Origin of the sequence: Pseudobacillus sp. 179-B 2D1 NHS (genome assembly GCF_045370945.1) — a bacterium.
In the GTDB taxonomy this organism is placed as follows: Bacteria; Bacillota; Bacilli; order Bacillales; family Domibacillaceae; genus Pseudobacillus.
The window spans coordinates 172,689-230,359 of sequence record NZ_JBIQDP010000002.1; the positions used below are offsets into that span (position 1 = coordinate 172,689).

Consider the following 57,671-nt stretch of genomic DNA (forward strand, 5'->3'; position numbering starts at 1 on the left):
AGATTAGGGTCCATTATGCCACCTCCCTCCAAATCAAAATAGTTTCTTTCAAGATTGCCATTACTAAACTGAAAAACCCCACAGAACAAAGAATGACAAGCGGATAAAAAGCCACCTGTATCGTTTCAGAGACAACGCCGCTGTTCATTAGATCCAGCCCGTATGAAACAATCTGCCAAGCGGCTATTAAGAAAAAGCCCATACTGAGCACATTCATAAACGAATGAATAATTTTTTGGCTCCTATTTGGCAACTTATTAACGAGGAGATCAATATACACATGGCCTCTATGCAGTTGGGCATATCCAAGCGAAAATACGGCCGTGATCGCACCAAGCCAACTAACGAGTTCCACCGTACCTGCAATTGGATCAGAATAAAGCCGCTTAACGGCATTAAACACTACTAATAACATCATGCAAACGAGAGCAAGACCGGCCAGAATGGCCAAGCCTTGGTTTAAACGGTCTATCATTTTAAAAAACACATTCGATTCACTTTCAAGGTTCGCTGTCTCCTCCAAATCGATCGGCTGAGATTTTTCTTCCTCCAACGAAATCGCCTGTTTATTTTCCATCTGTTCACCTCCTTGTACATAAATGATTATTTGCTTTCTTCGTTATGCTTCTTAATTAATTCTTCCATCTTGCTAAAATATTCATTAGCCGGCTGACCTTCTTTTTCGGTTTTCCTGACATATTTGATTTGCATATCTTTTAATTGTTTATCCCATGCCGCTTTCTCACTGGCAGACAACTGAACAATTTTGTGGTCGTGATTTTCTTTACTCCACTTGAGAGATTCTTGCACATGATGATCCAAATACTCGCCAGTAAAATCGGTCATTTCTCGATTTAATTCATCAATAACTTGCTGTACATCCTTTGGAAGACTATCCCATTTGTCTTTATTCATCACCGCAATAAAGGTATTTAAAGCAAGCGGATAGTCAGTTGTATAGCCTACCATTTCAGCTAACTTAGAGTCTTTTAAAATTTCTCTTGAAGAAACATAGCCGTCAACAATCCCTGTTTGCAATGCCTCGGGCACTTCCGCCTGTGACATGCCGACAGGCGCTGCTCCTAGTTTTTCCATAATCGGTGTTAAGGCCCCGGCAATGCGAAGTTGTTTTCCTTTGAGGTCTTTTAATGAGGAAATTGGTTTTTTACTTTGAATGTAAGCTGGCTCAGTGGCAAATGTCGTAATAATTTTAAAATCCTTTAAAGCCTCGGGTGGATACTGTTCAACCAAATCGGCTACTACTTTGCTTGCCACTGTGGCATTTTTATAACCGGAAGGCATATCAGAAATAGCTAAAAGAGGAAAGCGGCCAGGCTCATAAGAAGTGGAAGTTAAGCCAATGTCAGCTGTACCGCTGGCCACTCCATCGTACATATTATTGGCCTCTAGTAAAGATCCTCCATGAAATAGTTCTACTTTTACTTTTCCATTCGTTCGCTCTTCTAATTGTTTTTTCCACTCCTCCATTTGCACAGCTGGAAACGTGTTAGCAGGTGCGAAAAAAGCATATGTTAGTTTAATAGGGCCTTTTCCGTCGGAAGCTCCAGTTTTTTCATTGGAATTGCAGGCTGAAAGTAAAAACATTAAAAATATTGCGAAAATAAAAGAAAGAACTTTCTTCATTTCCCCACTCCTTATTTAGAAAACCGAAGAGAAGATCGTTGTTTTTCTCTTCGGTTTTTTGTTTATTTATTATCTTTCTAATAAGAAAAACGGCCGACCGATGGAAGCTTCCAGACGAAAATAACGATCAAGACCTGCTGCACGAAAAGAATGCGTCATATCTGTCACCGTTTGCAAATTAGGGATATCGTATAAAAAGCAAGCGTGCCAGTGGACAGGTCCTGCATGCCCGGCTGTTAAAATATCTCTATCAAATGTTCCTAACAGCTTTGATCCATTTTGTTTCCAGCTTTCTAAAATCTCATTAAGCTGTGGCAAAATCTCTTTTTCTTTCTGCTCTTGATTGGTATCAAACCAGCCTGTCGATTCAAATGTCATAAATACCCGTAATGGTGTTGGAATTTGTGGTGCTCCATGTTTAATCTCTCCCACTGTATGAACCCCCTTTATTTGTTTAACGCATAAGCAAACCGCCATTGATATCGAATGTAGAACCAGTAACATAACCAGCTGCATCTGAAGCAAGATAAGAAACCATATCCGCTACCTCCTCTGATTTCCCAAATCGCTTAACAGGAATTCCTGCTTTCATTTTTTCTAGAACATCTGAATCCATTTTATCCATCTCTGGTGTTTCAATGGCTGCGGGCGCTACCGTATTGACCGTAATTCCTTGATCTGCCAACGATCTGGCAAATACTTTTGTTAACACAAGCTGACCTGCTTTGGATGCACAATAATGCGCTCCAGAAGTCAGAGGGCCTGCCTGGCCGCCAAAAGATGAAATATTAATAATGCGCCCCTTTTGCTGTTTTTTCATTGTTTCCAATACAGCTTGAGAATAGAAAAACGTACCGCCGAGATTAACGGATAAGATAAGGTTCCATTCTTCTTCTGTAATGCCTTCAATCGCTGTTTCTTTGCGGACACCTGCATTATTTACTAAAATATCAATCCGGCCCCATGACTCCACAATCATTTTGACACTGTTCTTAACCGCTTGAACGTCTGCCACATCGACTGTTAAAAACATAGAATGGGAAGGATCATAGTCTGTTAGAAAAGAAGAGGAGCGTACTTCATTTAATAACTGTTCATTCACATCCACAAAAACGACTTTCTTTTCTTCCGAAAGAAATTTTTTCGCAATCGCCAGACCTAATCCTTGTCCAGCACCTGTAACAATAGCTACTGAGCTTTCCACTATTTGGTCCCTCCTTCCATTAGGTTAATACTTTCTTTATGACTCTCATCGTATTGCCTCCAGCTGCCTTAGCAATGTCCTTCTTTGAATAATGATTTTTTACGAGCCAGCCGATCATGTTTTTCATCGCTTCCGATGGATTTTCTAATCCTTCTACATAGGAGGACTCTGTGAATTCTTCTCCGCTATGCGAAGCAGAAATGCCCAGCATGTTATCAAATGCATGCTGTAAGGCCACATGATCACCAAAGAATGTATCCGGCCCCATTCCAACATGATTGATGCCTACTAAATCAGCAATGTATTCAAAATGCTCCATGACAGAATGAATCGTGTGAGAAGGCGAGCTTTTCGTTAATGTCGTATTCGGCGCCGCGCATATTCCGATGACGCCGCCCTTTTCTGCACAGGCTTTCAATACATCGTCTGGTTTCATTCGAGGGGTATGCCATAAAGCACGGGCTCCCGCATGTGTCATTAAAACAGGGTCATCGCTTGTTTCGATGACATCCAGGCTCGTCTGATCTCCACAATGGGAAATATCAATTAACATACCAATCTGATTCATTCGCTTGATGACCCGGCGGCCAAAGTTGGTTAATCCGCCATCATGCTTCTCGACGAGTCCCGAACCGAGAGTATTGGCCTCGTTGTATGTAATGCCCATGCATCGAATGCCGAATCCATATAAAATATCCACCCGATCCACTTCATTTTCCAAAATGCTGGCCGCCTCTAAAGACGGCAGGAGTGCTACTTGCTTTTTTCTTTTAGCTTTTGTGAGATCGTTATAGGTGCTGGCGATATAAACAGTCTGTTGCTTTTGGATATCAGCATACCGAATGCCAAGCAAGTAAATAACATCCTGCCACTTCAGGCCATTTTTGGATGTAATAGTAGAAATGCCATCCATGAAATTTTCAAATATCACATCCACTCCCGACTTAGAAATTCCTTCATAATGAAAGGAGGTGTGCAAATCACTGCAATACGGGAGAATGTCTTTATACTGTCTTGGTACGATAAAACCGTGATCGCGCATCGAAACAATCGGATGTTTAGTGAAAATATCCTGTACCTTTTCTTCTTCCTCCACTGTGAGCTCTAAAGAGAAGAGCGGAACTCGATCGATCTCATCCGCCAAATCATACAGTTTATAGTCTTTGTTCGCTTCTAAATAACGGAATGATGTATAACCAGCAAATCTTTTCTCATTCATTATGATTCACTGTTTCGCAGCCGCTTTTATGTTAAATTGCTCTTTCATCGGAAAAGCTTCCTGCCACGTCTTTTGGTTATCATCATATAGTCCATCGCTATATAGCGTTTTTAATGATGGATTATCCAATTGCATCGGTTTTTGGCCTTGTTGGAAGGCTTTTAACTGCTGAAGCAATAGCCTGCGCATATGAATAATTGGCAGGTCACTCGTTCCAAGGTGTTCAATCGAGCGGTCAACAATGGGACCCATCGTTTCCGTAGCAGCATGATCTTGGTTGGCAATCCCGCGAATGCCAGTGAAATTGCCTGTTTTTTGCAGGCCGCGATCTTGACCATACTCATTTTCCATATTTATTTTTTTCCTAAACTCTTCATCTAATTGTAAGCCGCGGCGATCATGCTGCGCTTGAACATCAATGGCTCGGTCATGGGAAAATTGAACGTCCCAGGACCAGGTGCTGTAATCATCCCGGGGGATAAAGGCATGCCACATGCCATCTTCCCCACCGAATCTTGGCGGGTATGTGTAGAATGGAAAAATATAATGGATTTCCATAAAAGCATTCTCTTCTTCTGTACCGATTCCAACGGCAATACAGCGTTTACCGTAATTTGCGTCTTCTACGGCCTGCTTAACCGGAGGATTTTTCACGAGAGGATGATCAGGATCGATCCCTAAATCACTGCTTAAAATACCTTCCTCTACTGTTTGCTTATTATGGGCTTTATGCAGGAACGCGGCATGGACAAAATCCAAGTCATTTTCCATTACTTGGGCATAGTTGCATTCCTGCCAAACCCGTTCGACTAACTTATTTTCATTTGGAAGATTCATCCAATAAAATTCTGGAAATGGCGGCTGATCTTCTTGCGGTCCCATGTACGTCCAGATAATGCCGCTCACCTCTTCCACTGGATAGCTTTTTAGTTTGATAGATTGTCTGAACTTCCCATCCTTCGCTTCAGAAGGAATTTCTGTACAATCTCCATTTGTATCAAATTTCCATCCGTGATACATACAGCGAATACCACAGCCATCATTAATGCCAAAATATAAAGACGTGCCGCGATGCGGGCATCTTTCATCAATCAAACCTACTTTTCCTTCGGTGTCACGAAAAGCAACTAAATCTTCCCCTAACAATTTAACGCGTTGCGGCTTCCCATCCTTTTCTAATTCATCAGATCGTAAAGCCGGAATCCAATATCTGCGAAACATTTCTCCCATCGGTGTACCTGGCCCTGTTTGAGTTAATAATTGGTTATCCTCTTTACTTAACATTTTTCTCCCCCTGCTGTTCGTTAATAATAGTTTTTAATACAATTGAGAACTCTGATGGCCATATCATCAACTACATATGGATCTTTCCAAGCATTAATAGAATCTGAAGAGCTAGTTGAATTTCAAACCGGCAGCTGGAATCTGCTAAGCTCAAATTGAGCAGCTCCTCAATCTTTTGCAGCCGATACCTCATTCCACTAATGGAAATGGACATTTTTCTGGCTGTTTTATGTAAATTAAATTCATTTTGCGAATAATAAAACAGCGTAACAACAAGCTCTGAGTTTTTCTTTTGATCGTAATCCAAAATGGAATACAGTTTTTCCACAGCAAATGCTTCCAGTTCTTCTGGGGCCCTTGCACTTAAAAATAAAGTTAAATGCCCTAATTCACTTGCTAGGATTACCTTCGAACTGGAATATCTTACTTTAGCCAGCTCTACTGCTTTTTTCGCTTCTTCTATTTTTTTATGAAATTCTGAAACGTGGGTCGTTTCCTCGCTGATTCCAATATAGATTTGCTGATGTGTACCTCCAATCTTTTGAAGCAGCCTTTCCCCCAGTTTCTTAATGGTTATCCCTTCTCCATCAATATATTTTTTTGAAACAATCGCCTGTACGGTATTTAATTTGGGGAGCATCAAAGCATGGCTTCCATTTCTATTTAGTTCATGATTAAAAATATCTGTTAGTTTGTTGTATATTTTAAAATATTCTGAATTTAGCGAGGTCTTTTTTGTTTTATTCTCACTTTCTATTTCCATGTGAATAATATAATGGGGTTGCGTAATGTCATAGCCAAGCAAAGAAAGACGGGCATGTATTTCCTGAGGTTTTACTTCTTTATTATTGAGCAGCTGCTCTAATAAATCTCCTTTTAAGCGTTGCTCCGTTTCAACCGCTACTCGCTCATTTTGAATATATAAAGCAGCAGTAGTCGCTGTACGCTCAAGTAAATCTGTGTAGAAATCGTCGTTTTTCTGATTTAAAGCGATGGTAATATAGCCATAAACGTTATTTTTCATAATAATAGCTGTTGTTAGAAGCCTAAATGTTTTGTTCTTCAGTTCTCTCTCAATGACAGAGTGGTTTCTAAGCTCATCCTTAGCCTTCTTCTCCAGATTTTTCACCGTCATATATTGATCGAGCCCGGGGCTTACACTATATTGAGCAATGGATTCAAAGTCTTTGTTTTCAATCAGCACTTGGCAGTGAAGGCTCTTTCCTAATATTTCAGCAAAAGCAGGCAGTCCTTTTTCTTGGAGCATCGCTTGTGTCAGGCTGCGGCTTAACGAATAGCCAATCTCTAATCTTTCTTTTTGCTGTTCCACTCTTCGATACATTTGATCGAGTTCAGCTGACATATCTTCATCTTGATAGTAAAGGAGATCTTCTTCGATTTCCTTTCCCCATTCTTCTACTGTTTTACCCACATAGCTGCAGTGGTCATCACCTTTTCCTTTACACTTTACTTCTTTAAAAATAATCTGCTTTTCCATGCATTCACTGGTGTATCCGCTGGCATAACCGACTAAATAGTAACAAACTGGTTCAATATGTTCCGAAAAATAGGCAAGATGCTGCTTGGCTTCATAGGAATCATTCCAGTATCCTGAAACATCAAATGTACCTTTTTTCATATCAACACGGAAGGTATCCGGATAAGAAAAGGCCCGCCCCGTTAACTGGTGCATTTTAGACCCGGCAATCAGCCATTCCAAAGCATCTTGCCACTGAATAGCCTCCTTCAATATTCTTGCTTCGTGAGCCCCACAGTGATAACCGTATCTAAGCAAAAATCTTTTGGCCCTTTGGATGCCTAATGCATTAATTAAATCTCTGCGAAGCAATGCAATGGCATCTGCACTAGTAAGTGTTAGCTGTAATTCTTTCATTCTCATGCCAGGTCTTTCTGAGATGCTTATAAAGTGGTCTAAACTCAAATCGCTTGCTTTCATGGCTACAATATCACCCTCATTATTTTGTTTTTACTTATTTTAAACATTGATTTACAAAATAATAAAGGCTCTTCTTCACTCCGCCTTTTCCGAATTGAACATACATTTTTTTGGAATCCACCTTATTGACAGTATGAAAATGTTGCAAAAACTGCACCATAGTTTGCCGCCTCTGTAAAATGTTCGTCAATCCATAATCAAAAAACCAGCGGTCAATAACATTGAACACCCCCCGATTAATGGCATAATGCTCGCCACACCAGTCGACGAATTTTTTGTCAGGCAAATGAATAATCTGTTCAACTCGACACCCGGATGCCCGTTTTTGCAAATCGGCTACGTGCATAGGCAATATCCTCCTTTACTTGAGTAATTAAATCTTCCACAGAAGGAAACTTTTGCTCTTCCCTAATAAAGAAGGCAATCTCTGCCTCAATCATTTCACCGTATATTTGTTTATTAAAATCAAAAATGTGAATCTCTATTGAAGTGGGAAACTGGTCATGAAACGTAATCTTATTTCCGATATTCATGATGCCCGCATATCGTTCATTCCTAAGCCGTATAATGACGCCATATACCCCATTTAGTAATTTACAATGACAAAGAACATTGGCCGTTGGAAAACCAAGATGTTTTGCTTTTCCTTCTCCCTGAATGATTTTTCCTGTTATTAATTGGTTCACGCTTTGTCACTCCGTTCTTTCTTTTTGTTCAGGCTGCCTCAACACGTCCCTCTTCTTGAAGCAGCCTTCTATTTTGTTAGTAACGAACGAGTGCTTCTTCTTTATTTTCTTGAAAATGAGGCATAATTTGCTGGCTGAATAAATCTTGTGTACGGATTGTTTTCCAATGCTCCATTCCCGCATACGTACAGAGCAGGGCAATTTCCGATAAATCAGGGCAAGCTTCAATGACTTTCTTAACTTTTGGTTGAATTTCATCTGGAGATCCAACCCATACATACTCGTCATCAATTAATTTTTGATATGGAATATCCGCTAATGACTCTAAGGCGCCGCTAGCATAGAAGCCAAAGTCCTTTTTGATCATTTCTTCTTTAGGAGGAAGCTCTTTTGCCGGTGACACATTTCCTTTCATGAACTGTAAAATATATGGTTCTGCTTCTTTCCTGGCTCTCTCGCCGTCGTCATCGAGATATAACGCTTGAACGTAAACGATGTCCGGCGTATTTCCGTGCTCCTTGCATGACTTGCGATAAATATCAAGCTGGCCTAATACGTGCTCTAACGGCAGCATTGGGGTGATCAGTACCCCCCAGCCTTTTTTCCCGGCAAGCTCATAATTATGGTTGCTCGCTCCGCCTGTAAAAATTCTTGGTTTCTTCGTTGGGCGCGGAACTACTCTCACATTCTCTACGTCGTAATACTTTCCGTGATAAGAGAATACTTCTTCTTCCAATGCTTTTTCGATAATTTCAAGCGATTCAACAAAGCGGCCTCTTGATTCTTCTAGCGGGATAGAGGCTTTAGGGAACACCCAAGCATGACCGCGACCTACTGCAAATTCAAATCTTCCCCCTGTTAAAATATCTGTTACAGCGGCCTGGCCGGCAAACACCATCGGGTTATGCAATGGAAGTACATGTGAACAAGTTCTAAAACGAATATTGCTTGTATGCTGTGCCGCTGCTGAGTAAAGAGCCATCGGGTTCGCCGAAATCGAGAATTCTTCAAACCAATGATGTTCAAGTGTATTAAAGGTACTAAATCCCCGTTTGTCTGCATGCTCAATTTGTTCTAATATTTCTCTGTATACTTGCGCATGTGGCTTCTTATATTGTTCAGGGTTTTGCATCTCTACATAAATACCAAAATTCATTTTCTTCAGCCTCCAATAATTTAGTGAGAATTTACTGATTCATTTAAATGAATGAGAACGTTTTCAATATAATTGTTGAAATGTTCTGAATTACTTTCCGTATTCAAATAATAAAAAAATAAACGATTGCAAACAACAGCCTAATAAGTTTGAATATTCTAATTTTTTAACCCTTATCATGCTAATTCATATAAAAAACCACCTATTCAATCCTATTAGGAAAGAATAGATGGTTTGTCTGTAGTAAAAGCAACGCCCTACTCTATTAAATATTTATTACGCGATAGCAGCAAATCTTACTGCACTTCTCTTCTAAATTCAACCCATTGTGTGCCTTCACGAGTTTCCATGCGGAAGCCCTTCCACCCTTGCTTAAGCAGCTCTTGCTGCCCAGCCGTGTCGTCCATTCGGCGTGTTGTGAATGTCCACTCTTTTTCGGTGCTGTCTTTCTTCAGTTCCTTTACAAAAACATAACGAAGCCGGCTGCCATACTTTTCTTTTAACGCAGCAATTTCCATTCCTTGAGCGAATTTGTCTTTTAAGCTCGGAATATTAAATGGCGCTACTGTACAGCAAACGTACTTGTACTTTGGCTCAAGTAGATCTAGCTCTTGCATGATGCAGGCAGCTAAAAGCTTTTGCAAGCCATTTCCGCGATAATCGGGGTGCACATTCGAGATTTCCTGATAAATTACACCTGGCAGCTCTTCTTCTGTCAATCCAATATCCCACCCGAGATGCTCCTCATCTATTGGCGGCACCAGTAACGCTCGGAAAGCAATCAATTTTTTGTTTGTAAACGCCCCAATCATCAAGCCCTTTCCCTCAAGGATATACTGAAATTCCTCATAGGAAAGCGGCTGCAATATCTCTTTGTTTTCCAAAACTTCAATGACCGATTGCTGTAATTCTAAAATAGGCTCTATATGCTCCATAGATAGCCGCAAAACATTAAATGATTGATTGTTCGTACCTAATCTTCCCTCATGAATGACTCTCACTAAAATTCTCCCTTCTGTTAACAGACTGTCGCTTCAAAAACAGTTAGCTCCGTTAATGTTTTTTCATCTACTTCGACACCAAGCCCCGGATGTTCCGTTAATCTAATAAACGGAACATCATAATGAAGGTTCCCTACATCCTTAGAAAACTTTAAAGGACCTGTTAACTCAACACTTGTAATTACCTTTTTTGAAAAAGCAACATGGAATCCAGCGGCAGAACCGATAGACGATTCAACCATCGAACCAACTTGGCACTCAAGCCCGGCCATTTCGGCTTGATGGGCTAATTTTACCGCAGGATAAATGCCGCCGCACTTCATTAATTTAATATTTACTTTATCAGCTGCCTGTTTTTCAATGATCTCTCGCATTTCCCGGGGGCCTTTTAATCCTTCATCAATCATTAAAGGAATATCCGTCTTTGATCTGATAAATGCCATGCCATTGATGTCATCCGCTAAAATTGGCTGCTCCAGCCAATCAAGATTTACTTCTTGAAGGGCACGCAGCGCCGTTAGTGTCGTCGCGCTGTTTGTCCATCCTTGATTGACGTCTACCCGAATCGCAATATCCTCTCCTACTCTTGCTCGTACAGCTTTTATTCGTTCGACGTCCTTTTTGACGTCGTTTCCGACTTTCATTTTAAATGATCGATAACCTTGATCGACCCTAGTGGCTGCTTCTTCTGCCATATAGTCAGGCTCGGCAATGCTTAATACGTGTGTGATTGGGAATTCATCGTGATAACGGCCGCCAATAAGCTGATAGACAGGCTGTTTTAGCTTTTTGCCGAGAATATCAAAACAAGCTATATCGATAGCCGCTTTTGCAGCTGGTGCTCCATAAACGGCCTTGTTCATAATATCGTGTATTTTTTCAATCTCCAGCGGGTTTTTTCCTAATACGGCAGGAGCTAGAGTATTTTTAAGCGTATAAAAAGCTCCCTCCCACGTTTCGCCTGTTACGTGTTCATCCGCTACAGTTTCTCCGTATCCTGTAATTCCTTCATCTGTTTCTACCTTCACAATAATAGATGGCATATAATCATAAGTATGATAGCTTACGATAAATGGAGTATGCAAAGGGAAATGTGTAGCGTATAAATGGATGGCTGTAATCTTCATCAAGTTTTCTTCCTTTCAGTTTACAATTGTTTTTTTTATTTGATATAGTTATCGTTAAATAGACGCTAAATAATAAAAATTTTTTATTCATATAGGAGCTGGAATTATGACCATTAAAATTGCTGTAATCGGTTCAGCTGATTTTATCCGTACTATTTCTTCTATAGCCCCCCAAGTCGGAGAAGTTGAGATTGAGCCATATGTATATGATCGGCCAGAAGAAGCCACCGAGCTGGTCAAACAAGTAAAACCTTGCGATGTTTTATTTTTTTCAGGAGCTTTACCTTATTATTTTTCAAAGGAAGTTCACGAGTCAATGCCGATTCCCTCTCTCTATTTAGAACAGGATGAAACGGCTATTGCCATTTCTCTTCTTTCTCTTATCTCTCATAAGCAGATTTCCATGGAGCGGATTTCCATTGATTTAACTGAATCCTCATTTATTAAAAACATCCTTGCTGATATCGGCTTTCGCAATGGCCCTCTTCATGTGATTGATTATGCGGATAAACTGCCCAATAAATTTGATATCAATGATATTGTCCATTTTCATTATTCCCGCTTTCAAGCTGGAAAAATAGAACTGGCGTTAACAAGTATTCATGCTGTGTATGACAGGCTCCAACAGCTAGGTGTTCCCGCCCAAAGAATGATCGATCCCGTTAAATCATTGATACATGGCTTACAAGATGCCAAAGCTCGAGCAGAATTAACCAAAAGCCAATCCGCTACAGTTGCAGCCGGCTATATTTCCTTAGAGAAAACAGAAGATATTCAGGAAGAGTATTTAGAAGCGTTTGCGCATAAAATGAATGCTTCTATTCAACAATCAGCAGAAGCTACTTTTTTGCTATATAGTACTCGCGGCGATGTTGAAATCATCATGAACAGCGACGATTTCTATGAATTCCTTCTCAAGTGGCAGAGCCCTGTAACAGTAGGCTTTGGATACGGATTGACAGCAGCCGAGGCCAGTCAACATGCAAAAATTGCAAACAGTTTTGCGGCCCATCATGAACATGAAAGCTGCGGATACATTCTAACAGAAGATAAAGAACTTCTCGGACCTTTTCCAAAAGAAAAGAAAACACAACGGTTAAAAAACGATCATCCGGCATTGCTTCAAATAGCAAAAGAAACAAAGCTGAGTCCTGCAAATATATCGAAGGTTATTCAATTTGGCAAATCCCGTCCATCTCTTCACTTTACAGCTGCCGATCTATCAGACTATTTGCAAGTCACCCGCCGGTCAACGGAGCGGATCTTAAAAAAACTCGTCGATCATGGCTTTGTTAAAGTTGTTGGTGAAGAAATGACTTACCAACAAGGGCGGCCTCGCTCTATTTATGAACTGAATATCCCTATCTATTAATTGAGGGAAAGAAAAAGTTCACATAAAGGAACTTTTTCTTTCCTTTATTCTATTGATTTAATGTCGTTTCCTCTTGCTGTGCTAAGGCTAATTTCTCTTCATCTGTCAGCTTGACAATAGAGAATCCAGTTAACGCATAAATAATAGAAAGAATTGGCACCACGAAATTCAGTATCGCGTACGGCGCATAATCAAATGTATGAACACCAAGCGTTGCGAGTATGAACACTCCGCACGTATTCCATGGAATGAACACGGAAGTTAGCGTTCCTCCATCTTCAAGAGCACGCGAAAGATTTTTCGAATGAAGCCCTTTCTCCTGATAAGCTTTTGCATACATTCTTGAAGGAATAACGATAGAAATATATTGTTCGGAACAAGAAGCGTTTGTCGCAAAACAAGAAACCACCGTTGATGCCACAAGCGTTTTTCCTGTTCTTGCCAGCTTTAAAATTTGTTTGACAATGGCTTCAAGCATTCCTGTATACTCTAGAACGCCTCCAAAAGTCATAGCCACAATCGTCATGGAAACGGTATACATCATTGAATCTAAACCGCCGCGGTTAAATAAGTTATCAACCATCTCGTTTCCGGTATCAATAACAAAACCGCTTTGCAGGGCAGCAATCGCCCCTGTAAAAGAGCCTCCTTGAATAAAGACTTGAGAGCCAAAACCGAGGATAATTCCGATAATAAGTGCAGGAATCGCAGGCACCTTTTTGGCTACCAACACAATAACGAGTAATGGAATAAGCATTAAAAATGGTGAGATGACAAAGCTATCTTGAAGCACCGTCATTGTTTGTTGAATGTCAGCTGTATCCATTCCGCTTTTACCAAAATCTTTTCCTAAAAACGCGTATACAGCTAACGTGATAATTAATCCCGGGATCGTCGTATAGAACATGTGGCGAATATGAACAAATAAATCCGTATTCGTTAAGCCCGCAGCCAAGTTCGTTGTATCTGAAAGCGGTGACATTTTGTCTCCGAAATAAGCACCAGAGATAACAGCCCCTGCAATCATCGGTGCCGGAATTCCCATGCTTAGGCCGATCCCCATGCCTGCTACGCCAATTGTCCCCATTGTAGACCAAGAGCTTCCGATCGCTAAAGAGACGACGGCACAAATGATCGTAATGGATACTAAAAATAATGACGGTGTAATGATTTTCAATCCATAATAAATCATCGTCGCTACAATGCCTCCACCGATCCAAGCCCCGATTGTCAAACCAACAAGCATAATAATAACGACAGCCGGAAGCGCAAGGCGTATCCCTTTATACATAGCTTCTTCAATTTCGTCCCACTTAAAACCTGAACGCCAGGCAACAAGTGCGGCTGTCGTCGTACCGACAATCAATGGAATGTGCGGTCCCTGATCTAAAGCTATTACTGCTATCGCCATGACAGTAATCATAACAGCCAGCGGAATAATGGCTACCCAAAAAGACATCTCTTTTTTCATTATCTTACCCCAATCCTTCTTTTTTCGAAAACTTTCAATTGTCGCATAATAGACGTTAATAGGGTAATAATAACTGGTCAATGGCTGTACGTCAATTCGATTTTTTATTTTTTCACAAAAACTTTTATTCTGCTAAGCCCTCTTAAGTGCTTCTGCCAAAATTTGCGCACCTGTATATAATACAGAGCGGTTAAATGTCATATGGGGATGGTGCAATCCTGGTACTAAATCCGCTCCCACACCGATCATCGTCGCTTTCACTTCCGGATGCTTAATCGTATAAAAATGGAAATCATCACTTCCAGAAGTAACGACTGGTGGGGCAACAGCCTGGTCTCCTGCTACATAACGAATAGCTTCCTCCGCAACAGATGCCGCTTCTTCTGATACTTCTGCTCCCGGAGTATAGTCAATCCAATTCGCTTCTATCTCCACACCATAGAGCGTTTTTAATCCTTCCAAGCCTTCTGTCAAGCGTTCCTGAAGAACTCGCAATGTGTCATTTTTCTGAGCGCGTACATCAACAGAAAACTCAACCGTCCCCGGAATAATATTAACACTTTCTCCCCCGGCTACAATTTTTGTCAATTTAGCCGAATAGGTTTCGAATGGTGACAGGTAAATGGACTTGATCAATTGATGAAAGGCAACAATCACATCAATGGCATTTTTTCCTTGGTGAGGACGTGCTCCATGGGCATCTACTCCAATAATTTTTCCTTCCAGGAAAATGCCGGCTCCATGATAAATAGCAGGGGCAAAGTGTCCAAATGAAAGCTCCTCTGCCGGACGTACATGCACACCAAAAAGATGTGTCACTTCTTCCATTGCCCCGCGTTCAATCATAGCGACCGAACCATTGCCTTTTTCCTCAGCCGGCTGAAAAATAAAGCGTATTCTCTTATTGAGTGGTTCATTTCGCAATTGAAGAAGGGCACCTAATACCATCGACATATGAGCATCATGCCCACACGAATGATTGGCTTGGAACACCCCATCCACTTCCTGCCATAATGCATCAATATCAGCACGGACGGCCACTGTTTGATCCCCTTCTCCAATTTCTGCAATGACCCCTGTTACATCAGAGAAGCGCCGGTAAGACACACCTAATTCATCTAAAATCTCCGTGATTTTTTGTGTGGTGCCCTCTTCTTGCCAACTCACTTCAGGGTGCTGATGAAAATAATCAAACCACTCTGCAATTTGCTCTTTAACTTGCAATTTCATAGACTTCTCTCCTTTTCAACTACGTATAGTACTTTAAAAATCAGTACTTTATCAGTCTGTACTGTATAGATATTTCGCTACCTTTTCAGCTTATTTAAATATTATGACCTTTTCAAGTACATACTTTTGTTTGATGGACGAACCTTTCTAAAAAATGAGAACTTACATCATTTCATTTAAATCATTGACATAGAGAAAAGAAGACCTTTTTTGTATGTTAGATTCACCGTAAATGCCTCAAAGAAAAAAGCTTCCTAAATCCATCCGAGAAATTTATATTTAATTAGATTAAAGGAGGGGGTAAATAAACAAATAAAAAATATATGAAGCAGAAAGAACACTCCCCGAGCAAAGAAGCATCAGGATGCTTTCTCGTTTGAGGAGCGTTAAGCAACAATAAAGGTGCTTAAAAAATAGTAAAGTTGTTAAAAAAACCCCAGTTATGCTATTCAGCAATCGGGCCATTTAGTGTTATATTCGATTATTTCAAGTATGGATATCGCTGTTTGTATCATCTCTTCGTTATCTAGAAGTAAAGTGTATGCGACTTAATTTATTTGAAGAGGCGATTCTAAGCTTTCCACTTGATAAGCTGCATAAAATGCATAAGTACTTTGCCACGATTTTTAACAAAAAATGTTCCGAACTGTTGATAGATTTCACCTTCATCCTTTTATATATTTAAACATATAAGGAGATGAAAGACATGATTGGTATGAATATTCGTATTTTGCGTAAAAAGCATAAACTAAGTCAAGAACAATTAGCTGAGAAGTTAAACGTATCACGACAGACCATAGCAAAGTGGGAAAACGAAGAAGCCGCACCCGATATTTATAAGTGCAAGATACTTGCTGATATTTTTCAAGTAACCATGGATCAATTATCTCGTAATATGAGTGAGGAAGAGGTAAATCAGCTCGGGCCCAAAGGAAAGCAGTTCTTTGGTGTGGTAAAGGTAGGGGAACGGGGACAGATTGTGATTCCCAAACAAGCACGAGAAATGTATCAAATTCATGCTGGTGATAAGCTGATCGTTTTGGGAGAAGATGCGACAAAAGGAATGGCTATATTAAAAAGTGAGAGTTTCCTGGAGTTTGCGGAGATGATCCGAAAAGCTGAACTGACGGAAGATGAGTCAGAATGAGCAAAATCGTATTTTTCTCGATACCCGCGCATGGTCATACTAATCCGACCATTCCGGTGGTAACCGAGCTAGTAAAAAGGGGCCATCAAGTTTGGTACTACTCCTTTTCAGAATTTCAGGAAAAAATAGAGAGTGCGGGTGCCACGTACATTGCTTGTGATAAATTCTTGCCTCAATTATCGCAAAAAGAATTGGCCCGTAAGGCTGGTAAAGATTTTGCGGCACTGATTGAAATGGTTGCTGATACGACCATTGCTTTGGATGAAAAGGTATGCAAAGAATTAAAGGCTATTCATCCAGATTGCATCGTATTCGACTCTTTATGTCTTTGGGGCAAATTATTTGCCCAAAAATTAGGAATCCGATATATTTGTTCGACTACTTCTTTTTCTTTTAATCAGCATACAGCAAAACTGATGAAGCCGAGTTTCCTGGAGTTATGGAGAATGGTCGTGGGCATGCCGCGAATTAACAAAAAAATTCACTTACTAAAAAATCATAGTTATGAAGTAGAGAATTTTGTGTCGATTGTTCAAAACGATAATGAAACGGACACCATTGTTTATACGTCAAAAGAATTCCAGCCGATGGCTCATACCTTTTCTGAGCGATATGCTTTTGTTGGGCCATCCATTAGGCAGTCTTCGCCGGTGCAGAGCGCTAAAAAAGATAAAAAGGTCGTCTATATTTCCCTCGGAACTGTACTTAATCAAAATCAGGATTTTTACCAAAACTGTATCAAAGCATTTGCAAAGACGAACTATGATATTGTGATGTCAGTTGGTGAAAAAACTGAGATTTCTTCTCTTGGTAACATACCAGAAAATTTCACAGTAAAAAACTCCGTAGACCAGATATCGATATTACAGACAGCAGACGTATTTATTACCCATAGTGGTATGAACAGTGTAAATGAAAGTCTGTATTTCGGAGTTCCAATGGTTTTATTCCCGCAACATAGCGAACAAAAATTAGTGGCCGACCGAGTTGCCGAACTGGGTGCAGGATTGAAACTAAAGAGGACGACGCCAAACTATTTAGCAACAGCAGTAGCTGAGGTGCTGACAAATTGGACATATAAGGGAAATGCACAGAAACTGTCAGAATCCTTTCAAAATGCCGGCGGTGCTGTAGAAGCAGCTAATGTGATTCTGACTAAAATTGGGGAGAAATCTTAATGGTTTTGTGGTTTTTATGAAAATGCGCTTTATACTGGAACCAAACTTTAACAATCGGGCGTAACAATGGAATAATATTTAGATTTAAATAACTGTATTGTTATATTTTTAAGTAAAGTGAAGGATCTTATATTAGAAATGAAACAACTATATTTTATCCCCGTCCTAAATTTAGAACGGGGTTATGCTTGTTTGAGGTTTTAAAATAACTAAACTTATTGTCACCTTATAACTCGAAGGCTATAATCAATGCTTCACCAGACCATGCCGTTTCCAGCGGCATGGCTACTCCTTTGTCCAACGGATCATTTAGTCTTTTACTAATATTTATTTTTTCTTTGCTGGCATTAACTAGATTGCATCTTCATCCTGCAGTTGTCATTATTCTTTCCGGTCTAGCCGGAGTGGCCCTGTACACCTAACAGCAGTATGGGCTCCCCCTCGCTAGCCGTTCATCTGCATCTTACACCAGCACTTAACTGATGAGCTATAGTAGGCCCGTCCTCTATCGCTTTAATGGTTTATTCAACTAAATAAAAAAGCTATTTCGCTAGCCTGTGCTCTTTCACTGTAAATGCTTCAGGATACCCGTAACTGCCATGCTCACTTAAATCCAGACCTACGAGCTCTTCTTCTTCCGTCACTCGCAGTCCATTCATCATTTTTTTCAGGATCACTAAAACAGCGAATGAAACAGCAAATGCATAGGCTCCTGATACAGCGATTCCCATTGCTTGTACAGCAAGCTGCGTTAGCCCGCCACCATAGAGGAGACCGGGTTGACCAACAGTTGCTAGCTCTGGAGTGGCAAACAAACCGGTTGATAACGTTCCCCACACACCAGCAACTCCGTGGACTGAAAGAGCAAAGATCGGATCATCCACTTTTATTTTCTCAAAAAATCTTACACTATAAAATACTAGGATTCCAGCTACCAAACCGATAGCAAGCGCTGCCCATGTTTCGACAAAAGCACATGAAGCTGTGATGGCAACAAGTCCGGCAAGCGCGCCATTCAACATTGTTGGGACATCAGGTTTTCCACACACAATCCACGAAATGACTAAGGCACTAAATGCTCCTGCAGCCGCAGCTACGTTCGTATTCAGAGCGACAAATCCGAAAAAACCATCTTCCACTCCTAGTGTGCTTCCCGCATTAAAACCAAACCAGCCAACCCATAAGATGAGCACGCCCAAAGCAGTGAACACTTGATTATGCCCAGATAAGTTGTTAGCCGTCCCGTCTTTATTATATTTACCAATTCTCGGTTTTAATAGAATAGTAGCTGCAAGAGCAGCCATCGCTCCCGTCAAATGAACAACTGTTGAGCCGGCAAAATCTTGCTTTCCGTGCGCAGCCAGCCAGCCGCCCCCCCATATCCAGTGAGCTACAACAGGGTAAATCACCGCTGAAAAAATAAGAGCAAAAGCCAGATAAACGGAAAGCTTAGCCCGCTCGGCAAATCCACCGAAAGCAATCGTCAGAGCGATCCCTGCAAATGCCAGCTGAAACATAAAAAATACGGCAGTGGAATAGCTTGTCGCCTCTACTTCATAACCGGAATAAAAAAAGTCAGACATCCCAATAAAAAAGTTGGCATCCTCCCCGAAAATAAAACCGTATCCTGCCGCCCAAAACACAATTGAAGCAATTCCAAACGTAAAAATCGTCTTTCCAGCGATGTGTCCCGCATTCTTCATTCGTGTTGATCCAGCCTCCAGCAAAATAAAACCGCCTTGCATTAAAATAACTAAAATGGTCCCTAGCATGATCCATACACTATTTAACCAATACAAATCATCCATTCACATTCCTCCTTTATTTCAGGTCAGCTCACCACTGCGGTAGTGCATGGGCACAGTGGGAACTGACCCTGTTTTTTAGTTATCAATAATATTAATGTTGTAATGTTCGAGCCATTCATTGATTTGAATAAGATGGGCAATGAGCTGCGGCCCTGTCATAAGCTGGCCAAACCAGGGCACTTTGAAGGAGGAGCCATTTGAGTGAATAATGTCTGCCACTTTTGTTTTTGAGAGCAGTTCAAGAATAGGAGATGATGGAGTATCGATGATGTTCGTTAACTGTTTCTTTACCCGTGCTGTGTATTCTGGATGATAGGTTTTTGGGTAAGGGCTCTTTTTCCTGTAAAGCACATCATGAGGCAGCACTCCTTCTAAAGCGCGACGTAGAATTCCTTTTTCCCGCCCGTTCAGCATTTTCATGTTCCATGGAATGTTCCAGGCATACTCCACAAGCCGATGATCAGCGAACGGAACTCGCACCTCTAGACTCGCCCCCATGCTCATGCGGTCTTTACGCTCCAGCAGCGTTGTCATAAACCATGTCATATTCAAATAAAACATTTCCCGGCGGCGTGCTTCCAATGAGCTTTCTCCATCTAACTGAGGTGTTTCCCGAACAGTCTCTTCGTACCGGTCTCTTACATACTTTGTGAGATCCAGTCGCTGCTGCCAATACGGAAGAAGCAATTGCTGCCTTTCATCTTGTGATTTCATCCACGGGAATCCTTTATCATTCAGCAACTCTTCTCGATAAAACCATGGGTACCCCCCAAAAATTTCATCTGCACACTCACCGGATAAAGCAACCGTAAATCGCGGTTTAATCTGTTCGCAAAACCATAACAAGGAAGAGTCAACATCCGCCATTCCTGGCAAATCTCTCACTTTTACAGCATCCATTAAATAGTCAGCCAGCTGATCGTTTTGAATGACAGCCGCATGGTGGACCGCTCCTAAATGCTGCTGCATCTTTTCAATCCACGGTCTGTCTTCATCAGGCTGGAAAGTGCTTGATTGGAAGTAATGATGATTATGAACATAATCAATCGAGTACGTATGGAGTGCCCCATCGCCCTTTTCTTTAAAAAAGTCGGCCGCAAACTGGCTGATTGCACTCGAATCGACTCCACCAGATAAAAACGTGCAAACCGGTACATCAGCTGTCAATTGCCGTTCAACAGCGTCTTTTACAAGGAATCGAACTTGTTCCACTGTTTCTTCTAATGATTGATCGTGTTTTTTACTCATTACATTCCAATATCGCCAGATCTTCAATCCTCTCCGGGAATAAGTAAGCGCATGGGCTGGCCTTAGCTCATTGATTCCGCGAAAAACCCCCTGACCTGGAGTGTGGGACGGTCCTAACCCAAACACCTCTTGAAGGCCTTCTCTGTCTACCTCACTTTTCACTTCCGGATGGGCTAGAATCGCTTTCAATTCAGAACCGAATAAAAATGATCCATTCCCTTCCTTGTAGAAAAGCGGCTTCACTCCGAGACGATCTCTTGCAATAAAAAGCTGCTCTTTTTCTTCATCCCAAACAGCAAAAGCAAAAATTCCATTTAAATAATTTACACATTCCTCTCCCCACTCTATATAAGCCGTCAGCAGCACTTCCGTGTCGGAATGAGAGCGAAAAACATGACCTGTCTTCACTAATTCTTTACGAAGGTCTTCTGTATTATAAAGCTCTCCATTGTAAACGATTGTATAGTTTTTCTTATTTACCTCTTTTGCCATCGGCTGGCTTCCGCCAGCAGGATCTACAACAATAAGCCGAGTGTGACCGAAAGACACATGACGGTCGCTCCACACGTTCGAAGCATCTGGCCCGCGTCTCGCCAATGTATGTGCCATCTTTTCCACGATGAATGCTTGAGTTGTCAAATCCTGATGCCAATGAATCCATCCTGTTATCCCACACACTCGTGATCACTCTCTTCTATGAAGTTTTTCGGGGACAATCCCCACTTTTAATATTGTGTGATATACTGTTCGCGCTCCCATGGGTGCACTTGCGTACGGAACAAATCCCATTCAATTACTTTCGCTTCAATGAAATGCTCACACAAGTGAGGACCTAAAGCTTTGGTCATTATCTCATCCCCTTGAAAATTTTTAATTGCCTGGGCAAGAGTAGCCGGCAAATCAACAATATTGTTGTCTTCCCGCTCTTTTTTGGACATTCCATAAATATTTTGATCGACAGCTTCCGGTGGTGTTAATTGATTTTTAATACCATCCAATCCGGCTGCAAGCTGGACGGCCATTGCCAAATATGGATTAGCCGCAGGATCCACACTGCGCACCTCTACCCGTGTACTCATTCCGCGGGAAGCAGGAATGCGAATCAAGGGACTTCTATTTCTAGCTGACCAAGCTACATAACAAGGAGCTTCGTATCCAGGAACTAATCTTTTATATGAATTAACTGTCGGATTGGTGATAGCAGTGAAGTTTGGAGCGTGCTTCAAAATCCCAGCCACAAATTGTCTGGCAGTATCACTCAGCTCCAAATCTCCATTTTTATCGTAAAAAGCATTTTCCCCATCCCTGAATAAAGACAAGTTGCAGTGCATCCCAGAGCCGTTCACACCGAACAGTGGCTTCGGCATAAACGTCGCATGCAGACCGTGCTTACGGGCAATCGTTTTGACAACCAATTTGAATGTTTGTATATCATCACAAGCTTTCACAGCATCGGTATACTTAAAGTCAATTTCATGCTGGCCAGGTGCGACTTCATGATGGGAAGCTTCGATCTCAAATCCCATTTCTTCCAGCTCAAGCACAATATCACGTCGGCAGTTTTCGCCTAAATCTGTAGGAGCAAGATCAAAGTAGCCGCCACTGTCATTTAATTCAAGTGTTGGTTCTCCTCTTTCGTTCAACTTAAACAGAAAGAATTCTGGTTCAGGCCCAACATTAAAATTGGTGAACCCTAATTCTTTCATTTCATTTAGTATCCTCTTTAAATTGCTGCGGGGATCTCCCTCAAAGGGCGTGCCATCCGGATGATAAATGTCGCAAATAAATCTGGCAACTTTCCCTTTTTCGGCCGTCCAAGGAAAAATAACGAATGTATCTATATCTGGATACAAATACATATCTGACTCTTCAATTCGGACGAATCCTTCAATAGAGGAACCATCAAACATCATTTTATTGCTCAACGCTTTCTCTAGCTGCGATGAAGGAATCTCCACATTTTTAATCGTACCCAAAATATCTGTAAACTGCAGACGGATAAATTTCACATTCTCTTCCTGAACTAATCTAAAAATCTCTTCTTTGCTAAACTGCGCCATATTCTTCTCTCCCTCACGTTGCATTTTATTTATAGTTGTGCTGCCTTTTCCATCAGATAGCGATCACATTCCCAGGCTGCACTGCGCCCTTCTTGGATAGCCCAAACAACCAAACTTTGTCCTCTGCGTACATCCCCAGCGGCGAATACTCCCTTCACATTCGTCGAGTATCCTCCTGCCGGTGTTTGCACTGTGCTGCGCTTATCTTGTGTCAATTGAAAGGCCTGAATAACGTCTTCTTCAGGTCCACTGAAACCAACGGCAATGAATACAAGTTGCGCTGGCCATACCTTCTCACTTCCTGGTACTTCCCGAAGAATGAGCTGACCCTTTCCATCGGTTACTTTTTGCACTTGAACCGTATGAAGCTCTTTGACGCGTCCTTGTTTATCCCCGATAAACTTTTTAGTAAGAATAGAATACTCTCGCGGGTCTTTTCCCAGTTGAGCATTCGCTTCTGCATAGGCATAATCAAGGGAAAATATATGAGGGTACTCTGGCCACGGATTGCCCGCTGGCCGTGTTGTGGGTGGCTGCGGATGCTTGCCGAATTGAACCACGCTTTTACAGCGCTGACGCAAAGCGGTTGCCACGCAATCTGCTCCAGTATCTCCCCCTCCAATAACAATGACGTCCTTTCCTGTCGCTGAAATAGCCTTTTCCTTTAAAGAGCGCTCATTCAGCAGTTTCTTCGTTGCATTCGTTAAATAATCCATTGCAAAATGAATCCCAGCCAGCCCCCTGCCTTCTATCGACAAATCACGGTGTTTTTGAGCACCGGTGCACAGAACAATAGCATGATATTGTTCTTGCAGCTGTTTAACGCTCATATCTTTTCCTACTTCCTTATTCGTAACAAACTGAATCCCTTCCGCCTCCAGCAGTCGCACTCTGCGGTCTACCACTTCCTTTTCAAGCTTCATATTTGGAATGCCGTACGTAAGCAGGCCGCCAACCCGGTCAGAACGCTCAAAAACAGTAACAGAATGCCCTTTTTTATTTAACTCATCAGCACAGGCAAGCCCCGCGGGACCGGAACCGATCACTGCAATTGTTTTTCCTGTTCGAAATCTTGGCGGCTTCGGAATGATCCACCCTTCTTTAAAGCCTTTATCAACAATCGCTTTTTCAATACTTTTGATCGCTACGGCCGAATCACTAATGGCCGCTGTGCAAGAACCCTCGCATGGAGCGGGGCATACTCGCCCAGTAAATTCCGGAAAATTATTCGTCTTTACCAAACGATTCAGCGCTTCTTGCCAACGCCCTTGGTATACAAGATCATTCCATTCCGGGATTAAATTGTATAGAGGACAGCCAATTGTTGAATGAGACCATTGGACCCCCGTATGGCAAAAGGGAGTGCCGCAGTCCATACAGCGAGCCCCTTGTTTTTGCAATGTTCCCTCTGGCAGCGATTGTTGATATTCTTTCCAATCGCTTAGCCGAGCGCCTGGATCCCGTTCGCCCGGCACTTCACGTTTATACTCTATAAATCCTGCCGCCTTTCCCATATCATAGCTCCTTTCCGTGGGCTCAGTCCTCCAGATGCTAACGCGTCAGCGCAACAGGCGATTCCCCATCTTCGATCATTCGCTTATATTCTTTCGGAATGACTTTCACCCATCTTGTTAAATGTTTCTCCCAATTTTGCAGAATACGCCAGGCACTTGAACTATTGGTATAATGATAGTGGTTCAAAATAAGCTGCTTTACTTCTTCTTGTTCTTCATTCACTTGCAGCGATTCAAGATAAACAAGTTCCTGATTGCAGTTTTTCAAGAAAGTGGCTCGTTGTTTTACATAGACGTAAGCCGTTCCTCCCGACATCCCTGCTGCAAAATTTTTGCCGACAGATCCAAGTATGACGATCCGCCCTCCGGTCATGTACTCACATCCGTGATCGCCTATCCCTTCAACGACTGCACTCACACCGCTGTTTCTCACCCCGAAACGCTCGCCCGCCAAGCCGCCGATATAAGCTTCTCCTGCTGTTCCTCCATAAAAAGCAACATTGCCAATAATCGTATTTTGTTCAGGAACAAAAATTGATTTTTCAGATGTTTTTACAATGATTTTTCCGCCTGACAATCCTTTGCCAACATAATCATTCGCTTCCCCCACCAGCGTCATCGTGGCGCCATTCGGCAGGAAGGCCCCAAAACTTTGGCCAGCTGATCCAGTAAATTTCAGCTGTATCGTATCTGCGGGAAGCCCTTCTTTTCCGTATCGCTCTGTTATTTCACTGCCTAACATTGTCCCCACTGTCCGGTCAACATTTTGAATGGAGAAACTGGCTTTGACTGGCCTCTGCTGTTCAAGAGCTGGCTGACAAACTCGTAACATCTCCCTGTAATCAAGCGACTGCTCAAGACGATGATTTTGTGTACGGCAATTGTGCATAGCAACAGCTTTTGCAGAAGAAGGGGTATAGAGAAGCGCTGATAGATCAAGATCTTTCGCTTTCCAATGAGTGTTGGCCCTTTCACTTTTTATTAATACATCTGTCCGGCCGACCATTTCATTAATCGTTCGGAACCCCAGCTCTGCCATGATTTCCCGGACATCTTGCGCAATGAAACGCATGAAGTTTTCAACATGTTCTGGCTTCCCAAGAAACTGCTCACGCAGGGCAGGATTTTGCGTCGCAATTCCAACTGGGCAGGTATTCAAATGGCAGGCACGAACAAGTACACAGCCAAGAACGACGAGAGGAGCGGTTGCAAAGCCATATTCTTCAGCACCAAGCAATGTGGCCATTACGACATCTCGGCCAGTCATTAACTTGCCGTCCGCCTCTACTACCACCCGATCGCGAAGATCGTTCAACAGCAAAGTTTGATGCGTTTCTGCCAATCCAATTTCCCACGGTATGCCCGCATGTTTAATACTCGTGCGCGGCGCCGCTCCCGTTCCGCCTTCCGAACCGCTAATCAGGATCGCATCCGCTAATCCCTTTGCCACCCCAGCAGCGATCGTTCCCACACCTGCTTTGGCTACAAGCTTCACGCTGACCCTCGCATAAGGATTTGCACTTTTTAAGTCATGAATGAGTTGGGCAAGATCTTCAATCGAATAAATATCATGATGGGGAGGGGGAGAAATTAACCCCACTCCAGGTGTAGAGCCGCGCACCTCCGCAATCCACGGATACACTTTACTTCCCGGCAGCTGTCCACCTTCTCCTGGTTTGGCTCCTTGGGCCATCTTGATTTGAATTTCATCCGCATTCATCAAATAATGGCTCGTTACACCAAACCGGCCGGATGCAACCTGTTTAATTGCGCTGCGACGCAAATCACCGTTTTCATCAGGAACAAACCGGCGGGCGTGTTCGCCACCTTCTCCACTATTGCTTTTTCCGCCAATCCGATTCATCGCAATAGCCAGCGTTTCATGCGCCTCTTCACTTAATGAACCATAGGACATCGCGCCTGTTTTAAAACGGCGGCAAATCGCCTCAACGGACTCTACTTCATCAATTGGGATAGGGGAGGTTTTTTTGAATTGGAGCAATCCGCGAAGAAAAACAAGCTGCTCTTCATTCGCCTTCTCTGCATACTTTTTGTACAACTCATAGTCGTTCGCCCGACAAGCTCGCTGCAGCAGATGAATCGTCGTCGGACGAAAGGCATGAGCCTCACCACCATGGCGCCATTGAAAATCACTCCCGGATTCAAGCGTTTCACTTTGCTCTCTGCAAAATGCTTTTTCATGACGCATGAGTGTTTCTGCGGCAATCGTTTCTATTTTGATTCCCCCAAGCCGGGCGGCTGTACCTGTAAAATAGTGCTCAATAACAGACTTGTGAACACCGATAGCTTCAAAAATCTGGGCTCCCCGATAACTCTGTATCGTCGAAATCCCCATCTTCGACAGCACTTTTACAATCCCACTTGTAGCTGCTTGAATATAGTTCTCAACAGCCTCAGTGCAGCTAATCTGTTGAATCTCGCCCTGCTTTACCATTTCTTTAATAGAGGCATAAGCGAGATATGGATTAACCACATCTGCCCCGTAGCCAATCAGCAGGCACAACTGATGGACATCACGCGCTTCACCGGTTTCAGCTATAATACTGACCTTTGCGCGCGTCCCCCGGCGCACTAAGTGCTGGTGCAGCCCGCTAACCGCCAGCAAAGCCGGAATCGGTGCTAGATTTTTACTAACAGGCTGATCGGATAAAATAACAAGTGTTATTCCTTTTTCAATTTCCTGGTCTATAGAATGAAATAGTGTGTGTAATGCCTTTTGTAATGTTCCTGTTCCTCCTTCTGCTTCAAATAACATCGGGAAAGTTTTGGCCTGAAAGGACTTCATCTTGTTATCACGCAGCTTTGCCAATTCCTCATTTGAACAAATAGGTGTTTTTAGGCGGATATGACGGCAACTTTTCGATTGCGCTTCAAGCAAGCTTCCCTCCGCTCCAAGAAAGGTCATTGTAGAAGTAACAAACTCTTCACGGATCGCATCGATAGGGGGATTCGTCACTTGAGCGAACAGTTGTTTAAAATAGTTATATAAAAGCTGGGGGGCGTTTGAGAGTACGGCTAAAGGAGTGTCATTGCCCATGGAGGCAATCGCCTCTTTCTTTTCAACTGCCATTGGAATTAAGTGTTTGACCAGTTCTTCATACGTATATCCAAAGACCTGTTGCAGTTGTAAGAGGTCAGCTGTAGACAGAACGGGCTGCTTGCGAGGGGCCGGTAGCTGTTCTATGTTGAGACATTCCTTATTAAGCCATTCACGATAAGGACCACTCGCCGAAACTTGTCGTTTTACTTCCTCGTCCTCTATAATCCGCCCCTCTGCTAAATCAACAAGCAACATACTCCCCGGGCTCAGTCTTTCTTTTCTGCTAATCTTCTCCTCTTCTATTTCAATCACACCGGCCTCCGAAGAAAAGATGATCATATTATCTTTTGTTATATAGTAGCGGGCTGGACGCAGACCATTACGGTCCAGCATCGCTCCAATCTGAAGCCCATTTGTGAAAGCAAAGGCGGCCGGGCCATCCCACGGCTCCATTAAATGGCTGTGATATTCGTAAAAAGCTCTTAATGCGTCATCCATGGACTCATCTTTTTCCCACGGCTGCGGAACCATCATCATGGCAGCATGCGCGAGGGAATGGCCGAATATGGTTAAAAATTCCAGGCAATTATCAAAGGCAGACGAATCGCTTCCATCTTCATCAATAATCGGTAAAACTTTGCTTATATCTGTGCCAAACGGGTCTGCTGTCAGGAGCTGTTCACGCGCTCTCATCCAATTTACATTGCCTGTTAACGTGTTAATTTCACCATTATGAATCAAGTAGCGGTTGGGATGGGCTCTTTCCCAGCTCGGGAACGTGTTTGTGCTAAAGCGGGAGTGGACAAGTGCAAATGCTGATTGAAAAATAGGATTCTGTAAGTCCAAGTAAAAGGCAAGAAGCTGATCCGGCGTCAGCATGCCTTTATAAACAATTGTCCGGGCAGACAGACTGGAAAAGTAAAAAGTTTCGTTACAGGGCATTTCTTTCTCCCTAACAGCTTTTTCTGCTCTTTTGCGAATTACATACAGCTTGCGTTCAAAGTCCTGCTCATTCATTTCGCTGTCTGATTTTTTTATAAAAACTTGTCGAATAGCGGGCTGGCTTCTCTTTGCTTTTTCTCCAAGCGCAGTGCCATCAGCAGGTACCGTGCGCCAGCCAAGCACCTCCTGCCCTTCTTCTGCAACAATGTCATTCAACATGTTTTCATATTTTCTCTTTTTTTCAGACTCTCTTGGCAAAAAGAGCATTCCAACACCATATTCTCCTTTATTCGGTATGCTCAGTTGTGAACAAGCTAGTTGAAAAAATTCATGTGGAAGCTGGACCATGATCCCTGCTCCATCTCCTGTAAGTGGATCACTTCCCTGGCCGCCACGGTGCTCTAGGCGGCAAAGCATCGATAAACCTTGTTTAACAATACTATGGGAAGCCGTTCCTTCAACATGGGCAACAAACCCGATGCCGCATGCGTCATGTTCAAAGTCTGGGTTATAAAGTCCTTGTTTTGGTGGGAGCACGATCCATTTCACCCTTTCCGCTAGTTAATATTTTATTTTCTTTTCTGTTGGATTATTTCAAACTGCTTTAGAAAATATTTTGTCTCTTCTTGATAATTATTGTATGTGCTAACAATCAATCCAAACAATATATTGTTTGGATATAATTAATCTATTTTTGAGAATGATTAATAGAAACCCTTCTTTTAAAAAGCTCTCGAAAATTTTGTGATCCTAGATAGAAGCCTTAATTGTGCCACATTCACCTCAAACCTTGACAAGCACGCAGGCCTGATACACATTCATTAAAATTTTTTAAACAAACAGAAGTTTGTTTCCTGATAATCTATCAGAAAAACGGGAATATAGATAAAAAACAAGGAGGAGTTTTCAAATGAAAAAAAATAAACTCATTCAGAAAGCGAAAGATACATTCAGTCAGGCGGCAGATTACGTAAAAGAAAAAGCAATAGAGTTAGCTAACCCGCCCGCTACTTCTATTGCCAAACTGGAAGAGTATATTTCCACACATCCTGAGACGAAAATAACTACCAAAACATGGCTAGGAACCACATTTAGCTTTTATAGGTTAGAGGACAAACAGGCCTCCTATTATATGGAGAAGAGAGATTCCTACCTCCTGCAGCTGGATGTTACTAATCGGAACGGTGAACTTCTCGCCTATCGCTCGTACAAAAATCGTCCTGATCTGCATACATCTATTCCTTCTATTTCTCAAATAATTCACTTTAAAAACAATAAAAAAGCAGGCTCATTTGCACAATGAGCCTGCTTTTTTAATTCACATGGACTTGGGACTGTTCAATTGTGTGCTCCAACAGGAAAAAATCTTTAACGAGCTGAAACTTGCATTTCAGTCATTGGAAAATATAAATATACTACGCCGATAGCGGAGAATAAGCAGCATTCTTTTTGCAGCAATACCCTTTCACTTCAAAGCCATATTTTTTCAGCTGTCGAATGCTTAAATTACGGAGCACTTTATCCGATACAATAACGATTACTGCTTTTTTAGAAATCTCCCTGTGCTGCCGCGCTAAATAAGGCAAAGGAATATGAACAGCTGACGAAACCGGGTTTCGATTGGCTTCGTGAAAATCGCGAACATCAACCAATAAGACATTCTCGTTTTTAGTACACTCATTCACCTCTTCTGTTCCGGCAACCGGTACGTAACGCTTATATAGTACAGGCAGCATCAGCAACATGATCACGCCTAGAAAAATAACCATAGTTCCCTCCAGCTCAGTTGATACGTATATTTTAAGGGAATGTTAATAGCCGTTCAGCACACCGCATACCCCCATATGTATGTTAAGACAAATGAAATAGTTCGTCAAGAGCTTTGCCGTTCTTCTATTTGGCAGCTCATAATAGCGATATAAAATAGACACCAAGCATTAAAACGAGGATGCTGACAGCAACAGTGACAATAGCAATCATTATGGCTGATGAGCGAAAAGAGGCCGCGTTAATTTCTTTCCGTTTAATAAAATAGCTAAATGCCCCCGTAAACAAGATAGCCAGGCCGACAGTTATCGAAAATATCATCATAAGCAAAGATATTTCATCAGTTACTTTGCTCACCTTCGCTTCATAATTAAAGTGCAGTGTTACCGCCAAAAAACCAATGCCTACCACAGCAATGCCTGTGCGTAGCCAGGCAAGAAAAGTCCGTTCATTAGCTAAGTGCTGCTGAATGTATTTAGACTCATCCATTTTTTGTCTTGTCATTATGATCTCCTTACGATTAAATTTCTTTCACTGCCTTGCCTCCTCTTTCTCTAATTCCATTTTACCTTTATGAAATTAACTTGCAAACTCTCTGCCTGCTCGTTTTTCTATAGAAAAGATCATAAAGAAAACCTGCTCTAGCAACAATTAAGAGCAGGCAAAGCTTGTAAGCGGGGATATAAAAAACAAGTAAAACAATAAATGATCCCTTTCCTTAGCTAGTGAAGATCACGGCAGGGAATTGAGCTTGACTAACCAAGGACTCTATTTATTTTTAAACTTTTAAGCCGATTTTTTATGCTGCTGCACTTTCTGATTGCTTAAGGATCGTTCCTGCCGAAACGATTTAATTAAGGCATAGGACATAAATAAAAGGACAATACCTAAAGGCAGAGCACTGACAATGATAGCAGCTTGCATTCCAGCTAGCCCGCCTGATGCAAGTAAAACCGACGCAATGGCCGCCAGAACTACTCCCCAGCTAAGCGTGACAAAGAATGGCGGATTTAAACTGCCGTTCGTCGTTTGCATACCAAGAACAAACGTGGCAGAATCGGCCGACGTGACAAAAAAGGTTAGAATGAGAACCACTGAGACAGCTGATAGCATTCCTCCGAGAGGCATGTGATTATATACAAAGAACAAAGAAGTTTCAATACTTTGAGCAGCTACATTCGCTCCTTCTACAAAATCAAAGTAAATGCCTGTTCCTCCAAAAACAGCAAACCATAGCGAGCAGACAACTGTCGGGACAATCAAGACAGCCATAATAAACTCACGGACAGTGCGCCCTTTAGAAACACGTGCGATAAATGTTCCTACAAAGGGTGTCCATGAAATCCACCAGGCCCAATAAAAGATCGTCCAATCTTTAATCCATTGATTGCTTTCCTGATCAAACGGGGTAAACCGCAGCCCCATGCTCGGAAGATTTTGCAAGTAGCTACCAAATGTAGTAGAGAACAATTCTAATAAATATTGAGTTGGCCCAAGAAAGAGAAAAGAAACAAATAAAATAACAGCCAGTGCCATATTCGTATTACTTAAATATTTAATCCCTTTTGAAACACCTGTTCCAGCAGAAATAATAAATAGGATGGTTGTGAAAGCGATAATAACGAGTTGAATATTAAAGCTGATAGGCATACCGAATAAATAGTGGAACCCGCTATTTATCTGAGAAGCGCCAAGCCCTAGTGACGCAGCAACACCAAATACAGTCGCAAATACAGCAATAATATCAACCGCATGTCCAATCGGCCCTTTCGCTTTATTGCCAATGAGCGGATACAAGGTGGCACTCATTAAGCCAGGCATGTTTTTACGGAATTTATAATAAGCTAAGGCAAGCGCTACGACTGCATAAATAGCCCAAGCATGAAATCCCCAGTGCAGATACGTATGTTCCAAGCTTATTTTTGCGGATTCAATCGATTGAGATGTTCCATATGGAGGAGAAGCATAATGAGAAATCGGTTCAGAAACTCCGTAGAATAACAGCCCAATTCCCATTCCTGCACTAAATAACATCGCAAACCAAGTAGGTGTACTGAACTCGGGCTTATCATCGGGTTGCCCAAGCTTAATGTTTCCGAAGCGGCTAAAAGCAAGGCATAAAGCAAAAATCAAGAAAAAAGTGGCTGAAAACTGATAAAACCAGCCGAAGCGGTCTAATAGAAAGCTCTCTGCTGAAGTCATGACAGCCATTAAATGATCCGGTGCTGCTACACCCCATGTGACGAATAATAGACTAATTCCTATGGAAATCCAAAAAATAGATGTTGTTTTTTTCACGATCTTCCCCCTTATATTTCCTAAATAAAAAAACGAATCACACAACCTAGTCCCCGCTCACCTATATAAGTGTAAACATACTTCGTTTACTTTTTCAAACCCGCAGAGAGAAATGATTTGGCAAAAACCCTTATCAGATCATTGAGAATCAGGCAGAGGCCTTCTCTATTTTCTCTAATAAGCTTCCTTATAAAAAGCAAGCAAAAAAGCTTTCCTAAAGCGGCCTATTGGCTCACTTTTGGAAAAGCTCCCTGTTAAATCTATACACTGTTTATTCGATACCAACTGCTGTTTTAACATATGCAGCAATAACACCAACGGACAGCTGCAGGTTGTTTGTTAATAAACTGTTCTTTATATAGGACAGCTTATCCCCTTCCACTGCATAGGACTGGATATTTAAAATGTTGTCAATATAAAGAATCCCTTTGTGGGTAATCATCGGTTTCGTAATTTTATCTCCACCGTTTTCTACCGGAGCAGAAGGAATGGCATCTGTTCCATTTAGCAGTCCTTCTCTCGTCAATTGCTCCATTATGGATGGGTATGAGGGCATCCCCTCTGTCATAATTTTGTGCAGTTCCGATATATCATTTGGATCATTTCCTAAATAATATTGAACATAATAAGCGAGGGTGACTTGTTCTCTTTCTGTTAATGTTTCCATTTTCATTTCCTCCTTTATCCTTTTATTATTCGACAAAAAGAGAAAGATTCCTGCAAGAACCCCCGGTACCTTTTTCGCTATATTTCATAGGACGAAAGAAAGAGAGAAATGTTTCCGCCCCTTAATCACCTATATAATTTCCGCTCTTATTCATCCACCTGTCGTACGTTGCTCTTTTGGCACAACTGCTGTCTCCAATGCGGCTTGCTTGTGCAGCCGTACGGATAAAATAAAACTTAAGAGCAGCAATCCACTGCAAAGCATAAAGGAAGAGGGAATTCCACCAACATGATCAACCATCCATCCGCCAAGGCCTGGACCAAGCAGCTGGCCAAATGCAAAATATACCGTTACATAGCCAAGGGCAACAGGTGCATAAGATGGATGGATTTGCTCCGTTGACAACGCTTGAATAAGCGACAGCATGCCAACAACTGTCGTTCCCCAAAGAATCTGGCTGATGATAAATCCGCCGTAAACAGGTAAAACAATGGGAACAGCCATTGAAACGGCGCCGATCAAAAGAGTGATAAGCAAAGACTTTTTCCTGCCAATCCTATCTGAAATCGCTCCCCACAGCGGCCCGCTAAAAATAGAAAGCAAGCCCCCGACAGCCATGATCTGGCCAGCTGTATAATCATTAATGTGTGATTCTAGCATAAAGCTAAATAAAAAACTTTGCGGGATTAAATATGCAAAGCCTATCAATCCGTAAATAAAGGCCACTAGTAAGACTCTCTTATGCAAATATACTTCCCGGAAAAGCGATTCCTCTGCCTGTAAATTCTTAGGAGCAGAAATCGGCGGATCACGCAGAACCATATGAGCCACAAGAGCGGAAAGCAGAGAGAGAAGTCCATACAGCCCCCATAGATATCTCCAGCCATTCATCGAAAACCAGGCAGTAAAAAGCGGGATCAGTGCACTGGAAATCAATGTGCCTAATCCCAGACCGCTGACGAGAAAGCCAATCATCATGCCTCTCTGCTTCGGAAACCACCCTACGACAATATTCACGAGAGGCGTATATGTAAAAGCAGTGCCGATCCCCAGGCTAATCATTCCCGCCATACAGGAAAAGAAGTCCCGTACAAAGGACAAATATAACAAACCGGCGGCGACAAGCAGTATCCCCATCACTACTAACCGCTTTGATCCCCACTTTGCAGCCATAATGCCAGCAAAGAGCACCAATCCCAAATATCCTACCGAAGTAGCCGTACCAAGTATTCCTGCCTGTTCATATGTAAGCGATAAATCTTCTTTCATAAAAGGCATCAAAATCCCATAAGACATTCGGCCAAAGCCCAGCGTGCTAATAGTTACCGCTACACATGTGAAGGCATATTTCCAAATCTGCCGCTCCTGCTCCATACGCTCCCTCCTTCATTATTGCTATTTCCTGGGCATGTCCAGCTATAAAAAGATTAATTATGAAGATCTACTAGCGCTTGCTGCAAATCAGCTTTTGTCTGGATAGTTTTAAAATCAACCCCTAGAGAGGCTAATGTATGAGCAGTTTCTGGCTGGATACCGGTGATAATTACTTTCACTCCAAGAAGCTTTAAGGCGCTAACAATTTTAAAAATTTGATCAGCTACCATTGTATCGACGGTCAAGACACCGGATAAGTCTAATACCAGATGGGAAAGCTGCAATTTTTTCGCTGAAATGAGAGCTGTCTCCATTAATAGCTGAGCGCGCTCCGTATCCACGTTTCCAATCAACGGCAGAACCGCAATCTCTTTAGTGACAGGGACCACTGGTGCAGATACCTCTATAAATGCCCTTTTCGCTTCGTCAAGCATCCGCTCATGAAATTTGACAAAGGTTAAACTAACATAGTAAACCGCTTCATCTAAAAGCGTATCAATAATGGCACTGGCTTCAAAAACCGTATTGATGGCCATCTGGTGTTTTTCCACTTCTTCTCTCACTGCTTTCCAGATAAACGTCCGATAAAATTTAGTATCTCTCAATGCTTCATCAAGCGGTATACCCATTTGAAAAATGATTTCCCCTATTTCTTTGCCCCAATTAGCCATTCTTTGTTGAAGCGATGCTTCATCAAAAGAATTAAGAAGAGCTTCACCAAACAACTGGATAAACTCAGCCCGCATTCTTAAAATTTCAGCTTCTACAAACGCCAACTGTTCTCTTTCAATTTCACTTATCCCCGCAAGCCTTTCATTATGTATTTCCTCGGCAAGTGCCTTTGTTCTTTCGATGATGGTCTTTCCGAGAAATTGAATCTCACTTTCCATATTTCTCCCTCCTGAAACTGTTAACCTTTTATATGTTATATATATTTACCTCGGTAAATTTTAGTAATATAAATTTTGAGGGTCATACTCCATTAGTGTAACACGAAAATTTTCTAAATTGTCAAAAAACAAATTATTTTTCTAAACGAGAAAAAGCTGTGTTGGACTATCCAACACAGCTTCTCCTTATTATTGCACCGCACGTAAGCACTCTTTGAGAGTTTGAGCGATAAAAGTAAAATCTTCTTCAGTGATGCTTAATGGCGGAGCAAGCTGCAATATGTTATTGTAACCGGCTACAGTGTCGCCGTTTTTGCCGATGATTAATTTTTTCTCCTTGCAGAGCCCGATCACTTTATTTACCAGATCAGAGTCTGCTGGTTTTTTCGTTTGTTTATCTGCCACTAATTCAATACCGATGAGAAGCCCTTTTCCCCGTACATCTCCGACAAATGGCAAATCCTTAATTTCTTCTAACTCTTTAAGCATCCGCTCTCCAAGTACTTGCGAACGTTCAATTAATTTCTCTTTTTCATAGATTTCCATATTCTTTAGCGCCAGCGCACAAGCTGCCGGATTGCCGCCAAATGTGTTAACGTGACGGAGACGATCGTACTGGCCGCTGCCACAATAAGCCTCATAGATCTCTCTTTTTACCGCTGTGGCAGATAACGGCAAATACGCGCTTGTAATTCCTTTGGCCATCGTGATAATATCGGGCTTTACGTCATAATGCATAAAACCAAATGGCTTCCCTGTCCGACCGAAACCGCAGATCACTTCATCGCAAATAAGCAGGGCACCATGCTTTTCGCAAATTTCCTTTACCTTTTTCATGTAGTTTTGCGGCGGAATGAGGCAGCCTCCTCCGGTGATGATCGGCTCCATAATCATAGCTGCCACGGTTTGGCCTAACTCCCATGTCATCACTCGGTCCACTTCTTCTGCACTCTCGAGCGTCTGCTCATCATCAGGGCGGCGATACATATCCGGCGGGTTCACATGGATAAATCCGGGAGCAAGCGGCTCGTACTTATATTTTCTTTCTGCCTGGCCTGTCGCTGCAAGGGCTCCCATTGAGTTGCCATGGTAAGCACGGTAGCGAGAAATAAACTTATACCGACCGTGCTCTCCTTTTTGCTGATGATATTGGCGGGCAATTTTAAAAGCTGTTTCATTCGCTTCAGAACCGCTGTTGGAGAAAAAGATGACATACTCTCCACCAAGCCATTCATTTAGCTTTTCAGCTAATTTAATAGCAGGAATATGACTTTGGGCCATTGGAAAATAAGGCATTTCCAGCAATTGCTCGTAAGCAGCTTCTGCTAGTTCTTTCCTCCCATAACCAGTATTTACACACCATAGTCCAGATAAACCATCCAAGTATTTATTGCCGTCTATGTCTGTCACCCAGGCTCCTTCCGCTTTCTGTACGATCAGATTCGCGGGGGCAGGAGCTGATCCTCTCATTGCGTGCCAGACAAAGCGCTCATCCTTTTTTTGTAAATCCTGTTCTTTGTGTGTTACCTGCATGCCTCTTCCCCTCCTTTTTTATTCACTTGACTTTGTTTTTTCACTGCAGGCGGACGCTTTCCGCGATCCGTCCTTGAGCCTTCCCGTCGCTTGCACTTCTGCGGAGTCTCGCTAGGACTCGCTCTTCCCGCTCGAGTCGCCGCCTTCCGTTGCGATCAACCATTGAAAAAACAACATTCACTTCAACAGAGCCATTCACTTAATAACGGGCGGTCATCATCTTTTTACGTGTATAAAACTCCACTCCATCTTTCCCATTCGCATGAAGGTCTCCATAGAAGGAATTTTTATAGCCGGAGAACGGAAAGAAAGCCATTGGAGCTGGCACACCTAAATTAATACCGAGCATGCCCGCGTCGATTTCTTCACGAAATTCCCGGATCGCTTTTGCACTATCTGTATACAGACAGGCTCCATTCGCAAACTCGGATTCATTTGTGATGGCAATTGCTTCTTGAAGGCTCTCGGCGCGAACGATAGAAAGCACTGGAGCGAAAATTTCATCCTGCCAAATTTTCATGTCTGTTTTTACGTGATCAAAAATCGTCGGACCAATGAAATACCCCTTTTCATTCTCTCCTTCTTTTCTGCCGTCGCGAACAAGCACAGCTCCTTCTTCTTCACCGCTGTCAATATAGCCAATTGTCCGCTCCTTATGCGCTTCGCGGATCACCGGTCCAAGAAACACATCTTTGTCCATGCCGTTGCCCATTTTAATTTCATCAGCTTTTTGTTTCAGAAGGCTGACAAGCTTGTCGGCACTGTCACCAACTGCTACAACAACAGAAGCGGCCATGCACCGTTCACCAGCTGATCCGAAGGCAGCACTCGTAATGTTAGCGGCCGCATTCTCTAAATCAGCATCTGGCAAAACAATGGAATGATTTTTCGCTCCTGCCAACGCCTGCACTCTCTTACCATTGGCAGCTGCCGTTTTATAAATATATTCAGCTACCGGCTGAGAACCAACAAAGGAAATCGCCTTGACATCTTTATGTTCTAGTATTCCATTGACAACATCATGCGCCCCATGAACAATATTTAATACCCCATCAGGGAGACCTGCTTGTTTGAACAGCTCAGCTAGACGATTCGCCAAAAGCGGTGTCCGCTCCGACGGCTTTAAGACGAACGTATTCCCACAGGCAATAGCAAGCGGAAACATCCAGCACGGCACCATCATCGGAAAGTTAAACGGCGTAATACCGCCGACTACACCGATCGGATAGCGGTACATCCCTGATTCGATTCCCGCAGCGATATCCGGCAGCTGGCTGCCCATCATCAGTGTCGGCGCTCCAGCAGCAAACTCTACACATTCAATGCCACGTTGAACTTCCCCATACGCTTCTGTGTAGCTTTTTCCGTTCTCAAGCGTCACAATTTCGGCTAGCTCTTGCCAATGCTCAACTAACAACTGCTGATAGCGGAACAAAATACGGGCACGCTGAGGTACCGCTACTTTCTTCCATGATTGAAAAGTTTCTTTAGCGGCTGCCACTGCTTGATCGACATCTTCCTTAGTCGAGACTTTAAGTTTTGCAATCACTTCTCCCGTTGCTGGATTGGGCACTTCTTCTACTTTTTGACTCGATGACTCTATCCATTGTCCATTAATAAAATTTTTTACCGTCTTAACATCTTTCATAACTACCATCGCAAGCCCTCCTGAATTTTTTAAACTATGTGAGTAGCTTCATTATAGAGTCATTAGGGAACGCTTTCATTAGACAAAAAGTAAATTATTTAGAATATTCTTTCTACATTTTGACTGGTTGTCAGTTTCTTTCTTACATTTTGTCTCTGCTCAAGCTTCTTGATTGACTGTTTCAAGATATTCATAGGCAGCAACAGCAAACTCAATCGCCTGGCGTTTTGGCGGTTCCATAAAGTCCTCTCCGAGCAGCTCATATAACTTTTCCAGCCGGTGATAAAGTGTTTGTCTAACAATATACAGCCGTTCTGCTGTTTCTTTTTTCGAGCCGTTGCACTCCAGGTAGATTTTTAGCGTGTTCATCAATTTGGCTTGCTGAAAGCTGTCGTACGCAAGAACCGGCCTGAGATAATCCGCCACAAATTCATGAAGCATTCCCTGTTCTTGGACTGCATAAATCAATCTATATATATGTAAATCTTCATAAAAATAACCAGGTATTCTATGAGAAATTTTTTCCTTTATAGCAGCTGCTATTTTTGCTTTTTCATAGCTGCGTTTTACCTGCGTCAATTTATCAACGATCGTTCCGGCACTGATTTTCACGGGTACAGATGAGTAGTTTATAATATAATCTGATTTTTTGATATGATCGATGCCCATCTGTATTCGTTGTTTACATGTATCTTCTTTTCTTTTATCGAGCAGGATAAAAATTACTTCGTTTTTAGAGACTGTCGATAGCAGAAAGAAACCTTGCTCTTGAAAAATAGACTGCAGCAGCATCTTTAAATACGTCATGCTCGAACTTTCCGTATCAAGCTTATTTGCCTGAAGCAAAAAGACCACTGCTCTTTTCGGTTTTAATCCCGGCTCAATCTCTTTCAAAAACCGATTAACCTGCTCTTCAGTGTGCTCTCCGTTCAACCATTTCTGAATCCAGTCAGCTTCCTTTGCCTTCCTGCGCTCCTCGGTCCATAACTCGCGCAAAATAACTTGGGCAAGAGCGGTAGCTGTACGATCTAGAATAAGTGTTTCAAACTCGGTCATTTCTTCTTTTTCAGAAACGATGATCAATTCTGCGAAGCTTTGGCTCCATATATGAATAGGCTGGCGTGCATGGTGATAGCCTGTGCCTAATTTATTTCGGCTCACTGCTTCAAAAAGCTCGCGCTCCTCTCTTTTTGTCTTATTAGACACAATCTCCGGTTTCCCTTCTCTTGGAAGATAAATGACAGGCAGTCGAATTTGTTTATGCATTAGCCTAAGCACTTTCTCTCTTGGCTCTGTTTCCAGCAGCACTTCATTTATTCGGCGAGAATAGTCTTCTAAATCTGCAATCATTTGATATTGCTTCTTTACAATAAGTGTATGGACACTCTCTGTAATATCGACGAACCGCACCTCTTCCTGAAAGACAACAATGGGAAAGTCATGACGGTCTGCAAGCTCGAGAATTTCTTCAGGAATTTCATCCATATATTTCCCCAATTCTATGCAAAGCCCTGCTGCCCGGCAATCAATTAGCTGCTGTACGAGCAGCATCAGCGTTTCTTTCCCTGCCTTCCACCCTACGCCTGTAGAAAGAATCAATTCATCCCCATTAAGAAGGTTGCTGACATCGGAAACTTCCATGACGTGAACCCATTTCACTGCCCGATGCCGGCCATTTCTTCCAGCTACCATATTTGCCTGTCGAAAATGGTCCAGCTCCAAAATCTCTTGGACTGATAATTTAATCTCATTCTTCACTTCGCCACCTCGCACTCCCAAAAATTGATTCTATTTTTATCCAGTTTAATATCAAATCTAGCAACATTCAATTATATGGAAGAAGATTCACACAGCCCAAAAAACCTGAAAAAGATTTTTTCAGGTTTTGAGACTCGTATACAAAATAGTTTTTACCAGAACATTTTAGTAGTTACACTTAACGATTCATTACAATGTAAACTGTCTTACCAAACCATTCAATTCACCGGCGATAGTGGCTAATGTGTCCGCCTGGCTCTTTACATGTTCCATTGAGCTATTGACCTGTTGAGCTGCAGCCGATGTTTCCTCAATGCCGGCAGCCGACTCCTCAGATATAGCGGCGCCATTCTCAATGATCAATTGAATATCAGCTGTTTCTCCATGTATTTGCTTTAAATTAGATGAAATAGTGCTGATTTTTTGCACGAGAGCTGAAATGGCTTCTGTTATATCCTCAAATGTCATACCCGTCATTTGGACTTGGCCTGCTCCCGCCTCTACCTTTTCAAAGCTCGCTTGCAAGGATTCCACAACTTCTTTGGAGCCTTGCTGGATTCCATCAACCGTATGCGTAATACCGCTAATAGAATCCGTAACTTGTTCTGAAAGCTTGCGGACTTCACTAGCGACTACAGAAAAGCCCTTTCCATGTTCTCCCGCTCTTGCCGCTTCAATTGCTGCATTGAGTGCCAGGAGATTGGTCTGTTCTGCAATATCCTGAATAACTTTTACCATTACCGAAACATGCTTCGCCTGTCCGTCTAAGTCTTTCACTTTAAGCACCGATTCTTTAACAATCTCGCGGATTGTATGCATATCCTGCACAGAAGCATCCATTAATGACTTTCCTTCACCTGTTAAAGCTAGCACCTGCTCAGTTGTCTCAGTCATTTCTTCTCCATTATGGTAAGCAGCCTGGATGCTTTTTGAAAACTTCTCCATCTTTTCGGCAAGCCCTGTAGATGAATGCACCTGTGTTTCTGCTCCGCTGGATAGCTCTTGCATAGTAGCTGCAATTTGGCTGCTTCCTTCACTAACCTCATTAGAAATGTTCTGCAAAATGCTGCTCTGATTTGTAACGATGTGCGTAGTATCAGAAATGCGTGTCACCATCTCTTTAAAATTACTTTGCATGGCAACAATAGAGTGCATTAATAGCCCAATTTCATCTTTTCTCTTTTTCCCTTCAAATGTTACATCTAGCCTGCCTCGAGCAAATTCATCCATAAAATAAGCAGCCTGTTTAATAGGCTTGGAAATAGAACGACTGAAAAGAAACGCAACCGTGATTAAACATAACAATGTAATTCCACCAATAATTAACGTTAGAAAAATCATTCGTTGATCTGCTTGAGCGATGACGGATATATTCTGAGACATCTCCATCATGCCAATGACTTCCGTTTTTGTAGGATCAAATATCGGTATGTACATTTGCAAGGACTCTCCTTCCTTTGCGGAAGCTTTCTTTCCCGAGAGCACTTTATTCATAATTTTTGGTTCATCAAATTGCCCGCCAATGTTATCTTTGACAGATGAAACAACAATTTCACCAGACGAATTATATAAATTAAGCTCAACACCTTGAGCCGTCTCTGTTAATTGCTTTAAAAAGCTCCCATCAATCCCCATCTGAATTGTTCCTACAATCTTATTATCTACTTTAAGAGGGGCGAATGCTCGAACGGCCAGGCCGCTGCTGCCAAATTCAAATCCCGATACTTCTTTCCCATTTAAGGCATTCTGGACAGCGGGAAGACCACTTTTATCATCTCCATATTTTTCGGGACTATGGCCTCTTAAAAAGACGGTGCCATCCTTGTTTCCAAATTCAAGTACACTAATGTGATGTTCTTTTTCCAGGCGCTCAAAGACCGGCAACACTTTTGCCGAAAGGATTTCGCGGTTATTCGTCTGAAAAGCACTGATTAGCTCTTTATCCTCGCTGTATCTCTTTGTCAGATCCAACAGTTCAGTCGAAGTAAGCTCCAGGCTACGGACTACCGACTGTTCCATCGACTGCTGGCTTTGTTGAATAAGCGTCGAAAAAGTTTGAGTCGAATGATAAAGTAAAATAGCACTTAAAAGCAATAATGGAATAATAGAAACTGCCAATAAAATAATAAATAACTTAGTGCTTAACATCCTCAGCTTAGACAAGTCTTTTTCCTCCTCGTTCCCCCCAAGGAACAATTTACTAGTATAACAAACCGAAAATATTATAACTTAAGATCTAGAACATTCATATGTATAGGTCTTTTTATTTACAAAAACTTAATAATCCACGTATTGCTTTGACCAACCAAAAAAAGAGCTGTAAAAAAACAGCTCCCTGACAAGTAATAAATGATCTTTCATCGTTATCTCTTTCTTAAAACAGCCGATAAACGTTTTCACATTCTTCACCCGTTGGTTGGTAGAAACAATGAAGCTTGAAACGGGCAACTAGCGGTTGATCATACCACGTTGGCGGGCAATCTCCTTCCGGCCTGAAATACCATAAAGCATATTTAGAAGGCCAAATTCTCTCTCCAGCTATAGCCCGTCGTGCTAACCTTCGCTCACTTTCTCGCGGCCTTTGGTAGAAATATCCTTTTTGTACCGCTTCAAATGCATGTGGTTGGTACACCATTTGTGGAATCGTGCGCAATCCTTTAAAATCAGAACAGTTCGCCCTGATTCTGTTGATTCCAACGTTTCCAACCATCATCATTCCCTGTTCACCCTCTCCTTCCGCTTCCGCCCGCAGAAGCCTCGCTAGCAAATCAACATCCGATGATCTATGTTTTACGACTGCCATCTCTTCACCTCCGGCAACTCTTTCTTTGTATTATATTCTTCATTGCTCAAATGATGAAAATCAGGCGGTAAATAATGCTTTTCCAGGTAAAGCTTCTTGATTTCAATGGTACCGGCCAATAAAATAACAATATGTTAGAAAATAAAGAATAATCGGTCACACTAAGTGTAAGGAGCGAAACGATGAGCCATCCGGAATTTTTAAACCAAGAAAATATAATGATAAAGCCACTTGGCGATACAGCTATGACCGTTCAGTTTGGAACTGATATTACACCTGACTTGCATCAAAAGGTAAAAGCGCTCTCTTCTAAATTGAACAATCATTCATTCCCAGGGTTTATTGAATATATTCCTGCTTTTGCAAGTGTCACCATTTTCTACGATCCTCTTGTCGTTTACCAAGCTTTTGGCGGCTCTCCTTCTCAAGCTGTTTATTCTATTCTTGCAGATATGGTGTCGCATTTGCAGAAAGAAGATGCTCCAACACGGCAGATTAGGGAAATTCCCGTTTGCTACGGTGGTACACTTGGACCTGACTTGCAATATGTAGCAGATTATCATCAGTTATCTGTGGACGAAGTAATTAGTATTCATTCTAGTGTAGAATATTTGGTTTATATGATTGGCTTTGCTCCAGGCTTTCCATACTTGGGCAGTCTTTCAAAAAAAATCGCCACTCCCCGGCGCTCTTCTCCCCGTGTGTCCATTCCTGCCGGTTCAGTCGGTATAGCTGGAAGCCAAACAGGCGTGTATCCGCTTGAAACTCCCGGGGGCTGGCAGCTAATCGGCCGGACTTTCCTTCCGCTTTTCACGCCGAATAGCGAACCACCTACCTTTCTTCAAGCAGGAGATATAGTAAAGTTCATCCCTATTTCTGAAAAGGAATACATGTTAAGGAGGCGATTTTATGAGCTTGAAAGTAATTAAAGGCGGCCTGCTCGCCAGCCTCCAAGATCTGGGAAGATTCGGCTTTCAAAAGCACGGCGTTGTCGTTGGCGGAGCAATGGATCCCCTTTCCCTCCGTCTATCTAATCTATTAGTCAGCAATCAGGAAGGCGACGCTGCTATTGAAATAACGATGACGGGAACTTCACTGCAATTTGAAAAAGAAGCACTAATAGCTATTACTGGAGGAAACTTATCTCCTCAAATAAACGGAAAGACAGTACCAATGTGGCGGCCGGTTATGGTTAAAGAAGGAGCGCTACTCGAGTTTAAATCTTGTCAGTCCGGCTGTCGAGCCTATCTAGCTATTGCCGGAGGCTTCCGTATTTCAAAAGTTATGAACAGCAAAAGCACCTATCTGCGCGGAGCTATCGGTGGATATAAAGGGCGCGCACTCCGAGCGGGTGACCGACTTATATTTGAACATTCCCTTGCCTGCCCTCCGCTTTCTAACCATACGGATACTTTTCCATTTGCAGCAGCTGGTTGGCGGATTGCCGCAGCTCCCTTCACAAATGCAGATCACGTCGCTATCGTGAGGGTAATGAAAGGACCGGAGTTTGATCAATTTTCAGACAACAGCCGAAAGCAGTTTTTTAACAAGGAATTTGTCGTTACACCACAATCTGATCGGATGGGGTATCGATTGGCCGGCCCGACTCTCGCACTTGATGAGCCGTTTGACATGCTTTCAGAATCAGTCACAAACGGAACGATTCAAGTGCCCGAAAATGGTCAGCCCATTATGCTGCTCGCGGATAGACAAACAACAGGTGGCTATCCACGTATTGCTCAAATAGCTTCTATCGATTTGCCGGTTGTTGCTCAACTAATCCCCGGCAAAAGGCTTCGCTTCCAAGAGATCACATTAGAGGAAGCCGAACAGTTATACATCAAACGAGAAAATGAGATTCGTCAGCTACAGATAGGACTAGCATTAAAATTGCATAGAGGAGAAGACAAATGAAAATTGATTTAAATTGTGATATAGGAGAAAGTTTTGGGATCTATTCTCTCGGCCGGGATGAAGATATTATGCCTTATATCTCTTCAGCAAACATTGCATGTGGTGCTCATGCTGGTGACCCGGAAGTGATGAAACGCACAGTCGGCCTTGCTATTAAGCATGGTGTTTCTATTGGCGCTCACCCAGGGTATCCCGATTTAGCAGGCTTCGGAAGGCGAGAAATGTCGTTGACGCCAGAAGAAATTTATTCACTCGTTGTCTACCAAATTGGCGCGCTAGCTGCCTTTGCGAAAGTAGAAGGGGGGGCCCTCCATCACGTAAAGCCTCACGGAGCGCTCTACAACCAGGCGGCAATGAGCAAAGAGATTTCCCGGGCAATCGCCACGGCAGTGGCCGATGTCGATCCTTCCCTTGTTTTGTACGGCCTTGCGGGAAGTGAATTAATTGCAGCCGGAAAAGCAGTCGGCTTAACGACGGCTAATGAGGTCTTTGCCGATCGCACATATGCACCAAACGGTACTTTAACACCACGTCGTCTGCCAAATGCACTTCTGACAGATGCGGAAGCCGCTGCTGACCAAGTTATTCGGATTGTAAAGCATAATGCCGTTCAGACAACAGATGGCACTGATATTCAATTGGAGGCAGATACCATTTGCCTTCATGGTGATAGTGAGCAGGCAGTCGCCTTTGCCCGTTTTATTCACCGAAGGTTGCAAGCGGTTGGCATTAACATTGCCACTGTCTAACAGCTTTATCCAGATGACTTTTCATTTAAAAAGCCACTAAAAGATCCCTATCTTGCGACATTTAGTGGCTTTTTATATTCACGTTTGATCGTTCGATTGTTATGTATGAATTCCTTCTCTTCATCATACTGATTACTATGAGGCAGCAAGGAGTTGATGTAATTTGTCCTTCATCGGCTTTGAGTTAATATCCTTGAGATCGTTATCCATATTGCCTAATGACACTTTTCATACGTCTATTTTATGGAATGAAAAAAAAATTTCCTCTTCCATTGGGAAAGACCGCTATCATGAACAGGGACTTATCCTGCCCAATAAACCCTTTGCGGCAACTGGCAGGATCCATCACTTCCCTACAAAAACCAGCATGCCTTTTCAGTCTTGGCAAACCTCCCCCTGTCTGCTTATCCAGTGTCCTGCTGATCGTCCATTCTCTCTTCATCTTGAAGTCTTCTTATCAAATAAACGGTTGATGGGAGTGCTTGAACAAAGCATTAGCTTGTGCTTCTTACGAAAAGACGACCATTCTATCGAACGAATCCCTATCTATTTAGATCCCCAATCTGTCAAAAAAAAGCAACCATGCAACCTTTTGATCGACCTCTCTTTTCTCACTAATAAACACTGGTAATTAAGCAGCATGGAATTAAGAAGGTGCAAAGCAGAAAGAAATTCATGCACCTTCACTCTTCTCTATAATACAACTCTTCTTCGCCTGTTTCTTAAGTTAATATGGGAGTCAAGAAATAAACAATTAGAAAAGCAGTTACGATTCGCATCGCAATTCCTAAAACAGCAGCCCCCAATGCTTCCTTTTCACTTAAGTCGGAATGAGTCCCCCATATAACTGGAACTTGTCCCAATACGGTAGCTAAAGGCAGCCCGGAAGAAGCCAAAATAAACGAGCCAATGACAAGGCGAGGATCGATGGAAGCAGCAGTTTCAGATAGCTGGGCCATAGCAAGTGTCGGGGTAGCCAGAATAGAAAGAATGCCTGTTTCAGGATGAATGCTTAAAGCTAGCAAGACTGTCGATAGCCCTGATTCAACAGATGACCAAATACCAGCATATTCTAAAACCCCAATCATAGCAAAAACAACAGCGACAGCCGGAATGATCAGAAGGAAAACGAGTTCCGCTCCTTCACGAGCAGCATTGAATACTGTCGGCAAAGCGCCGGTATTAGGAGTAAACTTGGGTAAGCTCTCAAGTTGAACAGCTTTCGTATCACGGTAGAGAGTCTTAGAGAGGATGAAAGGCACGATAATGACCGGCATAAATACAGCTAACACTACTACTGCAAAAGCATTTGCTCCAACGGCAGTTAAAGCCATCATTCCTAACATAAATGTAGAAAATGATTGCTGGGATTGCACCATTGTGGCCACAGCAATTTTTTGTTCATCCTTTGTCGCTCCGGATCTAACCAAGATTGGACCAGCGATCTTCCCGGCTGCATTAATATCACCTAAAATATTGTAAATGCTCGGAATAACAACGGCTGAGTTGATTTTTAACAGCTTAGTAATTGGCACAAAGACTCGAATCAATGCATCGGTAAACCCCAGTCTTTCTAACGTCCTCCCTATGATTACGCTGACGATAATAGTAACGCCGACAGTCCCTGTTAAAAACACATTGACAACAACTGAAAATACTTGATCAACGATAGAATTAAACAGACCCGATAAGGTGCTTGGAGACACTAGCATGACTAGCAGTGAAGCAACGACTAAGGCTAAGCCTATAAATTCAATTCTTGACCATTTTCTCCTGTCAGGAGTGGGAATGACTGTTTCAGCATCTAAAGCGATAACATCTTCAGCTACTTTTTTTACTTCACTCACATCTTCATCTCCTTATCTTACTAAGATAATTGCACCGATTTTTTATTTACAAGATACTTGCCGGCCATTTGTTTTGCGTATTGTTTCATTGGCAGAGTACCCATTTCATGCAAGGCAGTACTCGTTACTCGCTCCCGAAAAACGACTATTTCTACATCCGTCAGCAGTTGATCTAAGGCATAAGCTAACGGCAGGCCATTTTCAAGTATTTCTAATACGTGGCAATTCCCAATGATAAAATTCAGTCCGAGTTCCTTTGCCATCTCAATCAGTACGTGGCCATCATAAACCCGGCTGATGGAAGCGAGAATTGTATCTGCTTCAGGATGTTCTTTTGCTGCTTGCCGCAAATGTTCAGGAGAAAACCCTGTGTGGGGAAAAATATGCAAAATGTTGTTTACCGACGTATGTTCATCCCCCAATATAATCCTTCCTCGCGTAACGACACTCGTTTCAGTCAATGAGGGAGTATCGCGTACTTCTTTTTCTGTGAATAAAAGATCCTCTTCATGCTGCAAACCCATAAAATTATCTAGTCGATTTAGCATATCACCGAGTGTCTGTACTTCAGGAAAAGCCTTTCCTACAAATAAGACGTTTCCATGAATGCCCCCATAATTGATTTCGGTCCGATAAACTTCATGTCCATGCAGAAAAGAGATGCCTGGATGAAGCCCGTGAAAAGCTTCGTGCAATTCGAATGCAGCCACATTGTAGAGATCCAAATAATTTTTTAATGTAACCCCACCTGAGTTGGCCGCTTCTGCTATGGGATGATGAGCAACAATCGCATCTACTCCAGTAGCTCCAGCCAGTTCAATGCTTCCTTCTGTCATTGTCATGGTTACAGCAACCTTTTTTACTTCTCTTTCTAAATCACCGTAGACAAGGCCTGGTGTCTCAATTACTTCTTTCCCTGGGAGATTAGAAGATTTCATGACAACAAAAGGATGCTCTCCCCTCGTAATGTCTGATAATGACTTTACTACTCTCCCTCCAGTCATCTCATCCAAAGCATGCAATACGTCTTTTACTGTTTTCATTCCATTGCCCCCTCTAGTTTTTATAATAAAAAAACCGCCAATACAAATCATGCAGACCTAAATCTACATGAATGTACTGACGGTTTTTATGCGCTCTTAAGAGTTCACTTTACCAGTCATCCTATTAAACTGTTTATTTTGACATGTAAAAACTGACATCTTGGTCAAGGATAATTACTGTAGCTGAAAGTTCAGTGAAAGGATCATAATCTTTTAAAATGGAAAGTACCTTCATTCCGTACTTTTCTTCAATGATTTTTTTCAGGTGCTCCTTGTAAGCATCAATGATAGCCATATCTGTCATCCGGGTAATCGAGCGATTGGTCTCGTCCAAAAATTTAAGAGTTGGAATTCTCTTATGATAGGCGAGAATCAATACTTTATCCCCCATAATATCAACCTTTTGACGTTTAACTCCAATGTCAAACATCCGAAGATTAATATTGTTATAGTCTTTGATGAGCTCCTGCTTAAAGGGACCAGCCGTCCAGATCATCTAACTACTCATCCCTTCTTTTTCGAAATAATCTGAATTATTCGATGGTTTTAATTTAGCACAGTTACACAACAATGTAAACCCTTTCATAGAAATTATTCAAATTCTACTATCATCTCTACTTCTACAGGCGCTCCTCCAGGCAATGAGGACATTCCAACGGCTATACGCGCATGCTGATTTTCTTCTCCGAAAATATCGTTCAGCAAGTCAGAGGCTGCATTAATCACTAGGGGATGATCTTTAAATTGGCTGTCTGCCGCCACATATCCATTTACTTTAAGTACTTTTGTCACTCTATTCAAGTTCCCGAGAATTTCCTTTAAGGAAGCTAGTAAATTCACTACGCATATCCTTGCCCCATCCTGCGCCTCCTCTATGCTGATGCCTGACGTACCGACCACCCCAACATATTTTTGACGGCCATCTATCTTTGGGGTTTGTCCTGACAATATAACCGTATTTCCTGAAATTACACCAGGAATAAATGGGTGTGGATTAGATGGCGCATCAGGCAGTTGAATATTTAATTCTTGCAATCTTTTTTCAATGTTACTTTTTACTCCTTTGTTCATCATGACAATTCCGCCCTCCTGCTTTCATTACTCGAACTTGTTTGGATCCCCGTCGAACGATGCATCAGAAATCCGAATAGACTCCGTTGGACAGCCATCAAATGCATCTTCAAGCCCTTCGGTTAAATTATCTGGTATGGGAGTTGTTCCTTGATTATCGTCTAACAAGACGTAGGAGATTCCTTCTTCATCATAATCAAAAATTTCTGGTGCTTCTGCCCCACAAGATCCGCATGCAATACAAGTTTCTCTATCCACAATTGTATATTTGGCCACCCTTAATCTCCTTCCCTTTATCTATTTTCCTATCAGGACTGCTTCAGGCAGCCCTATGGATGTGCTGTGAAGCGGCTGCACTCTTGCCTGTGGATCCATATAAGCCTTTGCATTATTAACTGCCGTCGGAGCCTCACCAAAACCTACTGCTATCAGCTTTACTTTGCCAGGGTATGTGCATATATCTCCTGCTGCATAAATCCCCGGAATATTTGTTTCCATTTTGGAATTCACAACGATACTCCCCTTTTGAATATCAAGCCCCCAGTTCTTTATTTCTCCCAGACTTGATATAAAGCCAAAGTTTACGATTAAATCATCTAATTCTATTAGTCTTTCTTCAGATGTTTGGTTATTAGCAACAATAATTTTTTCCAATTTTCCCTTTCCTCTTAACTCTTTAATCTGATAAGGAGTTAAAATATTGACACTCGATTGTTTCAATTGATTGACGCTATGTTCATGAGCACGAAACTTATCTCGCCGATGAATAAGAGTTACTTCTCTGGCAATCGGTTCAATCATTAATGCCCAGTCTACAGCCGAGTCTCCTCCGCCATTAATGACAACCTTCTTATCAGCAAACTGATGAAGATCGTTAATAAAATAATGAAGGTTTTTCGACTCATATAAACCAGCTGATTCATGCGGCAAGCGTCTCGGTTCAAAAGCTCCTGCTCCGCCTGTAATAATAATTGTTTTTGAGAAGTGGACGGCTTTATCCGTTGTAATTTTAAAGCCATCCACTTGTTTTTCAACATGTAGCGCACACTCTTCAAGTGCAACAGCCGGATTGAATAAGAGAGCTTGCTCCTTTAAAGCATCAATAAGCTCTTGAGCACGAATTTTCGGAAATCCTGCTACATCATAAATAAATTTCTCGGGATAGAGTGCGGCTAATTGTCCGCCTAATTTAGGCATGCTGTCAATGATTTTAACGGAAGACTGGCGCATTCCTCCATAGAAAACAGTAAAAAGTCCAGCAGGCCCTCCGCCAATTACCGTGATATCATATAATTTGTTCTGGTGATCGTTCACCGAAAGATCCTCCTATAATAATGATTTGAATGACTGTTTACTTCTTATTAGTGTTTATACTTTAAAAAAACTTTTCGAATGAACGTTCATCGCTGCCTAATTAGTATGTTGACTCTGTTCTACTTAATTGTTGATTTTCCCTGCAGCAATCCATCATCCTCTGTGTCACGTGCGCTCCTATAGGGGCAATGGCCGCCTTTCGCTCCAATGATCTGTTAAAAAACGTTTATCTTTAACAGGGACATTATTTTAAACAGATTGTTTTGGCTCACTTTTTGTTAAGTAATAGAGTGTTTGCTTGCGTTTATAGCTAAGAGGCTCATGTGCATAATAGATTTTGGCCACTGCGCGATCATTGCAAAGAGAACATTTAATTTGATAAGGAGTTTTACTGATATGAGGTGCTTCTAATAATGTTAACGCTTCTTTCATATGACTATTGCAGACCCACATGCTGTCACCTCTTATAAATTGATTTTGTCAGGGATTCTCAAGAAGTAATTGGATAAAAGCATTTATTTAGTCGTGGATACTTCTTTTTTCAGTTTATCTGGTTTTCTCTTTTTCACTTGTTGAGTGACTTCCTCATCCCAGGAAACAGCAATATCACCTGTAGTCACAAATGTCTGGCATCCTAATCGATAGCCTTTTTCCAGCCACTCTTCTCCTAATTTTCTTCTTTCCTGTATTTTTACGTTATCGAGAAATTCGACCCCTTCTTCTGTCTTAAATACACAGGTACCACAAATTCCGCCGCCGCAGCGATTTGGCAATTCCCCATCATAGCGGAGAGACATTCTTAAAATATTAGAGTGTTCCGGAACTTCCAATGTTTTTTGGCTATTAATAAAATGAATGTTAGGCATTTTTTCTTCCTCCTCTTTTGTTTGGTATACAATATACCATATTACGAATTTTCTAACAATATAAAAATGTCAGAATTTTTACGTATAAACTGTCTATACACTATTAGTTTTTCGTTCTTTTTTCTTTCACTTGTTGAATATAGCTGATATATGCTTTTTTAGAGTTTTCAATGTGTATTCTCATTAAGTATTCAGCCATTTCTATTTCTTTATTGCGTAGAGCCTTCATAATATCAAGATGTTCTTTTAAGGACTCCTTTCTTCTTCCGGGCGTTTCATACCCCATATTTGCTGACATATGAATATAATCTGTTAAACCCGATAAGATCTCGAATAATTTTGGACTCTTGGCTGCCTTATTAAGAAGATGATTCATCTGGATGTGTTCACTATTAAAATCTTCTTCCCCTTGTTCTTCTAGCTTTAATAACTGTTGGATTTTTTCGTCTAATTCTTTTTGTGTCTCTTCATCCATCCTCTGTGCGGCTAATTTTGCTGCAAGCACTTCTAATGAAGAAAGAATGGTAAATACTTCAATAACCTCTTCTTCAGAAATCTCTGAAACGACAACACCTTTTCTTGGCACTGTTTGAACAAACCCTTGAGATTCGAGACGAAATAGAGCCTCACGGATCGGTGTACGGCTAATGGCTAACTTTGCAGCAAGCTCTCTTTCAATTAGACGGTCCCCTGCTTTATATTTCCCTTCAAGAATCCGTTCTTTTAAATATAAATAGGCATACTCCCGTATGGATAAAAAACTTTCCTCTTTCCAATTCATCTCCATATAATCACCCGCTTTTTATTTCAAGCTTCCTTACTCTCCATCATGATAAAAAAAATCCCCCGTAAAAAAGAGCACAAACGATGACTAATGACGGATGGACCTTTAGTTTTCCAAGTGTCAAATAACTGGCTAACGTCAATAATAAAAGGTGGAATACCCCGCTATCTTCAAAAGCCGTTAAAAAAAATTGATAAGCCATCACTGCGAGTAATACAGCAATAATTGGCTGAACTGATTTTGTCATCAACTTAACCTTAGGGGAATCTTTAAATAAGTTTATAAACTTAAATAAAATAATAACGGCAATAGCAGAAGGAAGGATTGTCGCCGCTAGTGCTATCACGGCACCAAGAACACCCCCTAAATCATACCCGATAAAGCCTGCCAGTTTCGTTGCGATGGGGCCTGGCAGCGCATTGGCAATCGCTAACACATCGGCAAAGTCTGATAATGACATCCAGTCGTAATTTTCAACCACTTCATTTTGAATCAACGGAATGGTTGATGGCCCGCCTCCGTAGCCAAGCAAATTAGCAATGAAGAATGCCCAAAAAATATCCCAATAGATCATAAGCTTTTTTCCTTTCTTTGCATGTTGTTTTCATTCGCACGAGCTGCTTCCTTTTCCTTGTAGGAGGCAATGAAGAAAGCGGTAGCGAGGAAAACAGCGATTAAGATACCGGGATGCAGGCCAAGCGGTTCTACAAATATGAGGGAAGCGATAGAAAATATAAGCATTCTTGATAGCCCTAGCCCCTTGCGTCCATTTTCAAAAAAACGATAAGCCATTTCTGCAAGCATAAATCCAATCACTGGAGTCACGCCTTGAACCATCCCGCTCACTATTGGCGACTGTCGAAAAGTATACAGTGCTCCCAATAAGAAAATCATCGCCACAATAGATGGTACAATATGCGTAAGAATCGCCACAGTTGCTCCTAAATTTCCTTTTACTTTAAACCCGATATAGGCTGCCATTTTCGTAGCGATCGGTCCAGGTAACGTGTTAGCAAGCGCTAGTATTTCTCCAAACTCCTCTTCTGTCACCCACTTGTACTTTTCTACTGCTTCGTACTCAATTAGCGGAATAGTAGAAGGACCGCCTCCATAGCCGGTTACACCAGTTCGGGCAAACCCAATAGCTAAATCCACATAAGCTTTCAAATAAATCTTCCTTTCTCTCTAATAAAAATGAATGGGGCCTTCAGCCATTGGCGAATAAGGACCTCATCCACCCTGGACAGGTACTATGAATGAGGTCCCCGCTATGTTTATTTTTTTATATCAGCTTCTGTGATTACCTCTAAGCCGTCTTTTTCAAGGTGCTGCTGCAAGGCTTGCAAAGCAGCGGTTCCAACCGCCGTATCCTGTTCTCCATTCCCTCCGCTAATGCCGATTCCACCAATTACTTCACCGTTCACCACTATTGGAAAACCACCGACAAATACAGCAAACTTACCCGGGATCATCAATTGAATGCCAAATGCTTCATTTCCCGGAAGAGCAGGTCCATTTGGTTCTTTATTGAATAGATGGGTAGACCGCTTGTGACCGGATGCCGTATAAGCTTTTGCGATGGCGATTTCCGGTCCAGTGATTCTCGCTCCATTCATCCGTTCAAGGGCCAGAAGATTCCCTCCGTCATCAACTATGGCAATGGTTTCGAGCACCTGTATTTCTTCTGATTTTTGTTTTGCTGCTTCAATCATTAATTTCGCTTCTTCTAATTCTAGCTTTAATACTTTTTTCATTTATGTTCTCCTCTACTTTTCTTTATTAATAGCCGATATAAACTGTTTTCACTTGAGTGAAAAATTCTAACCCCGTTCTACCCGATTCACGGAATGTAGAGGTGCTTGATTTTTTCAAGCCTCCGAAAGGAGCATTCATTAAGTTACCGGTGGTTGTTCGATTTACTTTGACTGTTCCCGCTTGAATTTCTTTTGTAAATTGATGGGCAATCTTCAGGTTATTTGTGACGATCGATGCTGATAACCCATACTCGACATCATTGGCAATTGCTATAGCCTCTTCGTATGTTTCTACTGCTATAACCGCCACAACAGGTCCAAAAATCTCTTCTCTTGCAATTCGCATATCCGGCCTGACATCTGTGAAAACAGCCGGTTGCACATAAAACCCATTACGATATTCTTTTCCCGTCAGCTGTTCACCGCCATACACTAAAGAAGCGCCGTCTTCTTTTCCATAGGAAATGTATTTCAAAACATTTTTAAGCTGCTTTTCATTGGCGAGCGGTCCAATTTTTACTCCATCCTCAAAACCACTGCCAATTTTCAACTCACTTGTTTTCTCAATTAGCTTTTGAATATAGCTTTCTTTCACGTCCTCTAGAACAATCACTCGGCTCGTTCCAGTGCACGCCTGTCCGGTTAAGGAAAATCCACCATTAATCGTTAAGTTCACTGCTAGTTCAATATCGGCATCATCCATAACAATAATCGGGTTTTTTCCTCCCAATTCCATTTGTGTCCGGGTAGTAAAGGATGATTTCCGGTGAATATCCTCTCCTGCAGCCGTTGATCCTGTAAAAGTAACCGCCTTTACCGAAGGATGGGTAACAAGCAGATTGCCTATGTCCGATGACTTTCCTGTAACGAAGTTAATAACGCCTTCAGGAATGCCGGCATTATGTAATGCCTCAACGAGACGCAAAGCAATGAGCGGGGTATCAGATGAAGGCTTGAATACAACCGTATTTCCAGTAATCAAAGCTGGCGCAATCTTTCTAGCGGGAATAGAAAGCGGAAAGTTCCATGGAGTAATCACACTAACCACACCAAGCGGTTCCCTTTCCGTTGACACGTTCATATGAGGATCATCGTTCGGAAAGGTTTCTCCGGTAAAGCTCTGCCCCTCTACCGCATAGTAGCGAAATGTTTGTGCGGATCTTATGACCTCATTTCTGGCATCCTTAATATGCTTTCCTTCTTCTCGGGTTAACTCCTCCGCCAGCTTATCTGCATTTTCTTCCAATATACTTGCTGCTTGATTCAAGATAGCTGCCCGCTTGGAAGGAGCTGTCTGTGCCCACTGCGGAAAAGCTCGGTTGGCCGCTTCAATAGCAAGCTGTATATCTTGATCGTTTGAGGCTTGAAACGTACCAACGATTTCTTCTTTATTAGCAGGATTAAGACTATCGAATGTTCGGCCGCTTGTAGACTCTGTCCACTGGCCATTAATGTAATTGCTGAACGTAATTACTTTGGTTGTCAACACAATTATCACCTTTTCTTCTTAATGTCTTTCCTTTCTTGCGAAAACAAATTCCCTAAGAAAAACGGACCGTCACTCACAACCTCGATTTCACAAGATTAAATTTGACGGTCCGCTATAAATGCTCATCCAGTTAAAACCTCTTTATTGAGCTGATTGTTTAATTGTTCATTAAGATTGGACTAATGCTCCAAGATCTTTCTCCAGATACTCTCTCCATAAGCCATCCATATACATCCGCCGCATCTTTGCCCCTACACGAACGATTTCTAGGCAACGTTGCTGGAGTTCAGGTGTATCGGCATGGTCGAGTACAATTTTGTAACCGCGCTCTCCATGAATCTCATCCGATACAATATGCAAATCGAAGAATTCAATTTCTTCATCTGTAAATCCGTATGCCTCACGTAAAGCTGGTGTTTGCTTTCTATAAATATCAGGAACTTGAGATTCTAAACCGACAACTAAAGCTGCAGTGGCAACAACAAAATGTTCACGAGCCGCTACTGCATAGCACCAGCTTTGGAGGCCCAATGTAGTAGGTGCCATATTATTTGGATCCATTACGCGTTCGCCCGTTGTTCCACAAGCTTCTGCAAATCGAATGAGCAAATCAGTATGGCGATCAGCAGCGATTTCTTCTTCATACATGTTTTGTAAAGTAAAGTCTTTTGCAGAAGTGTATTTGGGATTATCAGGAGTATTGTGATAAATGTAGGCCAGGTAATCCGCGAACGGCCCGACGTAATGGTAGTGATTTTCAGCCCATTTAGCAAAATGCTTTCTTTCCAATTTTCCTTCAGCCCAAGCAATAGTGAATGGCGCCTTTTGGCTGTGATTGCCCTTGATCGCTTCTTCTAACTCTTTCCGAAATTCGTCTTTCGATAACAAACCTGTCATAATGAATCTCCTCCTTAGGTTTATTGGTGCACTTAAATTGGTATTTGATATTTTGTATACCAAATATGTTTAAAAATAAAAAGATTGGCTCTTCTATCCCTCTCTTTTTGAACTATATTAAACTATTTGGTATACCTCTAGAACTGATACTAAACTATTTCACTTTATTTGTAAACATAATATTTCAAATTTTTTTAAAATTTAACTCATTGATATTCACTCTCTCTAAATCTAACAACTCCAAAAGCTCTTCCGTCAAACGGTTAAGCGCCTCCTCGACAATCTTTTCTCCTATTTCACGACTCGCCTCCATGGCATTTCCAATACAGCCGTTTTTTGTCATCTCCTCATAACGATAAAAGCCTTGAATAGCACCGCCGGGCCTTAGCTGCCGCCACCTTCCCTCAATTTGAATCTCTCCCTTTGTTATCTTATCTTTACGTACAAGTTCTGGAGCTAAATAAAGGGCTTCGGACACTTCTCTCTCACAGCTGTGTCCAAATAATGGAGAAGAAATATAACTTTTTATAGATTCTTTTGCGGCAGCAGTCGTTTTAGCATAATAAACTTCCACTTCAAATTCTTTAGACAAAAGTGCGGATGCTGTATTTAGGGTAGCCATATTTCCACCATGCGCATTTAAAAACAAGAACTTTTTAATACCGTGATGTTGTAAAGACGAGACAACATCTCTTAAAATAGCGATTAACGTATCTGGCTGCAGAGAAATTGTCCCAGGAAAATTCAAATGATGTGGCGATACGCCCATACTAATTGTTGGAGTAATCAGCACGTAAGGAAACATCCTATCACCGAGCCGCTCAGCCATTTTCTCTGCCAGTACAGCATCGCAGCTTTCTGTCATATGCGGTCCATGCTGTTCATGAGCACCAACA

General features: G+C 42.0%; 54 protein-coding genes (2 of these 54 cut by a window edge). 7 read left to right on the top strand and 47 right to left on the bottom strand.

Features of this window, described 5'->3' with window-relative positions; translation table 11 throughout:
* From ACH0BF_RS03215 to ACH0BF_RS03275, 13 genes are all read right to left on the bottom strand, one after another.
* A protein-coding gene (locus ACH0BF_RS03215; protein ID WP_340855154.1) for a TRAP transporter large permease crosses the window boundary here: on the bottom strand, window positions 1-14 show its 5' portion. Its footprint begins 1,276 nt before the window's first position; 14 of the gene's 1,290 nt are visible here — the first part of the coding sequence; its start codon is at window positions 12-14; the stop codon falls past the left edge of the window.
* Window positions 14-577: a TRAP transporter small permease gene (locus tag ACH0BF_RS03220; protein ID WP_340855157.1), complete on the bottom strand. Its 564-nt coding sequence runs from the start codon at window positions 575-577 to the stop codon at window positions 14-16. Before ACH0BF_RS03220 ends, ACH0BF_RS03215 begins: the two co-directional genes overlap by 1 nt.
* Before the next feature lie 26 nt (window positions 578-603).
* On the bottom strand, window positions 604-1,644 hold the full coding sequence (locus ACH0BF_RS03225) for a TRAP transporter substrate-binding protein (RefSeq protein WP_340855160.1): 1,041 nt from the start codon (window positions 1,642-1,644) through the stop codon (window positions 604-606).
* A 69-nt stretch (window positions 1,645-1,713) separates the two neighbouring features.
* Complete coding sequence (locus tag ACH0BF_RS03230) at window positions 1,714-2,076, bottom strand: hypothetical protein (protein ID WP_340855162.1); 363 nt, start codon at window positions 2,074-2,076, stop codon at window positions 1,714-1,716.
* Window positions 2,077-2,098: 22 nt separating this feature from the next.
* Window positions 2,099-2,848, bottom strand: coding sequence for an SDR family NAD(P)-dependent oxidoreductase (locus ACH0BF_RS03235; RefSeq protein WP_340855163.1), 750 nt, complete (start codon window positions 2,846-2,848; stop codon window positions 2,099-2,101).
* Window positions 2,849-2,867: 19 nt separating this feature from the next.
* Entirely contained in the window at window positions 2,868-4,067 is a 1,200-nt protein-coding gene (locus tag ACH0BF_RS03240) for a dipeptidase (protein ID WP_340855166.1), read from the bottom strand.
* A gap of 6 nt (window positions 4,068-4,073) precedes the next feature.
* Window positions 4,074-5,351 (bottom strand): Rieske 2Fe-2S domain-containing protein, encoded by a 1,278-nt coding sequence (locus ACH0BF_RS03245; protein ID WP_340855169.1) that lies wholly within the window; start codon window positions 5,349-5,351, stop codon window positions 4,074-4,076.
* Window positions 5,352-5,421: 70 nt separating this feature from the next.
* Window positions 5,422-7,251, bottom strand: a complete 1,830-nt coding sequence (locus ACH0BF_RS03250) for a XylR N-terminal domain-containing protein (RefSeq protein ID WP_340855172.1) — start codon at window positions 7,249-7,251, stop codon at window positions 5,422-5,424.
* 91 nt (window positions 7,252-7,342) lie between these two features.
* Window positions 7,343-7,654, bottom strand: a complete 312-nt coding sequence (locus ACH0BF_RS03255) for a hypothetical protein (protein WP_120036694.1) — start codon at window positions 7,652-7,654, stop codon at window positions 7,343-7,345.
* Window positions 7,608-7,994 carry a riboflavin kinase gene (locus tag ACH0BF_RS03260; protein WP_120036692.1) on the bottom strand — a complete coding sequence of 129 codons (387 nt, stop codon included), beginning with the start codon at window positions 7,992-7,994 and terminating at the stop codon, window positions 7,608-7,610. The genes ACH0BF_RS03255 and ACH0BF_RS03260 overlap by 47 nt, the downstream gene beginning before the upstream one ends.
* Before the next feature lie 76 nt (window positions 7,995-8,070).
* A complete protein-coding gene (locus ACH0BF_RS03265) occupies window positions 8,071-9,150 on the bottom strand; it encodes an LLM class flavin-dependent oxidoreductase (RefSeq protein ID WP_340855178.1) in 1,080 nt (359 codons plus the stop codon).
* Between the two features lie 296 nt (window positions 9,151-9,446).
* Complete coding sequence (locus tag ACH0BF_RS03270; protein ID WP_406908836.1) at window positions 9,447-10,151, bottom strand: N-acetyltransferase; 705 nt, start codon at window positions 10,149-10,151, stop codon at window positions 9,447-9,449.
* Between the two features lie 17 nt (window positions 10,152-10,168).
* Window positions 10,169-11,278 carry a mandelate racemase/muconate lactonizing enzyme family protein gene (locus ACH0BF_RS03275; protein WP_406908879.1) on the bottom strand — a complete coding sequence of 370 codons (1,110 nt, stop codon included), beginning with the start codon at window positions 11,276-11,278 and terminating at the stop codon, window positions 10,169-10,171.
* A 106-nt stretch (window positions 11,279-11,384) separates the two neighbouring features.
* Between ACH0BF_RS03275 and ACH0BF_RS03280 the strand changes: the two genes are divergently transcribed.
* Complete coding sequence (locus ACH0BF_RS03280; protein ID WP_406908837.1) at window positions 11,385-12,650, top strand: transcriptional regulator; 1,266 nt, start codon at window positions 11,385-11,387, stop codon at window positions 12,648-12,650.
* A 49-nt stretch (window positions 12,651-12,699) separates the two neighbouring features.
* On the opposite strand, the gene nhaC is transcribed toward ACH0BF_RS03280, so the two are convergent.
* Together nhaC and ACH0BF_RS03290 are read right to left on the bottom strand one after the other, a co-directional pair.
* The gene (gene nhaC, locus ACH0BF_RS03285; protein ID WP_340855190.1) at window positions 12,700-14,121 is read right to left on the bottom strand and encodes a Na+/H+ antiporter NhaC; all 1,422 of its coding nucleotides are present in this window, start codon (window positions 14,119-14,121) and stop codon (window positions 12,700-12,702) included.
* A 132-nt stretch (window positions 14,122-14,253) separates the two neighbouring features.
* On the bottom strand, window positions 14,254-15,351 hold the full coding sequence (locus ACH0BF_RS03290) for an amidohydrolase (protein ID WP_340855193.1): 1,098 nt from the start codon (window positions 15,349-15,351) through the stop codon (window positions 14,254-14,256).
* A gap of 706 nt (window positions 15,352-16,057) precedes the next feature.
* Between ACH0BF_RS03290 and ACH0BF_RS03295 the strand changes: the two genes are divergently transcribed.
* Together ACH0BF_RS03295 and ACH0BF_RS03300 are read left to right on the top strand one after the other, a co-directional pair.
* Window positions 16,058-16,498, top strand: coding sequence for a helix-turn-helix domain-containing protein (locus ACH0BF_RS03295; protein WP_340855195.1), 441 nt, complete (start codon window positions 16,058-16,060; stop codon window positions 16,496-16,498).
* Window positions 16,495-17,676, top strand: coding sequence for a macrolide family glycosyltransferase (locus ACH0BF_RS03300; RefSeq protein WP_340855198.1), 1,182 nt, complete (start codon window positions 16,495-16,497; stop codon window positions 17,674-17,676). The genes ACH0BF_RS03295 and ACH0BF_RS03300 overlap by 4 nt, the downstream gene beginning before the upstream one ends.
* 542 nt (window positions 17,677-18,218) lie before the next feature.
* On the opposite strand, the gene ACH0BF_RS03305 is transcribed toward ACH0BF_RS03300, so the two are convergent.
* The 5 genes from ACH0BF_RS03305 to gltB form a co-directional block, all read right to left on the bottom strand.
* Window positions 18,219-19,484 (bottom strand): ammonium transporter, encoded by a 1,266-nt coding sequence (locus tag ACH0BF_RS03305; RefSeq protein WP_340855200.1) that lies wholly within the window; start codon window positions 19,482-19,484, stop codon window positions 18,219-18,221.
* 75 nt (window positions 19,485-19,559) lie between these two features.
* Window positions 19,560-21,410: an asparagine synthase (glutamine-hydrolyzing) gene (asnB, locus tag ACH0BF_RS03310; protein ID WP_406908840.1), complete on the bottom strand. Its 1,851-nt coding sequence runs from the start codon at window positions 21,408-21,410 to the stop codon at window positions 19,560-19,562.
* A gap of 47 nt (window positions 21,411-21,457) precedes the next feature.
* Entirely contained in the window at window positions 21,458-22,792 is a 1,335-nt protein-coding gene (gene glnA / locus ACH0BF_RS03315) for a type I glutamate--ammonia ligase (RefSeq protein ID WP_340855206.1), read from the bottom strand.
* A 29-nt stretch (window positions 22,793-22,821) separates the two neighbouring features.
* The gene (locus ACH0BF_RS03320) at window positions 22,822-24,306 is read right to left on the bottom strand and encodes a glutamate synthase subunit beta (protein ID WP_340855208.1); all 1,485 of its coding nucleotides are present in this window, start codon (window positions 24,304-24,306) and stop codon (window positions 22,822-22,824) included.
* Between the two features lie 37 nt (window positions 24,307-24,343).
* The gene (gltB, locus tag ACH0BF_RS03325; RefSeq protein WP_340855210.1) at window positions 24,344-28,858 is read right to left on the bottom strand and encodes a glutamate synthase large subunit; all 4,515 of its coding nucleotides are present in this window, start codon (window positions 28,856-28,858) and stop codon (window positions 24,344-24,346) included.
* A gap of 361 nt (window positions 28,859-29,219) precedes the next feature.
* Between gltB and ACH0BF_RS03330 the strand changes: the two genes are divergently transcribed.
* Window positions 29,220-29,612 (top strand): hypothetical protein, encoded by a 393-nt coding sequence (locus tag ACH0BF_RS03330; RefSeq protein ID WP_120036668.1) that lies wholly within the window; start codon window positions 29,220-29,222, stop codon window positions 29,610-29,612.
* A gap of 112 nt (window positions 29,613-29,724) precedes the next feature.
* On the opposite strand, the gene ACH0BF_RS03335 is transcribed toward ACH0BF_RS03330, so the two are convergent.
* The 11 genes from ACH0BF_RS03335 to ACH0BF_RS03385 all read right to left on the bottom strand — a co-directional run bounded on the left by ACH0BF_RS03335 (window position 29,725) and on the right by ACH0BF_RS03385 (window position 43,047).
* The gene (locus ACH0BF_RS03335; protein ID WP_120036666.1) at window positions 29,725-30,078 is read right to left on the bottom strand and encodes a rhodanese-like domain-containing protein; all 354 of its coding nucleotides are present in this window, start codon (window positions 30,076-30,078) and stop codon (window positions 29,725-29,727) included.
* 136 nt (window positions 30,079-30,214) lie between these two features.
* A complete protein-coding gene (locus ACH0BF_RS03340) occupies window positions 30,215-30,580 on the bottom strand; it encodes a YidH family protein (RefSeq protein ID WP_120036664.1) in 366 nt (121 codons plus the stop codon).
* 282 nt (window positions 30,581-30,862) lie between these two features.
* Window positions 30,863-32,374: a glycine betaine uptake BCCT transporter gene (locus ACH0BF_RS03345; protein ID WP_340855217.1), complete on the bottom strand. Its 1,512-nt coding sequence runs from the start codon at window positions 32,372-32,374 to the stop codon at window positions 30,863-30,865.
* A 271-nt stretch (window positions 32,375-32,645) separates the two neighbouring features.
* Window positions 32,646-33,041: a hypothetical protein gene (locus tag ACH0BF_RS03350; protein ID WP_120036660.1), complete on the bottom strand. Its 396-nt coding sequence runs from the start codon at window positions 33,039-33,041 to the stop codon at window positions 32,646-32,648.
* Between the two features lie 150 nt (window positions 33,042-33,191).
* Window positions 33,192-34,415, bottom strand: coding sequence for a YbfB/YjiJ family MFS transporter (locus tag ACH0BF_RS03355; protein ID WP_340855220.1), 1,224 nt, complete (start codon window positions 34,413-34,415; stop codon window positions 33,192-33,194).
* A 53-nt stretch (window positions 34,416-34,468) separates the two neighbouring features.
* The gene (locus ACH0BF_RS03360; RefSeq protein WP_340855223.1) at window positions 34,469-35,305 is read right to left on the bottom strand and encodes an STAS domain-containing protein; all 837 of its coding nucleotides are present in this window, start codon (window positions 35,303-35,305) and stop codon (window positions 34,469-34,471) included.
* 189 nt (window positions 35,306-35,494) lie between these two features.
* Complete coding sequence (locus tag ACH0BF_RS03365; RefSeq protein WP_340855225.1) at window positions 35,495-36,838, bottom strand: aspartate aminotransferase family protein; 1,344 nt, start codon at window positions 36,836-36,838, stop codon at window positions 35,495-35,497.
* A 199-nt stretch (window positions 36,839-37,037) separates the two neighbouring features.
* Window positions 37,038-38,495, bottom strand: a complete 1,458-nt coding sequence (locus ACH0BF_RS03370) for a CoA-acylating methylmalonate-semialdehyde dehydrogenase (protein ID WP_120036653.1) — start codon at window positions 38,493-38,495, stop codon at window positions 37,038-37,040.
* A gap of 150 nt (window positions 38,496-38,645) precedes the next feature.
* Window positions 38,646-40,244, bottom strand: coding sequence for a PucR family transcriptional regulator (locus ACH0BF_RS03375; RefSeq protein WP_340855227.1), 1,599 nt, complete (start codon window positions 40,242-40,244; stop codon window positions 38,646-38,648).
* 189 nt (window positions 40,245-40,433) lie between these two features.
* The gene (locus tag ACH0BF_RS03380) at window positions 40,434-42,407 is read right to left on the bottom strand and encodes a methyl-accepting chemotaxis protein (protein WP_340855230.1); all 1,974 of its coding nucleotides are present in this window, start codon (window positions 42,405-42,407) and stop codon (window positions 40,434-40,436) included.
* A gap of 211 nt (window positions 42,408-42,618) precedes the next feature.
* Window positions 42,619-43,047, bottom strand: a complete 429-nt coding sequence (locus ACH0BF_RS03385) for a cell wall hydrolase (protein ID WP_340855232.1) — start codon at window positions 43,045-43,047, stop codon at window positions 42,619-42,621.
* A 182-nt stretch (window positions 43,048-43,229) separates the two neighbouring features.
* Between ACH0BF_RS03385 and pxpB the strand changes: the two genes are divergently transcribed.
* Genes pxpB through ACH0BF_RS03400 form a run of 3 tightly spaced genes read left to right on the top strand, consistent with a single transcriptional unit; the run spans window position 43,230 to window position 45,710 of the window.
* Window positions 43,230-43,976: a 5-oxoprolinase subunit PxpB gene (pxpB, locus tag ACH0BF_RS03390; protein WP_406908841.1), complete on the top strand. Its 747-nt coding sequence runs from the start codon at window positions 43,230-43,232 to the stop codon at window positions 43,974-43,976.
* A complete protein-coding gene (locus ACH0BF_RS03395) occupies window positions 43,957-44,961 on the top strand; it encodes a 5-oxoprolinase subunit C family protein (protein WP_340855237.1) in 1,005 nt (334 codons plus the stop codon). The genes pxpB and ACH0BF_RS03395 overlap by 20 nt, the downstream gene beginning before the upstream one ends.
* A complete protein-coding gene (locus ACH0BF_RS03400; protein WP_340855239.1) occupies window positions 44,958-45,710 on the top strand; it encodes a LamB/YcsF family protein in 753 nt (250 codons plus the stop codon). The genes ACH0BF_RS03395 and ACH0BF_RS03400 overlap by 4 nt, the downstream gene beginning before the upstream one ends.
* A gap of 241 nt (window positions 45,711-45,951) precedes the next feature.
* Here ACH0BF_RS03400 and ACH0BF_RS03405 read toward each other — a convergent pair whose 3' ends face one another.
* The 16 genes from ACH0BF_RS03405 to ACH0BF_RS03480 all read right to left on the bottom strand — a co-directional run.
* Window positions 45,952-46,152, bottom strand: a complete 201-nt coding sequence (locus ACH0BF_RS03405) for a hypothetical protein (protein ID WP_120036642.1) — start codon at window positions 46,150-46,152, stop codon at window positions 45,952-45,954.
* A gap of 280 nt (window positions 46,153-46,432) precedes the next feature.
* Window positions 46,433-47,557 carry a hypothetical protein gene (locus tag ACH0BF_RS03410; RefSeq protein WP_340855241.1) on the bottom strand — a complete coding sequence of 375 codons (1,125 nt, stop codon included), beginning with the start codon at window positions 47,555-47,557 and terminating at the stop codon, window positions 46,433-46,435.
* A 20-nt stretch (window positions 47,558-47,577) separates the two neighbouring features.
* Window positions 47,578-48,600, bottom strand: a complete 1,023-nt coding sequence (locus tag ACH0BF_RS03415; RefSeq protein WP_340855244.1) for a Nif3-like dinuclear metal center hexameric protein — start codon at window positions 48,598-48,600, stop codon at window positions 47,578-47,580.
* Between the two features lie 133 nt (window positions 48,601-48,733).
* Window positions 48,734-49,096: a Na-translocating system protein MpsC family protein gene (locus ACH0BF_RS03420; protein ID WP_120036639.1), complete on the bottom strand. Its 363-nt coding sequence runs from the start codon at window positions 49,094-49,096 to the stop codon at window positions 48,734-48,736.
* 95 nt (window positions 49,097-49,191) lie between these two features.
* Entirely contained in the window at window positions 49,192-49,674 is a 483-nt protein-coding gene (locus tag ACH0BF_RS03425) for a RidA family protein (RefSeq protein ID WP_406908844.1), read from the bottom strand.
* Window positions 49,675-49,698: 24 nt separating this feature from the next.
* The gene (locus ACH0BF_RS03430; protein WP_120036638.1) at window positions 49,699-49,947 is read right to left on the bottom strand and encodes a ferredoxin; all 249 of its coding nucleotides are present in this window, start codon (window positions 49,945-49,947) and stop codon (window positions 49,699-49,701) included.
* A gap of 21 nt (window positions 49,948-49,968) precedes the next feature.
* Window positions 49,969-50,985, bottom strand: a complete 1,017-nt coding sequence (locus tag ACH0BF_RS03435) for an NAD(P)/FAD-dependent oxidoreductase (RefSeq protein ID WP_340855249.1) — start codon at window positions 50,983-50,985, stop codon at window positions 49,969-49,971.
* Window positions 50,986-51,234: 249 nt separating this feature from the next.
* Window positions 51,235-51,438, bottom strand: a complete 204-nt coding sequence (locus ACH0BF_RS03440) for a hypothetical protein (protein ID WP_120036636.1) — start codon at window positions 51,436-51,438, stop codon at window positions 51,235-51,237.
* 62 nt (window positions 51,439-51,500) lie between these two features.
* Window positions 51,501-51,851, bottom strand: coding sequence for a 2Fe-2S iron-sulfur cluster-binding protein (locus ACH0BF_RS03445; RefSeq protein ID WP_340855254.1), 351 nt, complete (start codon window positions 51,849-51,851; stop codon window positions 51,501-51,503).
* Between the two features lie 103 nt (window positions 51,852-51,954).
* Window positions 51,955-52,638, bottom strand: coding sequence for a GntR family transcriptional regulator (locus ACH0BF_RS03450; protein ID WP_120036634.1), 684 nt, complete (start codon window positions 52,636-52,638; stop codon window positions 51,955-51,957).
* A 40-nt stretch (window positions 52,639-52,678) separates the two neighbouring features.
* Entirely contained in the window at window positions 52,679-53,209 is a 531-nt protein-coding gene (locus tag ACH0BF_RS03455; protein WP_120036633.1) for a chromate transporter, read from the bottom strand.
* The gene (locus ACH0BF_RS03460) at window positions 53,206-53,802 is read right to left on the bottom strand and encodes a chromate transporter (RefSeq protein ID WP_120036632.1); all 597 of its coding nucleotides are present in this window, start codon (window positions 53,800-53,802) and stop codon (window positions 53,206-53,208) included. Before ACH0BF_RS03460 ends, ACH0BF_RS03455 begins: the two co-directional genes overlap by 4 nt.
* A gap of 107 nt (window positions 53,803-53,909) precedes the next feature.
* Window positions 53,910-54,389 carry a GlcG/HbpS family heme-binding protein gene (locus ACH0BF_RS03465; protein WP_340855259.1) on the bottom strand — a complete coding sequence of 160 codons (480 nt, stop codon included), beginning with the start codon at window positions 54,387-54,389 and terminating at the stop codon, window positions 53,910-53,912.
* Window positions 54,390-54,414: 25 nt separating this feature from the next.
* Window positions 54,415-55,881, bottom strand: coding sequence for an aldehyde dehydrogenase family protein (locus tag ACH0BF_RS03470; protein ID WP_340856457.1), 1,467 nt, complete (start codon window positions 55,879-55,881; stop codon window positions 54,415-54,417).
* A gap of 165 nt (window positions 55,882-56,046) precedes the next feature.
* Window positions 56,047-56,775: an iron-containing redox enzyme family protein gene (locus tag ACH0BF_RS03475; RefSeq protein WP_120036629.1), complete on the bottom strand. Its 729-nt coding sequence runs from the start codon at window positions 56,773-56,775 to the stop codon at window positions 56,047-56,049.
* Between the two features lie 184 nt (window positions 56,776-56,959).
* Window positions 56,960-57,671, bottom strand: the 3' portion of a protein-coding gene (locus tag ACH0BF_RS03480) for a creatininase family protein (RefSeq protein ID WP_340855261.1). The gene runs 80 nt beyond the window's last position; the window shows 712 of its 792 coding nt (coding positions 81-792); its start codon lies off the right edge, out of view; its stop codon occupies window positions 56,960-56,962.

Excerpts from the sequence above, each read along its gene's own strand:
- ACH0BF_RS03220 (WP_340855157.1), bottom strand. The coding sequence starts at position 577 with ATGGAAAATAAACAGGCGATTTCGTTGGAGGAAGAAAAATCTCAGCCG.
- ACH0BF_RS03225 (WP_340855160.1), bottom strand. The coding sequence starts at position 1,644 with ATGAAGAAAGTTCTTTCTTTTATTTTCGCAATATTTTTAATGTTTTTA.
- ACH0BF_RS03240 (WP_340855166.1), bottom strand. The coding sequence starts at position 4,067 with ATGAATGAGAAAAGATTTGCTGGTTATACATCATTCCGTTATTTAGAA.
- ACH0BF_RS03245 (WP_340855169.1), bottom strand. The coding sequence starts at position 5,351 with ATGTTAAGTAAAGAGGATAACCAATTATTAACTCAAACAGGGCCAGGT.
- ACH0BF_RS03250 (WP_340855172.1), bottom strand. The coding sequence starts at position 7,251 with ATGAGAATGAAAGAATTACAGCTAACACTTACTAGTGCAGATGCCATT.
- ACH0BF_RS03255 (WP_120036694.1), bottom strand. The coding sequence starts at position 7,654 with ATGCACGTAGCCGATTTGCAAAAACGGGCATCCGGGTGTCGAGTTGAA.
- ACH0BF_RS03265 (WP_340855178.1), bottom strand. The coding sequence starts at position 9,150 with ATGAATTTTGGTATTTATGTAGAGATGCAAAACCCTGAACAATATAAG.
- ACH0BF_RS03275 (WP_406908879.1), bottom strand. The coding sequence starts at position 11,278 with ATGAAGATTACAGCCATCCATTTATACGCTACACATTTCCCTTTGCAT.
- ACH0BF_RS03280 (WP_406908837.1), top strand. The coding sequence starts at position 11,385 with ATGACCATTAAAATTGCTGTAATCGGTTCAGCTGATTTTATCCGTACT.
- nhaC (WP_340855190.1), bottom strand. The coding sequence starts at position 14,121 with ATGAAAAAAGAGATGTCTTTTTGGGTAGCCATTATTCCGCTGGCTGTT.
- ACH0BF_RS03290 (WP_340855193.1), bottom strand. The coding sequence starts at position 15,351 with ATGAAATTGCAAGTTAAAGAGCAAATTGCAGAGTGGTTTGATTATTTT.
- ACH0BF_RS03295 (WP_340855195.1), top strand. The coding sequence starts at position 16,058 with ATGATTGGTATGAATATTCGTATTTTGCGTAAAAAGCATAAACTAAGT.
- ACH0BF_RS03300 (WP_340855198.1), top strand. The coding sequence starts at position 16,495 with ATGAGCAAAATCGTATTTTTCTCGATACCCGCGCATGGTCATACTAAT.
- ACH0BF_RS03305 (WP_340855200.1), bottom strand. The coding sequence starts at position 19,484 with ATGGATGATTTGTATTGGTTAAATAGTGTATGGATCATGCTAGGGACC.
- glnA (WP_340855206.1), bottom strand. The coding sequence starts at position 22,792 with ATGGCGCAGTTTAGCAAAGAAGAGATTTTTAGATTAGTTCAGGAAGAG.
- ACH0BF_RS03320 (WP_340855208.1), bottom strand. The coding sequence starts at position 24,306 with ATGGGAAAGGCGGCAGGATTTATAGAGTATAAACGTGAAGTGCCGGGC.
- ACH0BF_RS03330 (WP_120036668.1), top strand. The coding sequence starts at position 29,220 with ATGAAAAAAAATAAACTCATTCAGAAAGCGAAAGATACATTCAGTCAG.
- ACH0BF_RS03335 (WP_120036666.1), bottom strand. The coding sequence starts at position 30,078 with ATGGTTATTTTTCTAGGCGTGATCATGTTGCTGATGCTGCCTGTACTA.
- ACH0BF_RS03340 (WP_120036664.1), bottom strand. The coding sequence starts at position 30,580 with ATGACAAGACAAAAAATGGATGAGTCTAAATACATTCAGCAGCACTTA.
- ACH0BF_RS03350 (WP_120036660.1), bottom strand. The coding sequence starts at position 33,041 with ATGGAAACATTAACAGAAAGAGAACAAGTCACCCTCGCTTATTATGTT.
- ACH0BF_RS03355 (WP_340855220.1), bottom strand. The coding sequence starts at position 34,415 with ATGGAGCAGGAGCGGCAGATTTGGAAATATGCCTTCACATGTGTAGCG.
- ACH0BF_RS03360 (WP_340855223.1), bottom strand. The coding sequence starts at position 35,305 with ATGGAAAGTGAGATTCAATTTCTCGGAAAGACCATCATCGAAAGAACA.
- ACH0BF_RS03365 (WP_340855225.1), bottom strand. The coding sequence starts at position 36,838 with ATGCAGGTAACACACAAAGAACAGGATTTACAAAAAAAGGATGAGCGC.
- ACH0BF_RS03370 (WP_120036653.1), bottom strand. The coding sequence starts at position 38,495 with ATGGTAGTTATGAAAGATGTTAAGACGGTAAAAAATTTTATTAATGGA.
- ACH0BF_RS03385 (WP_340855232.1), bottom strand. The coding sequence starts at position 43,047 with ATGGCAGTCGTAAAACATAGATCATCGGATGTTGATTTGCTAGCGAGG.
- pxpB (WP_406908841.1), top strand. The coding sequence starts at position 43,230 with ATGAGCCATCCGGAATTTTTAAACCAAGAAAATATAATGATAAAGCCA.
- ACH0BF_RS03395 (WP_340855237.1), top strand. The coding sequence starts at position 43,957 with ATGAGCTTGAAAGTAATTAAAGGCGGCCTGCTCGCCAGCCTCCAAGAT.
- ACH0BF_RS03400 (WP_340855239.1), top strand. The coding sequence starts at position 44,958 with ATGAAAATTGATTTAAATTGTGATATAGGAGAAAGTTTTGGGATCTAT.
- ACH0BF_RS03405 (WP_120036642.1), bottom strand. The coding sequence starts at position 46,152 with ATGAAGAGAGAATGGACGATCAGCAGGACACTGGATAAGCAGACAGGG.
- ACH0BF_RS03415 (WP_340855244.1), bottom strand. The coding sequence starts at position 48,600 with ATGAAAACAGTAAAAGACGTATTGCATGCTTTGGATGAGATGACTGGA.
- ACH0BF_RS03420 (WP_120036639.1), bottom strand. The coding sequence starts at position 49,096 with ATGATCTGGACGGCTGGTCCCTTTAAGCAGGAGCTCATCAAAGACTAT.
- ACH0BF_RS03425 (WP_406908844.1), bottom strand. The coding sequence starts at position 49,674 with ATGATGAACAAAGGAGTAAAAAGTAACATTGAAAAAAGATTGCAAGAA.
- ACH0BF_RS03440 (WP_120036636.1), bottom strand. The coding sequence starts at position 51,438 with ATGTGGGTCTGCAATAGTCATATGAAAGAAGCGTTAACATTATTAGAA.
- ACH0BF_RS03445 (WP_340855254.1), bottom strand. The coding sequence starts at position 51,851 with ATGCCTAACATTCATTTTATTAATAGCCAAAAAACATTGGAAGTTCCG.
- ACH0BF_RS03450 (WP_120036634.1), bottom strand. The coding sequence starts at position 52,638 with ATGGAGATGAATTGGAAAGAGGAAAGTTTTTTATCCATACGGGAGTAT.
- ACH0BF_RS03455 (WP_120036633.1), bottom strand. The coding sequence starts at position 53,209 with ATGATCTATTGGGATATTTTTTGGGCATTCTTCATTGCTAATTTGCTT.
- ACH0BF_RS03465 (WP_340855259.1), bottom strand. The coding sequence starts at position 54,389 with ATGAAAAAAGTATTAAAGCTAGAATTAGAAGAAGCGAAATTAATGATT.
- ACH0BF_RS03475 (WP_120036629.1), bottom strand. The coding sequence starts at position 56,775 with ATGACAGGTTTGTTATCGAAAGACGAATTTCGGAAAGAGTTAGAAGAA.